The 51,770-nt window shown below is 66.0% G+C and carries 46 protein-coding genes; 23 read left to right on the top strand and 23 right to left on the bottom strand.

What is annotated here, in order from left to right; genetic code table 11:
* The 4 genes from KA419_14700 to KA419_14685 all read left to right on the top strand — a co-directional run.
* Positions 1 to 296 (top strand): hypothetical protein (locus tag KA419_14700; protein ID MBP7867184.1); only part of this gene is annotated, 296 nt, incomplete at its 5' end.
* Positions 278 to 463 carry a hypothetical protein gene (locus KA419_14695; protein ID MBP7867183.1) on the top strand — a complete coding sequence of 62 codons (186 nt, stop codon included), beginning with the start codon at positions 278 to 280 and terminating at the stop codon, positions 461 to 463. The genes KA419_14700 and KA419_14695, both read left to right, overlap by 19 nt.
* A 249-nt stretch (positions 464 to 712) precedes the next feature.
* Positions 713 to 946, top strand: a complete 234-nt coding sequence (locus KA419_14690; GenBank protein MBP7867182.1) for a hypothetical protein — start codon at positions 713 to 715, stop codon at positions 944 to 946.
* On the top strand, positions 936 to 1,430 hold the full coding sequence (locus KA419_14685; protein ID MBP7867181.1) for a PIN domain-containing protein: 495 nt from the start codon (positions 936 to 938) through the stop codon (positions 1,428 to 1,430). The genes KA419_14690 and KA419_14685 overlap by 11 nt, the downstream gene beginning before the upstream one ends.
* Before the next feature lie 329 nt (positions 1,431 to 1,759).
* Here KA419_14685 and KA419_14680 read toward each other — a convergent pair whose 3' ends face one another.
* Together KA419_14680 and KA419_14675 are read right to left on the bottom strand one after the other, a co-directional pair.
* A complete protein-coding gene (locus KA419_14680; protein ID MBP7867180.1) occupies positions 1,760 to 2,191 on the bottom strand; it encodes a formylglycine-generating enzyme family protein in 432 nt (143 codons plus the stop codon).
* Positions 2,192 to 2,224: 33 nt separating this feature from the next.
* Positions 2,225 to 2,593, bottom strand: coding sequence for a hypothetical protein (locus KA419_14675; protein ID MBP7867179.1), 369 nt, complete (start codon positions 2,591 to 2,593; stop codon positions 2,225 to 2,227).
* Positions 2,594 to 3,191: 598 nt separating this feature from the next.
* Here KA419_14675 and KA419_14670 point away from each other — a divergent pair.
* Positions 3,192 to 4,439: a glycine C-acetyltransferase gene (locus KA419_14670; protein ID MBP7867178.1), complete on the top strand. Its 1,248-nt coding sequence runs from the start codon at positions 3,192 to 3,194 to the stop codon at positions 4,437 to 4,439.
* 114 nt (positions 4,440 to 4,553) lie between these two features.
* On the opposite strand, the gene KA419_14665 is transcribed toward KA419_14670, so the two are convergent.
* The 5 genes from KA419_14665 to pilM all read right to left on the bottom strand — a co-directional run bounded on the left by KA419_14665 (position 4,554) and on the right by pilM (position 10,003).
* Positions 4,554 to 4,931 (bottom strand): roadblock/LC7 domain-containing protein, encoded by a 378-nt coding sequence (locus KA419_14665; GenBank protein ID MBP7867177.1) that lies wholly within the window; start codon positions 4,929 to 4,931, stop codon positions 4,554 to 4,556.
* 15 nt (positions 4,932 to 4,946) lie between these two features.
* A complete protein-coding gene (gene pilQ, locus KA419_14660) occupies positions 4,947 to 6,809 on the bottom strand; it encodes a type IV pilus secretin PilQ (protein ID MBP7867176.1) in 1,863 nt (620 codons plus the stop codon).
* A 175-nt stretch (positions 6,810 to 6,984) separates the two neighbouring features.
* The gene (gene pilO / locus KA419_14655) at positions 6,985 to 8,328 is read right to left on the bottom strand and encodes a type 4a pilus biogenesis protein PilO (protein MBP7867175.1); all 1,344 of its coding nucleotides are present in this window, start codon (positions 8,326 to 8,328) and stop codon (positions 6,985 to 6,987) included.
* Positions 8,321 to 8,950, bottom strand: a complete 630-nt coding sequence (locus tag KA419_14650; protein MBP7867174.1) for a PilN domain-containing protein — start codon at positions 8,948 to 8,950, stop codon at positions 8,321 to 8,323. The genes pilO and KA419_14650 overlap by 8 nt, the downstream gene beginning before the upstream one ends.
* The gene (gene pilM, locus KA419_14645) at positions 8,951 to 10,003 is read right to left on the bottom strand and encodes a type IV pilus assembly protein PilM (GenBank protein MBP7867173.1); all 1,053 of its coding nucleotides are present in this window, start codon (positions 10,001 to 10,003) and stop codon (positions 8,951 to 8,953) included. It abuts the gene before it with no gap.
* A 330-nt stretch (positions 10,004 to 10,333) separates the two neighbouring features.
* Between pilM and pyrE the strand changes: the two genes are divergently transcribed.
* The gene (pyrE, locus tag KA419_14640) at positions 10,334 to 10,909 is read left to right on the top strand and encodes an orotate phosphoribosyltransferase (GenBank protein ID MBP7867172.1); all 576 of its coding nucleotides are present in this window, start codon (positions 10,334 to 10,336) and stop codon (positions 10,907 to 10,909) included.
* A 17-nt stretch (positions 10,910 to 10,926) separates the two neighbouring features.
* Positions 10,927 to 11,670: a tRNA pseudouridine(38-40) synthase TruA gene (truA, locus tag KA419_14635; GenBank protein ID MBP7867171.1), complete on the top strand. Its 744-nt coding sequence runs from the start codon at positions 10,927 to 10,929 to the stop codon at positions 11,668 to 11,670.
* On the opposite strand, the gene KA419_14630 is transcribed toward truA, so the two are convergent.
* Positions 11,664 to 12,872 (bottom strand): molybdopterin molybdotransferase MoeA, encoded by a 1,209-nt coding sequence (locus tag KA419_14630; protein ID MBP7867170.1) that lies wholly within the window; start codon positions 12,870 to 12,872, stop codon positions 11,664 to 11,666. The two genes, truA and KA419_14630, sit on opposite strands and share 7 nt — an antisense overlap.
* A gap of 317 nt (positions 12,873 to 13,189) precedes the next feature.
* On the opposite strand from KA419_14630, the gene KA419_14625 reads away from it, so the two are divergent.
* The 12 genes from KA419_14625 to KA419_14570 all read left to right on the top strand — a co-directional run bounded on the left by KA419_14625 (position 13,190) and on the right by KA419_14570 (position 25,331).
* Positions 13,190 to 13,864: a glycosyltransferase family 2 protein gene (locus KA419_14625; GenBank protein MBP7867169.1), complete on the top strand. Its 675-nt coding sequence runs from the start codon at positions 13,190 to 13,192 to the stop codon at positions 13,862 to 13,864.
* Positions 13,864 to 14,814 carry a class I SAM-dependent methyltransferase gene (locus KA419_14620; protein MBP7867168.1) on the top strand — a complete coding sequence of 317 codons (951 nt, stop codon included), beginning with the start codon at positions 13,864 to 13,866 and terminating at the stop codon, positions 14,812 to 14,814. The genes KA419_14625 and KA419_14620 overlap by 1 nt, the downstream gene beginning before the upstream one ends.
* Positions 14,815 to 14,825: 11 nt before the next feature.
* On the top strand, positions 14,826 to 15,353 hold the full coding sequence (locus tag KA419_14615) for an asparaginase (GenBank protein MBP7867167.1): 528 nt from the start codon (positions 14,826 to 14,828) through the stop codon (positions 15,351 to 15,353).
* Between the two features lie 63 nt (positions 15,354 to 15,416).
* Complete coding sequence (gene cax, locus KA419_14610; GenBank protein ID MBP7867166.1) at positions 15,417 to 16,508, top strand: calcium/proton exchanger; 1,092 nt, start codon at positions 15,417 to 15,419, stop codon at positions 16,506 to 16,508.
* Between the two features lie 59 nt (positions 16,509 to 16,567).
* Positions 16,568 to 16,969: an OsmC family protein gene (locus tag KA419_14605; protein MBP7867165.1), complete on the top strand. Its 402-nt coding sequence runs from the start codon at positions 16,568 to 16,570 to the stop codon at positions 16,967 to 16,969.
* 137 nt (positions 16,970 to 17,106) lie between these two features.
* Entirely contained in the window at positions 17,107 to 18,360 is a 1,254-nt protein-coding gene (locus KA419_14600; GenBank protein ID MBP7867164.1) for a FecR domain-containing protein, read from the top strand.
* 6 nt (positions 18,361 to 18,366) lie between these two features.
* On the top strand, positions 18,367 to 19,755 hold the full coding sequence (locus tag KA419_14595; protein MBP7867163.1) for a GGDEF domain-containing protein: 1,389 nt from the start codon (positions 18,367 to 18,369) through the stop codon (positions 19,753 to 19,755).
* 1 nt (position 19,756) lies between these two features.
* Entirely contained in the window at positions 19,757 to 20,782 is a 1,026-nt protein-coding gene (locus tag KA419_14590; protein MBP7867162.1) for a rod shape-determining protein, read from the top strand.
* A gap of 129 nt (positions 20,783 to 20,911) precedes the next feature.
* Positions 20,912 to 21,862: a cation transporter gene (locus KA419_14585; protein MBP7867161.1), complete on the top strand. Its 951-nt coding sequence runs from the start codon at positions 20,912 to 20,914 to the stop codon at positions 21,860 to 21,862.
* 281 nt (positions 21,863 to 22,143) lie between these two features.
* Positions 22,144 to 23,517, top strand: coding sequence for a hypothetical protein (locus KA419_14580; GenBank protein ID MBP7867160.1), 1,374 nt, complete (start codon positions 22,144 to 22,146; stop codon positions 23,515 to 23,517).
* A gap of 77 nt (positions 23,518 to 23,594) precedes the next feature.
* Positions 23,595 to 24,854, top strand: coding sequence for a pentapeptide repeat-containing protein (locus KA419_14575; protein MBP7867159.1), 1,260 nt, complete (start codon positions 23,595 to 23,597; stop codon positions 24,852 to 24,854).
* A 21-nt stretch (positions 24,855 to 24,875) separates the two neighbouring features.
* Positions 24,876 to 25,331 (top strand): polymer-forming cytoskeletal protein, encoded by a 456-nt coding sequence (locus KA419_14570; GenBank protein ID MBP7867158.1) that lies wholly within the window; start codon positions 24,876 to 24,878, stop codon positions 25,329 to 25,331.
* A gap of 327 nt (positions 25,332 to 25,658) precedes the next feature.
* Here the strand turns inward: KA419_14570 and KA419_14565 are convergent, their stop codons facing one another.
* From KA419_14565 to gmk, 5 genes are all read right to left on the bottom strand, one after another.
* Positions 25,659 to 26,516 (bottom strand): uracil-DNA glycosylase, encoded by an 858-nt coding sequence (locus KA419_14565; protein ID MBP7867157.1) that lies wholly within the window; start codon positions 26,514 to 26,516, stop codon positions 25,659 to 25,661.
* A 1-nt stretch (position 26,517) separates the two neighbouring features.
* On the bottom strand, positions 26,518 to 27,447 hold the full coding sequence (gene era / locus KA419_14560; protein ID MBP7867156.1) for a GTPase Era: 930 nt from the start codon (positions 27,445 to 27,447) through the stop codon (positions 26,518 to 26,520).
* A gap of 63 nt (positions 27,448 to 27,510) precedes the next feature.
* Positions 27,511 to 28,725: a bifunctional phosphopantothenoylcysteine decarboxylase/phosphopantothenate--cysteine ligase CoaBC gene (gene coaBC / locus KA419_14555; GenBank protein ID MBP7867155.1), complete on the bottom strand. Its 1,215-nt coding sequence runs from the start codon at positions 28,723 to 28,725 to the stop codon at positions 27,511 to 27,513.
* A gap of 9 nt (positions 28,726 to 28,734) precedes the next feature.
* On the bottom strand, positions 28,735 to 28,959 hold the full coding sequence (gene rpoZ, locus KA419_14550) for a DNA-directed RNA polymerase subunit omega (GenBank protein MBP7867154.1): 225 nt from the start codon (positions 28,957 to 28,959) through the stop codon (positions 28,735 to 28,737).
* Positions 28,952 to 29,584, bottom strand: coding sequence for a guanylate kinase (gene gmk, locus KA419_14545; GenBank protein MBP7867153.1), 633 nt, complete (start codon positions 29,582 to 29,584; stop codon positions 28,952 to 28,954). The genes rpoZ and gmk overlap by 8 nt, the downstream gene beginning before the upstream one ends.
* Before the next feature lie 143 nt (positions 29,585 to 29,727).
* Here gmk and def point away from each other — a divergent pair, with 143 nt between their 5' ends.
* Both def and fmt read left to right on the top strand, forming a co-directional pair.
* Positions 29,728 to 30,255 (top strand): peptide deformylase, encoded by a 528-nt coding sequence (gene def, locus KA419_14540; protein MBP7867152.1) that lies wholly within the window; start codon positions 29,728 to 29,730, stop codon positions 30,253 to 30,255.
* 321 nt (positions 30,256 to 30,576) lie between these two features.
* Complete coding sequence (gene fmt / locus KA419_14535) at positions 30,577 to 31,548, top strand: methionyl-tRNA formyltransferase (GenBank protein ID MBP7867151.1); 972 nt, start codon at positions 30,577 to 30,579, stop codon at positions 31,546 to 31,548.
* A gap of 186 nt (positions 31,549 to 31,734) precedes the next feature.
* Here fmt and KA419_14530 read toward each other — a convergent pair whose 3' ends face one another.
* From KA419_14530 to KA419_14510, 5 genes are all read right to left on the bottom strand, one after another.
* Positions 31,735 to 35,220: an alpha-amylase gene (locus tag KA419_14530; GenBank protein MBP7867150.1), complete on the bottom strand. Its 3,486-nt coding sequence runs from the start codon at positions 35,218 to 35,220 to the stop codon at positions 31,735 to 31,737.
* Between the two features lie 912 nt (positions 35,221 to 36,132).
* Positions 36,133 to 37,392: a threonine/serine exporter family protein gene (locus KA419_14525; GenBank protein MBP7867149.1), complete on the bottom strand. Its 1,260-nt coding sequence runs from the start codon at positions 37,390 to 37,392 to the stop codon at positions 36,133 to 36,135.
* A 67-nt stretch (positions 37,393 to 37,459) separates the two neighbouring features.
* Entirely contained in the window at positions 37,460 to 38,551 is a 1,092-nt protein-coding gene (gene serC / locus KA419_14520; GenBank protein MBP7867148.1) for a 3-phosphoserine/phosphohydroxythreonine transaminase, read from the bottom strand.
* 1,007 nt (positions 38,552 to 39,558) lie between these two features.
* Complete coding sequence (rmuC, locus tag KA419_14515) at positions 39,559 to 41,019, bottom strand: DNA recombination protein RmuC (GenBank protein MBP7867147.1); 1,461 nt, start codon at positions 41,017 to 41,019, stop codon at positions 39,559 to 39,561.
* A gap of 73 nt (positions 41,020 to 41,092) precedes the next feature.
* Entirely contained in the window at positions 41,093 to 45,355 is a 4,263-nt protein-coding gene (locus tag KA419_14510) for an ATP-binding domain-containing protein (protein MBP7867146.1), read from the bottom strand.
* Between the two features lie 437 nt (positions 45,356 to 45,792).
* Here KA419_14510 and KA419_14505 point away from each other — a divergent pair, with 437 nt between their 5' ends.
* Positions 45,793 to 47,601 carry an FG-GAP repeat protein gene (locus tag KA419_14505; GenBank protein MBP7867145.1) on the top strand — a complete coding sequence of 603 codons (1,809 nt, stop codon included), beginning with the start codon at positions 45,793 to 45,795 and terminating at the stop codon, positions 47,599 to 47,601.
* 472 nt (positions 47,602 to 48,073) lie between these two features.
* Here the strand turns inward: KA419_14505 and KA419_14500 are convergent, their stop codons facing one another.
* The 5 genes from KA419_14500 to KA419_14480 all read right to left on the bottom strand — a co-directional run bounded on the left by KA419_14500 (position 48,074) and on the right by KA419_14480 (position 50,935).
* On the bottom strand, positions 48,074 to 48,433 hold the full coding sequence (locus KA419_14500; GenBank protein ID MBP7867144.1) for a carboxymuconolactone decarboxylase family protein: 360 nt from the start codon (positions 48,431 to 48,433) through the stop codon (positions 48,074 to 48,076).
* 265 nt (positions 48,434 to 48,698) lie between these two features.
* Complete coding sequence (locus tag KA419_14495) at positions 48,699 to 49,250, bottom strand: ferritin family protein (protein MBP7867143.1); 552 nt, start codon at positions 49,248 to 49,250, stop codon at positions 48,699 to 48,701.
* 97 nt (positions 49,251 to 49,347) lie between these two features.
* Positions 49,348 to 49,857 carry a thiol peroxidase gene (gene tpx / locus KA419_14490; GenBank protein MBP7867142.1) on the bottom strand — a complete coding sequence of 170 codons (510 nt, stop codon included), beginning with the start codon at positions 49,855 to 49,857 and terminating at the stop codon, positions 49,348 to 49,350.
* A 68-nt stretch (positions 49,858 to 49,925) separates the two neighbouring features.
* The gene (locus KA419_14485) at positions 49,926 to 50,387 is read right to left on the bottom strand and encodes a ferritin family protein (GenBank protein MBP7867141.1); all 462 of its coding nucleotides are present in this window, start codon (positions 50,385 to 50,387) and stop codon (positions 49,926 to 49,928) included.
* Positions 50,388 to 50,431: 44 nt separating this feature from the next.
* The gene (locus KA419_14480) at positions 50,432 to 50,935 is read right to left on the bottom strand and encodes a ferritin family protein (protein ID MBP7867140.1); all 504 of its coding nucleotides are present in this window, start codon (positions 50,933 to 50,935) and stop codon (positions 50,432 to 50,434) included.
* Positions 50,936 to 51,215: 280 nt separating this feature from the next.
* Between KA419_14480 and KA419_14475 the strand changes: the two genes are divergently transcribed.
* Positions 51,216 to 51,704, top strand: coding sequence for an ATP-binding protein (locus tag KA419_14475; protein MBP7867139.1), 489 nt, complete (start codon positions 51,216 to 51,218; stop codon positions 51,702 to 51,704).
* The last annotated feature ends 66 nt before the right edge of the window (positions 51,705 to 51,770 follow it).

Below are 51,770 nucleotides of genomic sequence, written 5' to 3'. Positions count from 1 at the left end.
CGGGGGCACAGGTCCAAAGAGAGTTCTTTGCGAAACGGGAGTGCGGTGGTGCTCCCCGCAGCCACTTGCTTCCTCGTCCTGATTACAATGTACAGGAGTGCGGTAGCGAGTCTTCGAGCTACCGCTTTGTTCCCGGCGCCACCCCCCGTGGCGCCTTTTTTTTCAACTTCGCGTTTCGGGCGATATCCGTTGGAAATTGCCCTTTCGACGCCCTCTTCGGCTTCATCGGCTCGCGCCTCACCGACGAAATGTGCAAATTGAACTTTTACATTGCAAAATGCACGGATACTTCCTGACGCACTTTTTCAAGGGGTTCCGGGCTTCCGCCGCCGTGCTGCCCCCGGTGGAAAACCGGCTCCTGGTCTACGGAGGGCGGGAGCGCCGGGCCAAGAACGGCGTGGAAGTGACCGGCTTGCCGGATTTGCCCGAAACCCTCTCCCGTCTGTCCGCGACAAGCTCCTAGGATCGATGCCGTCAGATCTGGGGAGTGCGGCGCGAAGGCTTCCGGAGCGGCGCGGGAACCAACCGGGAGCCCGAATCCTGCGCCTTGACCAAGAAGCGAGACCGCAGGGCAACGGACCTTCCCCGCAAATGCCTGCATCCCCCTTCCCACGGCGCTCCGGAAGCCTGCGCGCCTTTCCGTCGGCATTTGTCCGAAAATCCGGAAGCCAACGGTGCCCTATGTGCTACACTGTTTATGTGGAGGTGCAACATGGCCAACATCACCCTGAGCGTGGATTCGGAACTGATTCGGGCGGCGCGGAAGATCGCCATCGACCGGGACAGCAGCCTGAATGAACTGGTCCGCCGTTTTTTGGTGGATTTGGTGGCCCGGGAAGCCTCCCGGCGAGCCCTTTTGGCCGAGGAACTGGACGGGCTGTTTCGCCAGGGTCAGGGCCGGGTCGGAAAGAAGACCTGGACTAGGGAGGACCTCCATGAGCGTTGAACGGGTGTTCTTCGATACCAACGTCCTGGTCTATGCCAACGACGAGTCCGAGCCCGACAAGAGCTTGAAGGCTCGGGAGTTGATACGGCACCATCTAAAGGAGGGGAACGGTTGCCTTTCGGCCCAGGTTCTCTGCGAATTCTGGGTTACCGTCACCCGCAAGATGGCCGTGCCCCTTCCCCTCGACTTGGCGGAACGTCAGGTCCGGCTCCTGGGTACGTTCCAGGTGGTGGGTCTCGACGCGCTCAGTGTCTGGAGAGCCATCGACCTTCAGAAACAGCACACCTTGAGTTTCTGGGATGCCCACATCCTGGCCGCGGCCCTTCTCGGCGGCTGCGGAACCCTCTTCTCCGAAGACTTCCAGGACGGGGCGGCATACTCGGGGGTCCGGGTCGTCAACCCCTTCAAGGTGAGTCCGGAGACGCCAGGCGAGTCCTTCGCAATGCCTCCCTCCTCGGGACCGGAAAATCCCCTCGGCCGGTAGCATACTCTGGCCTCCCCGACCCTTGGGACCCGGGACGGCGTTCGGATGCCGCCGGCTCGACGCCGCCCCCATCGCTGCGACTTGACAGCCCGGCGTGGTAGCACGGCCAGCCTGGCCCTGAAACTGCCCTGCCCCGTCGCGGACGAACGGCGACTGCAGGGCGACTTTTCTCTCGCTCGCCCCCGCCTCTCTCCCGGCCCGCGGTCTTACGCGCCTCCCGCCGGGAGGCGCACGCATTCCGTGGCTTTCACGCGCCGCCCGGCAGGCGGCGCCTACGCCGGGAGGCGCACGCATTCCGTGGCCTTCACTCGCCGCCCGGCAGGCGGCGCCTACGCCGGCAGTCGGTACCCCTTCCCGGGGTCCTTTTCGTTCAGCTTCCGGATGAACTCCTGGCAGTCCTCCCACGAAACCGACTCCACGGGAGCGTCCTTGCCCGCGTTCCTGAAGTACGACGGGTTGTTCCCCATCACCGCTTCCCACTGCCCCTGCGTCACCTCGGTGGTCTGCAGTTCGAAGGGGCGGGAGAGGGTGACGCGGTGCTGCGTCTCGTCGATGAATCTTCCAGGCTCCCCGTCCGGCGAGCCCATGGTGAAACTCCCCGGCGGAATTCGCACGAATTTCATGCCGACGGACCGCGCAAAGGCATCACGTTTCTCCTCCGCCGGCGCCGACGGCTCCTGGGCGCCGAATGCCGTCGAATTGCAACTAAAACCTAACAATATCAATAATAAATTTTCGGCAACCCCAACTGCACGTTTCATGAATTTTCCTTCAGAACAGAAATATTGCCCGCGTTATCCGCCTTCGCCCGGGTGAGGGTTCGGTTCGGTCCCGAGGGATGACTCCGGAGGGGATCGACGCCGTCCATCCTCGTCCAGGAAGCGCTTCCGCCAGTTGCCGAAGCGCCCCTCGGCCACGGCGACCGCCGTGGTCTGGTCCGTCCCCCGCGCGGCCAGCGCCTGGGGGAAGAACTCCTTCACCGCCACCCGGCGCTCCAGGTTCACGTCCGAGACCACGTAGGTGATGCCGAAGCCCCCCTTCCCCAGCACCCGCCCCAGCCGGTACTCGCTCCCCAGCGCCGTGCCCGGCGGCAACGCCGGGGTACGCCAGGGCCGGCGGACCGGGTCGAACCCGCAGGCGGGGCACGCCCCCGACGTCGGCATTTCCCGAAGCGGCGAAAGACCGTCTCCTTGAGGATGGACGAACCGCTTCCGCCCGACCCCGGAGAGATCGAACGTGAATCTCCTCTCCGCACATTCGACCCCTCCGGGGTCGGGGTGATCGGTTCTCCCCTCATTCTATTCACATTCGACCCCTCCGGGGTCGGGGGGTGCCTCGTTTCGTTCTATTCGCATTCGCCCCCTTCAGGGTCGGGGGGGTGACCCTCGTCTCGTTCTTCAACGCCCATCTTCATCACGATCGGTCTAAGAGCACGGCGCAGTCGATCCGAACGCGGGCCCCCCGGCCGAGCGCATCCCCTTCACAGCGGCGCTCCGGAAGCCTGCGCGTCTTTTCTTCGGCATGTGACAAAGCGGCGCTCCGGAAACCTCCGCGCCGCACTCCCGATGCGGCAAATTCGTTTTTCTGCGCCGCTTTTCCTTAATTTTTCGTGTGGTTCGTGGTTCAATTCATCTTCAGTTTGAGTTGAACGTCTATTTTGCAACCCTCCGCGTTCGCGAAAACCGGTTGCGTTCCCGGGGGAGAGGCGTTACAATTTCGCGCTTCGGGACCGGTCGGAACACCCACTCCAAGGAGATAAACATGTACGGAAAAATGAAGGATTTTCTCGCCGAGGAACTCCGCAAACTGGAAGAGCAGAAACTCTACAAGCACGAGCGGGTCATCGAGAGCCCCCAGGGCGCCGAAATCGTCGTCAAGGGGCGCAAGTGCCTGAACTTCTGCGCCAACAACTACCTGGGCCTCTCCTCCCACCCCGAGCTGATCAAGGCCGCCCACGAGGGGATCGACCACCGCGGCTACGGCCTCTCCTCCGTCCGCTTCATCTGCGGCACCCAGGACATCCACAAGACCCTGGAACGCAAGGTGTCGGACTTCCTCGGCCTGGACGACACCATCCTCTTCTCCTCCTGCTTCGACGCCAACGGGGCCGTCTTCGAACCGCTCCTGGGCGAGCAGGACGCCATCATCAGCGACGCCCTCAACCACGCCTCCATCATCGACGGCGTCCGCCTCTGCAAGGCGCAGCGCTGGGCTTACAAACACAGTGACATGCGGGACGTGGAGGAACTCGACGCCGCCACGGGCAAGATGGCCAAGGGGCTCGAACGCTGCCTGAAGGAAGCGGACGAGAAAGGCTGCCGCTTCAAGATGATCGCCACCGACGGCGCCTTTTCCATGGACGGCGACGTGGCCAGTCTCAAGGACATCTGCGACCTGGCCGACCGCTACGACGCCCTGGTCATGGTGGACGACTCCCACGCCAGCGGCTTCATGGGGAAGACCGGCCGGGGCACCCATGAGCACAACGGGGTGATGGGCCGGGTGGACGTCATCACCACCACCTTCGGCAAGGCGCTCGGCGGGGCGTCCGGCGGCTGCATCTCCGGCCGGAAGGAGATCATCGACTGGATGCGCAACAAGGCGCGCCCGTACCTCTTCTCCAACACCGTGGCCCCGTCCGTGGTCATGGCCACCATCAAGGTGATGGACATGCTCTCCTCCACCACCGAACTCCGGGACAAGCTGGAACGTAACACCCTCTATTTCCGAGAAAAGATGACGGCCGCCGGCTTCGATATCATCCCCGGCGTCCACCCCATCACCCCCATCATGTTCGGCAAGTACCCCGACTGCTCCAAGCTGGCCGTCGACTTCGCCAACCGGATGCTGGACGAGGGCATCTACGTCATCGCCTTCAGCTTCCCGGTGGTCCCCCGCGGCAAGGACCGCATCCGCGTCCAGATTTCCGCGGCACACGACATGCACCACCTGGATCACGCCATCGCGGCTTTCACCAAGGTCGGCCGCGACCTCAACATGATCCCCTGACACGCGGATCCCGGAAAACGGAAAATCGCGGGCTTTCGCCCGCGATTTTCTTTTCTGGAAAGCAAAGCGGGAACCCCGGGGTTCCCGCTTCCTTTCGTCAACCGATGCCCGGAATCAGATCCGGAATTCCTTCTCGAGGATGATCTGGGCCTTCTTCATCTCGTACCGTGCCCTGCCGAAGTTGCCGTCCGGGTTCATGACCATCATGATGAAGTACTCTTCGGTGATCATGCGCACGATGAACAGGTACCGTTCCGTGAGGATGGTCATTTCCTGCAGGCAGCCCGTTTCGACGTCTTCCGCCGTCCGCAGGGACGTCTTGAGAAGCGACGTGTACTCCGCGGCCACCAGTTCGTAACTCAGCTCCGGGTCCGGAACCCCGTCCTTGAAGTCCCGATCGATGATGATGCCATCCACCCCGACGATCAGGATGGTCCGAATCCCATCCACCGCCCTCAGAATGGCATCGAGTGTATCCCTGAAAATGTTCATCGCCAAGTGTCGTCCTCAGCGGATGATTCTCGGGGTCAGGAAGAACAGGATCTCCTTGGTGTCCTTCTGCTTGGAGTCACGCCGGAAGAGGTGGCCCAGCAGCGGGATGTCGCCGAGGAGCGGCACCTTGTCGTTCGACCGGATGTCCTCGTCGATCAGCACACCGCCCATCACGGTGGTCCCGCCGTCGCCGACCAGGACTTCCGTCGCGGACTGCGAGGTGATGATGGAGGGGATCCCGTTGACCGTGTTGGTGAAGTCCGCACGGTTGTTCTCCAGCGCGATGTTCAGGAAGACGTTCCCGTCCTCGGTGACCCGGGGCGTGACTTCCAGCTTGAGGGACGCGGAGAAGAACCGGACCGTGGTGGTGTTGTTCTCACTGGTCTGGACGGGGATCTGGAGACCTTGCTCGATCGTGGCCTTGCGGTTGTTCTGGGCCTGGACCTTGGGCTGGCTGATCACCATGACCTGACCGCTGCTTTCCGCGGCCGTCAGGGAGGCATCGAGAAGGAAGGTATCCAGGATGTTCCCGATGGAGAGGCCGATACCGCTCGTGGCGCCGATGGCGGGCAGGTTGATGTTCCAGTTGCCGGTCTTGCCGTCCGCACCGGTGGAAACGCCCGCGCCCTGGTTGGCGGTCCCCGTCGCGGCGCCGCGGCCGGTGGCGGCATTGCCGGCGACATAGGCCGAGTTCGGCGTCTGGGCGGGGCGATACCCGCCGATGCCCGCGAAGGTGTTGGGGCCGCCCACGGTCATCCGCTGCAGGTTGCCGCCGACGAAGCCCAGCTGGACGCCGATGCTGCGGGCGAAGCTGCGGTTGGCGGCGATGATGCGGGCCTCGATCTCAACCTGGTGCTCCGGCACGTCCAGGACCTTGATCAGTTCCTCGACGTCCTTGATGCGCTCGGGGATGTCCCGGATGACGATGGTGTTGGTCCGCTCGTCGAAGTTGATCTCGCCGCTCTGGCTCAGGATCGGGTTCAGGATCTTGCTGGACGCGAGGTCCTTCACCGTGGCGTAGTTCGCCCGGATGGTCTTGGTGGTGATGTACCGGGCGCGCTTGAGTTCCTGGCGGGCCTTTTCCTCGTCCTTGAAGGAGTCCATGGTGCCGATCCGGATGACCTCGCCCTCGATCAGCTTGGCCAACCGGTTGTTCTTGAGCGCCAGGTCGAAAACCTGGTCCCAGGGAACGCAGTTGACCTTCATGGAGATCGTGCCCGAAACGCTCGGATCGACCACGATGTTGAGCCCGATGTTGTCGCCCATCCAGCGGAAGAAGTCCACGATCGGGACGTCGACGACGTCCACCGTGATCGGCTCGCCGGAGAAGTTCACCTGGTCCTCGGAGTCGTCCGACACCATCGCGGCGGTCTTCGCCGACTCGACCTTGGTCGCCAGGAGCTTGACGCCGGGGGCCTGCTTCATGTCGGGCAGGGGAACGGCGGTGGCGGTCCGGACCGGTTCGACGGCCTTCGGTTTCACCACCGGCTCGGGGATCCGGATGATCCCGCTCGTCCCGTCCGTAACCACGGGGGCGGCCTTGGAGGACGCGATCTCGAGCGTCACGCCGTCTTCCTTCCGGGCGGCGGCCGAGGTCGCCACCGGGGTGAACTGGACCAGGAGCCCTCCGGGGGTCCGCTGGATCTCCGCGCCGGAGATGTCCCGGCGGAGGTCGAAGACCACCCGGACCTTGTTCTTCGGCGAGAACTGGGACACGCGGACCTGCTGCACCAGCTCCCCGTTCACCGGGACGGAACTCCGGTTCAGGGCGCACGCCGAGTCCTTGATGTCGATCACCAGGCGGGTGGGGTCCGACAGCTTGAAGTGCGTGTAGCTGCCGATGTTGTTCCCTCTCAGGAGGATCCCGTCAGGCTGCACGGCGATGTCGTTCAGAACACCGAACGCACTTTCCAGGGGTTTCCGGGCCGCCGCGGCGCTCCTGGAATCCTCGGCGAATACGAATAGTCCAGCGGCTATGAATGCCACAAGGAGAATGACTGAGATCATCAATTTCGTGGGGCGCATCAAATGCCTCCTTATCAAAATACAAGTTTTATTTCGCGGGTTTGGTCGCACGGGCGAGGGTTTTGACATTCACCTTGACGGTCTTGTAGTCGTTGGACCCTCTCACCTGATCGACGGCCTGGCTGAGCGTGACCGGGATCGCTTTCTTGCCCTCGATACGATCGATCAGGCTCGAATTCGGTCGAAGCTCGTACTCTTCCACGATGACCCGATATTCGTTGCCCACGCGCGTGATGTTGCTGACGTAGGCGTTGTAGAAGGAGTCTCCCTTCTTCACGTTGTGGGCGTGACGGTCCGGGCCGATGAAGATGGCGGCCTTGCTGCCGTCCTTGTTCTCGAGCACGCCGTTGAAGGTCACTTCGGAGAGCAGGAACGCGCGGAAGCCCTTGAAGTTCTTCCAGCGGACGTTCAGGGGCGGAATCACGGCGATGCGCTCCACCTTCTCCTTCATTTCCTTCTCTTTCGCCTTCACGATGGCATCCTGCATGGCTTCGATGGGGTCGAAGAACGGGTCGGGCTTCCCGGCCCCGACGAACGCCACGCTGCGATAGTCGTTGATCTGGACCTCGGTGGCCTCACCCGGGGCACCCGGGGCGCCCGGGGCGCCTGGGGCGGTCTTGACCGCACCCGGCGCGGCAGGGGCCCCGGCGACAGGGGTCCCGGCGGCAGGCGCTGCCGGAGCGGGCTGCCCGGGGGCGGCAGGCGTCGTCGCCATGGTCTGGCGGGCCTTCGCGATCACTTCCTGGATCTGGGAGTCCTCGTCCGGGTCCTTCACCATGGAGTAGGTCTTGGCCACGAACGACACCTTGATGGTGGGCAGCTGGGCCGTCTTCTTCCAGCCGGGAACGGTGGCCCGCTCCTTGATGTTCAGCCGCTTGAGGTCGAGGGACTCGATGTTCAGGATGCGGCTGTAACGGGACACGGCCTGGAACAGCTCGCCGAGTTTCGTGAAGGTCGCGCTGCACCGGAAGGCGATGGGAATTTCCTGAAGTTTCCGCTCGTTGACCGAGATGCCGGAAATGTCGAAACTGACATCGAACATGTCATATTTTTCCTGGGCATCCTTGTAAAACTCTTTCGCCAGCTGGTCAATTTCCGAACCATCGGGCAGGCAGCGGCTCTGGGCGCTCAACTGGTCGGCCAGGATCGCGATGTCCCGCATGTGCTCGTTTTCGGTCCGGAGAAAGCCCTGGCCTTCCTGCACCTTCTTGTCCAACTGCTCGCGCTCGGTGGTCAACGCGGCGATCTCATCATCGATCTTCTTGTAAATGAGGGTATTGGCAAGGAAGAAAAGGAGACCGACAATGGCCAGCCCGAGTATCAGTTTGACGAGAAGCGGCGTTTCGCTTGATTTTCCTTCAGTTTTAGCCATTTTTCGCCTCTTTCTTCAAAGTTTTTTTGCAGACCACCACGAAACGGTACCGCTTCATCTCGGGCATCTTCGGGTCGATCGACGGCACCGCCTGCGTCTCCGTCTTGAGCAGATCGACGGTGGTGAAGTACCGGCGGGCCTGGAGACCCTGGACGAAATCGGTGATGTAGGGCTGCTCGATGGCGCACCCCTCGAGGCGGACCGTTTCCGAATCCGCTTCCCGTTTCTGGTTCAGCGAATCGATCCAGAGGGAATCCTTCTTGTCGGGCATGCTCACGACGAGGGCGTTGAGCATCTCGACCGGGCCCTTCTGGCTTTCGCGCAGTTCCTTGATGAGGTTCTTCCGCTGGTCCAGTTCGCCCTTCAGCTTCTCCAGGTCCTTGATCTTCTTCTGGATCTCCTCGAGATTGATGCTGTTGGCTTCCGTCCTCAGCTTCTCCACAACCCCCCGCAGCTCTTCCTTGTCACGGTACTTCTTGTAGCCGTACCAGACGCCGAAAGCCACGGCGGCAATCAGGATGAGCACAATGATGAGCACACCCTGAATCGGCTTGTGCTCGACGGGAATTTTCGCGGTGGGTTGCTCAACCGTCCGCTCCCTGAGCAAGTTGATCTTGACCATTTAGTCCTCCATGCTTCTCATCGCCAGGCCGACGGCGATGGCGACTCTGGGAGATATTTCCTTGATGAATGCCGTGTCGAATTTCTGGGTGCTGCCCGACACCCTTCGGAAGGAGTCGAACACTTCGACGGGGATCTCGAACTTCTGCGACAGGTGTTCCTTGAGGCCCTTCGAGTTCGCCGACCCCCCGCTGAGGATCATGCGGTCGATCTTCTCGGTGGTGGTGGTGGCCTTGAAGAAATCGAGCGTTTTCTGGATTTCCAGCTCGATGATCTCCGAAACCTGGTCGATGATCCGGTTCGCCTCGTTCTCGTTGACGGGGATTTCACCCGTGCCCTTCTTGACGACCTCCGCATCTTCGAAGCTCAGGCCGAGGCCCTTCTGGAGGAAGTCGGTGTACTGGTTGCCGCCCACCGAGATATCCCGGGTGAAGAGGAGATCGGGCCCCTTGACGATGCAGAGGTTGGAAAGGCAGGCCCCGATGTTCAGCAGGGCGGTCACGGTGTGCCCCGACGGCTGGTAGTTGTGCCGGTAGGCGTTGAGGAGGGCGAAAGCGTCAATGTCCACCAACCCCGGTTTCTTGCCGGCCAGGTTGATGACGTTGACGTGATCGTCGATCTTCTCCTTCTTGACCGCCACCAGGAGGACCTCGATGGTCCCGGTGCCCGGGACGGGCTTCAAAATCTCGTAATCCAGCCTCACATCGTTGATGTCGAAGGGGATGTACTGCTCCGCCTCCCACATGATGGACTCGTTGAGCTCGTTGGTGCTCTGCTGGGGCAGGTTGATCTTCTTCACGATCACCGAGTGCCCGGAGATGGACGTGGAGACCGTGTTGTTCTTGATCCCCTGCATCTTGTAAATCCGGTTGATGGCGTTGGCCACCGCCAGCTTGTCCATGATGGCGCCGTCGACGATGGTGTCGGGCTGAAGGTTTTCAACGCCGAGGGAGGCCAGTTCGTACTCGCCTTTCCGGATGGGTTTCAAGGCGACAACCTTGACGGAAGTTGAACCAATGTCGAGACCTACCAATTGTTTCGATTTGAAAAACATATCGTCCCCTATCCCTCGCTTGTTTAAAGCAAATGGCGCAAAACTTGCAACATTGCCTCTTTAATAGCAGAAGATTCATCGCCTTGTCAAGATTATTTTTTTTCTTTCGGCACTTTTTCAACAAAAGCAAAGTTCCTTTCGTAATCGTCATCAGCGCGGAAGATGATGATATTTCCCTTGACTTGTCCCGCCGTTCTGATACTCTCAAACCTGCCCAGGAAAGGGACTTCGGTGTTCCCGGGGCAAGGCGGAACCGAAACGGCCGGCCCGGCCCCCGGGGGCCTCAGGACGGCGCCCAGTCTCAAATCAATCCTTCTATAAAGGTGAAACATGACCCAGACCGCACAAGCGATGCTCGAGAGATCCGGGGCCTTCCTGAGCGGGCACTTCCGTCTCTCCTCCGGCCTTCACAGCGGGAACTACCTCCAGTGCGCCAAGGCGTTCGAACTGCCGGAGTGCGCCGTCGCGCTCTCGGGACTCCTGATCGCCGAAGCCGCCGCCCGGCGGGTCGCCTTCGACGTCGTGATCTCCCCCGCGCTGGGAGGGGTCCTTTTCGGGTACGAAGTCGCACGCCAGGCCGGCGTCCGGAATCTTTTCACCGAACGGGACGCCGAAAACCGGATGTGCCTCCGGCGCGGTTTCCACGTCAACCCCGGCGAGCGTTTCCTCGTGCTCGAGGACGTCGTCACCACGGGCGGGTCGACCCGCGAGGTCATCGCGGTCGTGGAACAGGGGGGCGGGATCCTGGCCGGCGTCGGCTGCGTCGCGGACCGAAGCCGGGGCAAGGCGGACTTCGGCGTCCCCCTCCTGTCGCTGATCCAGCCCGAGTTCCCCACGTACCCGCCCGAGTCCTGCCCCCTGTGCGAGCGCGGCGTCCCCGTGGAGAAGCCGGGCAGCCGGAAGTGACCCGGGGCGGGCCCGACATGCCCGAACGGCGCAACCACCGCATCGACGTGGCCTACGTCGGGACCCGTTACCACGGCTGGCAGGTCCAGCCGGACCGGGTGACGGTGCAGAGCCTCCTGGAACAGGCCCTCTCCACCCTCTACCAGGAAAAGGTCGCCCTCGCCGGCGCGGGCCGGACCGACGCCGGGGTGCACGCCCGCCGGCAAACGGCGAACTACACGGCCCCCGGCATCATCCCGCCCCCCCGGGTGCCCGACGCCGTGAACGGGTTGATCCCCAGGGATGTCCGCGTTCTGGGCGCCCGGTTCGTGCAGCCCGGGTTCCACGCCCGCAAGTCGGCCCGGGGGAAGGTCTACCGGTACACCCTCTACACGGGTCGCGTGTGTCCCCCTTTCCGCGCCGACTTCGCCTGGCACTTCCGCCGCACCCTCGACCTCGACGCCATGGCCCAGGCGGGCGCACTGCTCGTGGGCCGTCACGACTTCACCTCGTTCTGCGCCCGCGTGGAAGGCGAGGCGGACCGGGTCCGGACCGTCACCTCCCTGCGGCTGACGCGGTCGGGGCCCCTCCTTTATCTATGGATCGAAGCGGACGGGTTTCTCCACCACATGGTCCGCAACATCGTCGGGACCCTGGTGGACGTCGGGTGCGGGAAACGGTCCGCCGGCGACACGACTACCGTCCTCGCGGCGCGGGACCGGAGAGCCGCCGGCCCGACCGCCCCGCCCCAGGGGCTGGAACTGGTCCGCGTCCGCTACTGACCCGCCCCCGGGAGGCGGAAGACCTCCGTCAGCGCCCCCGCGTCCAGGCCTGCGGCGTCTGCCGGCAGCAGGAAGGCGCAGTCCGCGTTCGACCACGCGAAGAGGTCCGCACTGCCCCTGTCGGAGACGGGTTGGACCTGCACGCGGTCCCCCTCCTGGCGGAGGCGTCCCGGCTTGAAGGACACCCGTCCCGGGTTGTGGGCGGCGGGAGCGGCGAGGCGGGCCCGGGTGAAGTCCGGCCCCGGACGGGACCAGCCGGCCATCGCCCGGAGCGCGGGGAGGACGAAGAGCGCGCACTGCAGGAAGGAGGAGACCGGGTTCCCGCTCAGCCCGAACAGGAGCCGGGCTCCCTTCCGGGCGAAGACCAGGGGCTTGCCCGGCTTGATCGCCACGGCCCGGAACAGGACGTCCCACCCGGCGGCCGCGACCGCTTCCCCCACGAGATCGTACTCTCCCACCGAGACCCCCCCGGTCAGCAGGAGCACGTCGGCGGCTTCCGAGGCCTCCACCGCCCGGCGGATCTCCCCGGGCTCGTCCCGCACGGCGCCGCCCCACGCCGGCGCGAACCCCGAGACCCGGAGAAGGCCGGTCAGCGTGTGACGGTTCGAATTGCGGATCTGGCCCCCCGTGATCGGCTGGGAGACGTCCACCAACTCGGAGCCGGTGTTGAGGAGCCGGATCGTCGGCGCCGGGACCACCGGCAGACGCGCAAAACCCAGGGTCGCCAGGGCCCCGAGGTGCGCAGGGCCGATGGGGACCCCCTTTTCGAGAACGGTTGCCCCCCTCGCACACTCGCAGCCCCGGCGAGCGACGTTCTTCCACGCCCGGACGGGCTCGAGGACCTCCACCCGCCCGCCGGGCAGTTCCCGGCAGACCTCCTTCATCTGGACGGCGTCCGCGCCGGGGGGAAGCGGGGCCCCCGTCATGATGCGGGCCGCGGCCCCCGGGTGGACGGTCACGGAAGAAAGGGTCCCGGCGGGGACCTCGTCGATCACCGCGAGGGTCACCGGGACCTCCCGGACATCGTCCGCCCGCACGGCGAACCCGTCCATCATGGCCCGGTCGAAGGGCGGGACCTCCTCGCCGGCCGTCACGTCCGTCGCGACCACCCGCCCGAGGGCCGCCCCGATCTCCGTCTCCACCGGGGCCGGCACCCGGCACGATCCCCGGACGATTCCGGTCGCTGCTTCGATGCTGATCATGTTTCCTCCCTGTCCCCGGTCGGGGTGAAAGGGGCATTATAAACCAAACCCGGAAATCGCGCACCTGGTGGCGCCAACGCCGGGGGCCGTCCCCCGGGGGCAGCCGGCGCGGCCTGGCCGTCGAATTCCGCTTGTGAACCCTTCCCGCTGTGGTACAATCCCCCAATCCCCGCCGCGGGCCGGCCAGGTCCCGGGAGAACGGCGACGGACGCGGGCAGGTCGAGGGACAACCGTCCCCGCAACCCCACCGCCGCCGGATCATCCTTCCTGCAGGCCCCGTCGGCACCGACGCCTTGCCGCGGAGAACAGAGCCGTCCATGTACAAAGGGAACAAGATCACCATCGTCATCCCCTGCCTGAACGAGGAGGAAGGGATCGCCCGGGTCCTCGAGCAGATCCCCGCCTTCATCGACGAGGTCGTCGTGGTGGACAACGACTCCACCGACCGCACCGCCGAGATCGCCGCCTCCATGGGGGCCACCGTGATCCACGAGAACATCCGGGGGTACGGGCGCGCCTACAAGACCGGCCTCGCAAACGCCAAGGGAGACATCATCGTCACCATGGACGGGGACCACTCCTACCCCCTGGACGCCGTGTCCTACCTCATCGAAGCCCTGCTCCGTTCGGGCGTCCGTTTCGTCTCGGGTTCCCGCTTCCCGATCCAGCAGAAGGGCGCCATGTCGTTCAAGCACCGCTTCGGGAACATCGTCCTGAGCACCTTCATGACCCTCCTGTACTTCCGCTGGATTCGCGACTCCCAGTCCGGCATGTGGATCTTCTACCGCGACGCCCTGGCAAAGATGAGCCTCAAGAGCGACCTGATGGCCTTCTCGGAGGAGATCAAGATCGAGGCCATCCGGCGGAGGGACATCGGTTTCAAGGAAATCCCCATCAGCTTCACCAACCGCAAGGGGGAGATCAAGCTGCAGCCCTGGCGGGACGGTTTCCGCAACCTGTTCTTCCTGCTCCGGAAGCGGTTCCGGCCCTGATGGGGAGCCCCCCCTGCCCCGTCTGCCGATCGACGCGAACCCGGTTCCGGCTCCGAAACCGGGATTTTCTCTTCCGCACGACCGACCGGTATCACGATCTCTTCCGCTGCGGGGACTGCGGGGCCGGCTTCCTCCACCCGCAACCCTCCGACGCCGAACTGCAAGCCGCCTACCCGTCCCCCTACTGGTGGGTCACCGAGCGGGCTTCCCGCTCCCTGTCCGCCCGACTGGAGACCCTCTACCGGGAAACCGTGCTCCGGCACCACGTCCGCGTGGCGCGCTCCGCCATGCCCACGCCCCCCGGCCCGCTCCTGGACGTCGGGTGCGGCAGCGGGACCTTTCTCCACGTGTTCCGCCGGCGGACCGGCATCGCGGGGGTCGGCCTCGAAACGTCCCCGGACGCCGCGCGCTGCGCCCGGGAGCGTTACGGCATCGACGTCCGCGCGGGGGAACTCCTGGAGACCGGCTACCCCGGGAACACCTTTTCCCTGATCACGATGTTCCACGTGCTCGAGCACCTGCGGGACCCCGTGGAGGGACTTTCACACCTGCGGCCCTGGCTGGCCCCCGGGGGCCGTCTCCTGCTGCAGGTCCCCAACCTCGACAGCCTCCAGTTCAGGCTTTTCGGGAAGCGCTGGACCGGCATCGACATCCCCCGGCACCTCACCGGTTTCACGCCCGCCGCCCTGGAGCGTTGCCTGCGTCGGGCCGGGATGCGGCTGGTCCGGCTGCGCCACTGGTCGTGGCGGGACGACCCCGCCGCCGCGGTCTCCTCCCTCTTCCCCGGGCTGGACCCGGTCGCCCTTCAGATTCGCCGCAACATTCGGTTTGCCTTGCCGAGGAAATTCCTTTATCTTGTGCTTGTCGCCGCCGCGACTCCGCCCGCCTTCCTGGAGGCCGCCTCGGGTAAGGGGGCCACGATGTTCGCCACGGCTGAAAAAGCAGACTGAGGAGAGGCCCGATGTCCGTAAGAAGAATTCACATGCTGCTGACCGGCGGGACCATCGAGAAAGTCTACGACGAGGTCCGCGGCGGCATCGACAATCTGGAGGGGCGCATCGATTTTTACTTCCCCCGGTTGCGTCTCCCGTACGTCCGGATCATCCCGCGCCGGGTCATGAACATCGACAGCCTGGGCATGACCGACGAACACCGGGCCGAGATCGTGGCCTACCTCCGGTCCATCCTCCCCGACGGCCTGCCGGTGGTCATCACCCACGGCACGGACACCATGGTGGAAACCGGGAAGTACATCCGGGCCCGGCTGCCCGAGGTCACCGTCCCCATCGTGCTGACGGGCGCCATGCTGCCGCTGGTGGTGGAAAACAGCGACGGGCTCCAGAACCTGGCGGAGAGCATCTTTGCCACCCGCTTCCTGGCCCCCGACGTCTACATCGTCTTCCACAACGAGTGCTACACCATGGACGACGTCCGGAAGAACCGGGAGAAGAAGACCTTCGAGAAGCCCTCGGAATGCGGCGGCGCCTGATCTCCCCCGGACGGGTCGAGGTCTGCCGCGACGCCTCAAAGCACGCACGGGAGGTTTTCCGCCATGTCCAAGCGCTGGGTCCCGACCCTCGACTGGCTGCTGGTCCTGGTTCCGGTCACCATCGGGGCGCACTTCCTGTACCCCCTCGAGCACACCCTGATCTTCTTCCTCGCGGCCCTCGCCATCATCCCCCTCGCCGGGTTGATGGGCAAGTCGACGGAGACCCTCGCCGACCACACGGGGGAGGCCGTGGGCGGTCTCCTCAACGCCACCTTCGGCAACGCGGCCGAGTTGATCATCGCCCTGGCGGCCCTCCAGAAGGGCCTTCACGACGTCGTGAAGGCTTCCATCACCGGGTCCATCATCGGGAACATCCTTCTGGTCCTGGGCGCCGCGTTCCTGGTGGGCGGGATCCGGCACAAGGAGCAGCGGTTCAACGCCGCCGGGGCCCGCAGCCAGGCCACCATGCTCACCCTCGCCGCCATCGCCCTGGTGCTGCCGGCGGCGTACCACCACCTCGGGGGGCGGGAGGCCCTCCTGCACGAGGGCGGCATGAGCCGGGAGATCTCCGTCATCCTTCTGGCCACGTACGGCCTGGGGCTCCTCTTCTCCCTGCGGACGCACAAGCACCTCTTCACCGGCCACTGTGAGAAGGCCCACCCCAGGGAACACACTTCCCAGTCGCGACGCGCCCTCCTCCGCTCCCTCGCGGTGCTCGCCGTCGCCACCATCCTGACGGCCTGGATCAGCGAGATCCTGGTGGGTTCCATCGAGCACGCGGCCCACGCCCTCGGCATGACCGGGGTGTTCGTCGGCGTCATCGTCGTGGCGGTGATCGGCAACGCCGCGGAACACAGCACGGCGGTCATCGCCGCACAGAAGGACCGCATGGACCTCAGCCTGACCATCGCCCAGGGAAGCTCCATCCAGATCGCCCTGTTCGTGGCCCCGCTCATCGTCGTCCTGAGCACCTTCGTCGGTCCCCGGACCATGGACCTCGTCTTTACCATCCCCGAGGTGCTCGCCGTGGTCGTGTCCGTCTACATCGTCGGCCAGGTCACCTCCGACGGGGAGTCCAACTGGCTGGAAGGCGTCCAACTCCTCTCCGTCTACGCGATCCTGGCCCTGGTCTTCTACTTCCTTCCCGCCCATTGAGGGCGGGAGCGGGGCTCCGGGCCCCGGATTCCACTGCGTTGGAGGTTGCCGTGAGCGAAATGGAAATCCTCGTGACCTTCCCTGGCGGGTGGCGGGTCGACGCCCGATTCGGGCCCCACACCATCGCCTCAGACCAGCCGGTCGATCGCGGCGGAGAGGACACCGCCCCCCCGCCCTTCGAGGCGTTCCTCGCATCCATCGGCAATTGCGCGGGAGGGTACGTCCTGGGATTCTGCCGGAAGCGCGGGATCCCCGCGGAGGACATCCAGATCGTCCAGAAGGTATCCCTCGACCCGGAGACGGGGATGGTGACCGACCTGGTCCTGGAGATCCAGGTCCCGGCGTCCTTCCCCGAACGTTACCACGGCGCTCTTGTCCGGGCGGTGGACCAGTGCAAGGTGAAGAAGCACCTGGAGAACCCCTTTCCCATGTCCGCGACGACCAGCGTGCGCCAGGGATGACCGTCCCGGGAAAAACCGCCTCCTTCCTGAACCGGATCGGCATCCTCCGGGAATTCCCCGTGGAAAAACTTGAAATCACCTCCCGCGATCAGGTATGATGAGGCGGAGAGCAGGTTTTCGCAAGCGAGCACCCGGGCATGTCACCAAAGGAAAAGAAAGTCTCCGATTACATCGAGTGGACCTCCATCTCCTACAGCCGGCTGCGTCCCCTGATCATCCTCGGGATCGCCGCCCTGCTGCTGGTGGGGGTGTATTTCGTCGCCAAGTACGGCTTCATCTCCGCCGGGAAGACCGTGGACACGGAAAAGCTGGCCCGGCAGGAGAAGCGCTCCGCCAAGTTCCAGAACCTTTACGGCGACGTCCGGGTGAAGCCGGCGGGGTCCGCCAACTGGCTCTCCGCCGAGCTGAAGATGCAGGTCTACCCCGGAGACATGGTGTCCACCAACTTCAACAGCTCCTGCCGGATCACCTTCTTCGACGGCACGGTGTACGACGTCAAGCCCAACTCCATGATCTACATCCAGGAGTCGCACGAGGACAGCGCGACGTCCCGCAAGTCCGTCAGCGTCGAGCTTTCCAAGGGCGGTGTCGATCTCTCCACCTCGGAGACCACGGAATCGAAGTCGAAACTGCAGACCAAGAACACCGTCGCCGACATGGGCCCGAACACGGTGGCCCAGGCGAACCTGAGCGGGGACAACGCGGAGACGCAGGTCAAGATCTTCCAGGGGCGTGCGCGCGTCGCCACCCGCGACGGGAAGCAGGTCCTGGACCTCTCGCGGGGCGAGCAGGCGTCCGTCAGGGGGGCGAAGATCGACAAGTTGCCGCTCCCCCCGAGCCCGCAACTGGTCGAGCCCCAGAACACGGAGATTCTCACCGCCACCCGCCCCGAGAAGTTCACGGTGCTGCTCCGCTGGAAATCCCCCGTCCCCAACCTCCGCTTCAAGGTCTTCGTGGCCACCGACCCCTTCTTCAATTCCTTCGTGCACTTCGAAGAAATCCCGGGCAAGGAGTACTGCCTGCTCAAGGGTCTCCCGTTCGGCACCTATTACTGGAAGGTCATCCCCGTCAACGCCGCGGGGCTCGAAGGCGGGTCCCAGGTCACAAGCTCCTTCAAGATCCGGCCCAAGGCCAGCGATGCCGACAGCAAGGTCCGGTTCGACATCCTGTCGGTGGACGTCTACGGCGCGACCATCCTCATCCGCGGGAGAACCGAGCCCTACTACCAGCTGCTGATCAACAACAAGCTGGTGATGGTGGACAGGGAAGGAAAGTTCAACCACTACGTCGAGGACTTCGACCCCGGCGCCGAGGCGGTCATCCTCCGCATTCAACTGAAGAACGAGTCGGGCATCCTCAAGGAATTTCTCCGGAAGATCCCGCTGAGATAGGTCAGGATGCACCCCCGGAAGCCTCCCCTCGATTTTTTCTACGTTTACGAGAGCACGCCGCCGGAACTCCCGGTCGGCCCCGCACCCTTTCACGCCCCGCACCTGATCGAGCGGGGGGACCTCTTCCTCCCCAGGCTCCCGTACCACCCCGAGTGCCGCCTCGCGCTCATCCCCTACCAAACCCCCGTGGACGGCCTGGGGGAGAGGGTCCGGCGGATTTTCCCCAACGCCCGGCTGGTGACCTATTCCACCGTGGCCTCCCGGGAGATCGAAGAGGCCTCCGCGCGCAACCACTTCTCACTGCACGTCTACCTCCCCCTCTCCGCCTCCCTGCTGGACTGCCTGTACCGGAACCTGGTCGGTCCGGGGCTGCGGCCGAAACCGGCCTGGCACGCCCCGTACGCCGTCATCGACGGGGGGCGCGACGGGCTTCGGAACCTGTCCCTCAAGGAAGACTACCACCGGGTTTGCCACGAGTTCGCCCACCTGGCCAAGTCGCTGCTCAACTGTGACCTTCTCTTCCTGTTCCTGGAAAACCGGAAGACCCGCCGGATGGAACTCGCCTACTCCGATCGCGACGGTGCGACCGCGGGGTTCGAGCCCACCCGGATCTTCCCCGGCCTGACCCTCGCGGAAGACCCCGATTGCGAGGCCACTTTCGTCCTGATCCCCGACATGTACCCCGAGCCCGGGGCCGATCCCGGCCGGATCTGCGCCGTCCAGCCAAGCCTCGCCTACGCCTTCCGTCACCGGTCCGGGGCCGGCTTCCTCGTGGCGGTCAACAAGACACCGACGAAGTGCCTTCGCACTCCCGAACCCGAGCAGATGCGGGCCGTCTGCCTCACCTTCATCCAGATCGACCGGAACGTGCGCGCGTGCGACGAAGCCCGGCGCCTCGCCATCGTCGACGACCTGACCAGCCTCTTCAACTTCCGGTTCCTCCGCCGGTACCTGGCCACCGAGATCCGCTGCTGCGCCGGCGAGGAGAAAAACCTGTCCATCCTGTTCATTGATATTGACAACTTCAAGCGCGTCAACGATACTTATGGGCACATCGCCGGAAGTGCAGTATTGTGCGAAATGGGAAACATTTTCCGAAGAACCGTGCGAAATGCCGACATGATCGCGCGGTACGGGGGGGACGAGTTCGTGATCGTCTTCCCCGGCCTGGTGCTGGAGGATGCCTTCGTCATCGGGGAGCGCCTCCGGCACATTGTCGAGAAAGCCGAGTTCCACGGGGATGCCGGCTTGAACATGCAGCTCACCATCAGCATCGGGGTCGCCGCATACCCGGCGAACGCCCGGTCGGCGGAGACGCTGCTCAAGCGGGCGGACGCCGCCATGTATGCCGCCAAAGAGGCCGGCAAGAACAAAATCGTGACAGCAGGGCAATAAGATGAAATTTCGATCGCTCTTCAGCTTCTTCTCCAACGATCTGGCCATAGACCTGGGCACCGCGAACACGGTCGTTTACGCCAAGAACAAGGGGATCGTCCTCAACGAGCCGTCCATCGTCGCCATCAACAAGCTGACCAACCGCGTCGAGGCGGTCGGGCGCGAGGCCAAGGAGATGCTGGGCCGCACGCCCGGGAACATCGTGGCCATCCGCCCCATGAAGGACGGGGTCATCGCCGACTTCGACACCACCGAGCAGATGCTCAAGTACTTCATCAAGAAAGCGCACAACCGCGAGCACCTGGTCAGCCCCCGCGTCGTGATCGGGGTCCCGTCGGAGATCACCCAGGTGGAGAAGCGGGCCGTTCGCGAGTCGGCTTTCCGCGCCAAGGTCAACGAGGTCTACCTGGTGGAGGAGCCCATGGCGGCAGCCATCGGGGCGGGCCTGCCCATCACCGAGCCTTCCGGCAGCATGATCGTCGACATCGGCGGCGGGACCACCGACATCGCCGTCATCAGCCTGAGCGGCATCGTCTACAGCCGGACCATCAAGGTGGCCGGCGACGAGATGGACGAGGCCATCATCCAGTACATCAAGCGCCGGCACAACCTGCTCATCGGCGAGCGGACCTCCGAGCAGATCAAGATGCAGGTGGGGTCCGCCTATCCTCTCGAAAAGCCGATCTCCATGACCATCAAGGGACGGAATCTCATCGACGGCATCCCCAAGAACCTGGAGATCACGGACGAGGAGATCCGGGAGGCGCTTTCCGACTGCACGGCCACCATCCTCAACGCCCTGCGGGTCGCCCTCGAGCGTACCCCGCCCGAACTCTCCGCCGACATCGTGGACCGGGGCATCATGCTCACGGGGGGAGGCGCACTCCTGAAGAACCTGGACCGGCGGATCATGGAGGAGACCAAGCTCCCCGTCTTCATCGCCGACAACCCCCTGTTCAGCGTGGCGTTGGGAACCGGCAAAATGCTCAGCGACTTCAACCTCCTGAAGAAAGTCGCCTCCCAGTGAGCCCGGCGGCCTCGGGCCCGCCACGTTTCCTCGGGGGCGGCGCACGGAGGCTTCGCCGGGAAAGCCCTCCAGCCGGCGCCCGCCCTTGCGCCGGAATGTGCGGCCTTTTCGCAGGGTGAAGGAGATTTCTTGCACCAGAGCGCCCACCCCCACGATGAAAAGCAAGGGGCGGCCATCAACTCCGTCATCGCCGCCGTCGCGTTGACGGGGACCAAGATCGCCGTCGGCCTCCTGACCGGCAGTCTCGGGATTTTAGCGGAAGCGGCCCACTCGGGCCTGGACCTGGTGGCGGCACTCATGACCTGGATGGCGGTGCGCATCTCCGACCGACCCGCCGACCAGACCCACCCTTACGGCCACGGCAAGGTGGAGAACCTCTCGGCCCTCTTCGAGACCGCCCTGCTCGTCGCCACCTGTGTCTGGATCATCTGGGAGGCCGTTCATCGGTTGGCGCACGCGTGGGAATTCAAGGTCGAGGTGACCGCCTGGTCCTTCATCGTCATCATTTTCTCGATCGTCATCGACGTGTCCCGGTCCCGCATGCTGTTCAGAGCGGCCCGGAAGTTCAATTCCCAGGCACTTGAAGCCGACGCGCTCCACTTCCAGACCGACATCTGGAGTTCCGCCGTGGTCCTGCTGGGCCTCGTGGGGGTCCTTGCCAGCCGAATCCCCGGGGCGGCCTTCCTGCTCCACGCCGACGCGGTCGCCGCCCTCGTGGTCGCCGCCATCGTGGTCTGGGTGAGTTTCCGGATGGGTTTTCGAACCGTCCAGGCCCTGCTGGACGCCGCGCCGGAGGGCATGACCCAGAAGATCAAGAACGCCGCCGAGTCCCTGCCGGGCGTGATGGACTGCCACAGGATCCGGGTCCGGTACTCCGGCCCCCGGCTTTTCGTCGACGCCCATTTCACCACCGACGGCGGCCAGACCCTGCGGGAGGCCCACGACCTGGCAAACCGCGTCGAACAGACGATCCAGGACATTGCCCCCGACGCCGATGTCACGGTCCACCCGGAGCCCCCGGAGGACCATCGGTCCCCTGAAACCCCGACAACGCCGGAAGCCCCCGACGAGCGTCCGTGATCTTGCGCACAGCTTTCCCGGCTTCGGCTTGACTCCGCACCCCGCATCCCCTACGCTGGGCCCGGCAAAGAGGCCCCCGGCCCATCGGCAGCGGATTAGCGCACCGCGACGGCGTCCGGGCGGGTCGCGGGGAACGGGAGAATTTGAACCCGCAGGCTTGAATTACCCTTGTTTTTTCCTTCCTCTTCCGCTAGAATGACGACGGATCGGGAAAGCAAATTCAGTGGGTGTTTTCAGCATTTTCCCCTGAGCCATGCCTCGAATCTCCTCCAGGAGACGGTATGGATTTTCTGAAGAAGGTTTTCAAATCACTCTGGGGCAAGAAAGAGCAGGCCCCTCCGGAGGCGGTGTCCCCGGAGCCGCCCGCGGTCGGTCCTTCCGCCCCCGCCCCCGCTCCCGCCGCTCCCGAGCGGGGCACCGTTATCCAGCGTCCCGTCGAAGTCCGCGTGGCCCCCGCCGAGAAGCGCGAGGAGGACAAGGCCCCCGTCCTGGTGGAAGTCTCCGAGAAACCGGACCATTCCGTCACGGTGGTCGTGGAGGCTTCCCCGGCGAAAACCCCCGCCGCGACGATTTCCGCCCCGGCCGAGGTCATCGCCGAGGATGAGCAGGCCGAGAAAGAGGCCGGCGTCATCCAGACCACCACCCTCTTCGAGGACGAGGAGTGGGACGATTTCGACTCCGCCTTCGATCGGGCCTTCGGCATGGCCCCGCCAAACCCGGTGGAGGAAGCGGCCATCCTCCTGACGGCCGGTCCGTCCACGGAAACCCAGCCCGCCGCCACGGTGTCGAACAGCGACTACATGGGCGTCCAGGACCTCTTCGCGGAGATCGCGGCCAACTACGCCCGCCCCATCAAGTCCTTCATCCACGAACTGATGCGCGGTCCCGTCATCATGGACTGGATCGACATCTGCCGGCCGGCGCTCGAGACGATCCGCAAAGCCGCGGAAAAGATGGAATTCGAAGTGGCCGCCAAGTGCATGAACGATTTCTCGGAGGCCCTCTCCCTCGCCGCCAACCGGGATGAACGCCTCATCTCCGAGGAGCACCGAGACCTGATCCTCGCCATCTTCGAGGAGATGGTCCGGGTGCTCCCGAAGACCTTCACGATCCGGGAGGAGGAGCACCTCCGGGAAGCCATCATCATCAACTCCCTCCTCAAGCAGATCCCCGAAGTCGGCCGGGTCACCATGGACAAGCTCTACGGCGTCGGGCTCACCAGCCTGGACGCCATGTTCAACGCCCGCGCCGAGGACCTGGCGGTAACGACGGCCATCCCCATGTGGCTGTGCGAGAAGATCTGCGTCAAGTTCAACCAGTTCAAGTTCGAGATCGACGATTCAACCGGCGAGGAGGCCCATGTCGCCCTCAACCGCCGGCTGGGGACGCTCCTCTCCGAGCTGAAGCGCCAGCACGAGGGGTACGAGAGAGCCGCCGAGATGGAGTGGACCCAGCCGGAATTCGCCCAGCAGAAGAAACAGTTCCGCCAGGGCCGCCAGGAGGCCGCCCTTCAGATCAACATCGTCCTGGCGGAGATGGAGGAGTTCGAACTGGTCGATTCGATCCAGAAAATGCCGTTCGACGAGCGGATCCGCGTCCTTCTGGAACTGCTCTCCAGCCGGGGAGCCGATGCCGAGGGCGAACCCAAGGAATAAGGCTGTCGTTATTTGATTTGACAAGACCATGAGCATTGCCGCACCGGTAACGGCGCCGGCAGAAAGGTGGGTAACCTATGGCTGATTTCACCCGGGAACAAGTGTTGCAGAAAGTCAGGAACGCCGAGTCCATGGAACGGGCCGACCTCCGCAAGATGGACCTCAGCAAGGCGCCCCTCGAAAGGGCCAACCTGAGGCGCGCGGACCTGGAGGGCGCCAACCTGGAGGATTCCATCCTCAAACTGGCGAACCTCTCGAACGCGAGCCTTCGGGAAGCCTACCTGGGCCGGGCGGACCTGGAAGGCGCCAACCTCCAGAAAGCCGACCTGGAAGAGGCAAAGCTCGACGGCGCCATCCTGGACGGTGCGGACCTGAGCCGCGCCAACCTCGAGGGCGCCGTGATGGAAGGCGCGAGGCTCAGGGGGGCACGCCTCAATTACGCCCAGCTCGAACTGGCGAGCATGGGCAAGGTGAACCTCGAGGAAGCGACGCTGACCGACGCCGACCTCAGCGAGGCCTACCTGGGCGGCGGAAAGCTCGCGAAGGCCAACCTCGAAGGGTGCCAGATCTTCAAGACGAACTTCGAGGAGGCAGACCTCTCGGAAGTCCGCCTCGACCAGGTGAAACTGGACGAGGTCTATGCCGAGGGGGCCCGTCTCGTCAAGGCCAGCCTCTTCCGGACCCACCTCAACAAGGTGAAACTGGGCAGGGCCGACCTGAGCGAGGCGGACCTCCGGGAAGCCCGGCTGGAAAACTGCCAACTCGAGGGCGCGACCCTGACGGGGGCCAAGCTCTTCGGCATCGACGCCCCGGGCGGCCAGCTGGTCCAGGCCGTTGCGGACTGGGTCGATGTGTCGAAGGACGGCGACGGTTCCAACCTTCTCGAAGGCCCCGCCCTGCAGGACTTCCTCAGGACGGGGAAACTGGCGGCCCCGCCTTCCGCCGCCGCCCCGCCGACGGACCAGGCCAAGCGGTTCTTCGGCAAGGGCGACGCCCTGAGCAACGCCACCATGGAGTTCGGCGAGAATTCCGTCGTCGAGATCGAGAGCAAGTTCGACAAGTGCATGATCACCTTGCACAAGGGCGCGCAGTTGACCGTCGGGCCCAACGGGATGCTCAAGGGCTGCCGCCTCCAGGGCGAGGGCGAGATCATCGTCCACGGCCACATCAAGGAAGAGGAGGTCGTCCCCACCATCATCGGCCCGAAACGGCTGATCGTCGGGGCCCAGGGGAGCCTCGAGGGTACGGTGCAGCAACCGGTCGAATACACCGAGTTCGGGTTCGAGAAGGGTTGCCACCTCCGGCTGAAAATCCAGAAACCCAAAAAAGACAAATAACTACAGGAAAGGAGATCACCGATGTCCCAGGATCTTCAAGGCAAGGATCAACCCGTAACCCCGGCGCCCGCACCGGCTCCGGCGCCCGCACCGGCCCCGGCGGTGAAAGTCGCCCCCGCCACGATGGTGGTCAAGCAGACCATCCTGGAGGACGGCACCGAGTTCGATGGCTCCATCAAGAGCAAGTGCCCGCTGGTCGTCAGCGGAAAAGTGAAGGGCGAGGTCACCGCCCCCTCCCTGACCGTCCTCGAGACCGGGGCCGTCCAGGGGCAGGTCAAGGTTTCCCAGCTCAGCTCCAAGGGGGAAATCGCCGGTCAGATCGAGGCGGACAGCGTCGAACTGTGCGGAACCGTCAGCGACCAGACCACCATCAAGGCGACCACGCTCGAAGTGAAGCTCAGCCAGCCCGGCAGCGGGAAACTCCAGGTCACCTTCGGCAACACCGAACTGCACGTCGGCGAGAAGCCGGCCAAGTGACGATTCTTACCGGCCGGCGCCCACCGCCGGCCGGGCCCTTCCCCGACCACCCCCCAGCCGGGCGGGTGGATGCCGGTGGAGGACTGTACGCATACCGGGCCCCGGGTTCGACCGGGGCCCGGCCCGTTTTCCCCTGGAAAAAATGAACGCGGCGTTGGACGCCGCGTTTTCCACCACCACGAACCACACCTTGGGAACCGGAAGGCATTCCCCGGAGCCGGCAAACGTTCCGCCCCCCCAGACACTTTCAGTCTAGCACCCGCGGAAACCATCGGTCAACCCGCCGGGTTCCGGATCTGTGACCGATCTCACGGGATTGCGGTTTGATCAGCGGGGGAGCCCCAGCAGGGCCATGGCTTTCTGCAGGTCCTCCCAGGCGGCTTTCTTTGCCCCGGGATTTTGCAGGAGGTAGGACGGGTGATAGGTGCACACCACGTCGGCGAAGCGCCAGCGCAGGACGCGTCCCCGCAGCGAGGCGACGGACGCCGTGGTGTCGAGAAGGTACTTCGCGGCCGTTCCCCCGAGGCACACGATCACCCGGGGCCTGAGGATTTCCGCCTGCCGGACCAGGAAAGCCCCGCAGACGGCCATTTCGTCCGGGAGCGGGGTCCGGTTCTCGGGCGGCCGGCACTTGACCACGTTGGCGATGTAAACCTGATCCCGGCGAAGGGTCATGGCGTGGATCATCCGGTCCAGCAACTGGCCCGCGTTCCCCACGAACGGGCGTCCCGTCCGGTCCTCGTTGGCGCCCGGGCCCTCCCCGACGAACAGGAGGTCCGCCATCAGGTTTCCTTCCCCGTAGACGATGTGGGTCCGCCCCCCGTGGAGGCGGCAGCGGGTGCAGTCCCCGATCTCGGCGCGCAGGGCGTCCATCATGGCCTGCCTCTCCGCCCGGCATGCCGCTTCGTCCGGCCCCGGTTCCGCCGGCGCCGCAGCGGCCGCGGGGGGGAGCGTTGCCGGGAGGGGCGCGGGGAGAGACTCCGGGGGAGGGGCGGGAAGATCCGGCACCGGGGCGGCTTTGACGGGGGAACCGGGCGGCGGGACGCCGGGGAGCCGGGTTGGCTCCCCGTTTTTCCGAAGCGCCGGGACGCGGAGGTACTCGACGCCCAGGTCACGGTAAGCCGCCAGGAGGTCGGAGAGCAGCGCCAGGGGCGTCCGCGGCGGGGGTGGGACCGGTGAGGTCATGTCAGCGCACCGTCTCCAGGTCGTTGAGGAAGCGGGGATCGTTGCGCCAGTCGGGCTCCACCTTCACGTTCAGGTGGAGATACACCCTGCAGCCGAGCATCTTCTCCATCTCGAGCCGGGCGGCCGTCCCGATGGCCTTCAGGCGGCTCCCCCGCGCCCCGATGACGATTCCCTTCTGCGAGTCGCGTTCCACCACGATGGAGGCATCGACGTGCAGCAGGCCGTTTTCCCGGCGCCCGGAGTCGTCGAAGAGGTCGATGACCACCGCCGTCGTGAACGGCATCTCGTCGCGGACGTTGGCCAAGAGTTTCTCCCGGACCAGTTCCATGGTCATGAACCGGTCGGACACGTCCGTCACGAAGCCCTCTTCGTAGAAAAGGTCCCCTTCGGGGAGTCCCTGGAAGATCTCGGCCAGCAGAGGCTCCGCGCCGTCTCCCGAGAGGGCGCAGACGGGGACGTACGAGGCGTAGGCGTGCTTCTGACGGTAGAAGTCGATGATGGCCAGGAGTTTGCCCTTCCCCACCAGGTCGATCTTGTTCAGGGCCAGGATGGCGGGCTTGCCGGAACCGGCCACCAGGTCCATCACGAACTGTTCGCCGTGCCCGAAGGACTGGCCGGCGTCGATGACGTGCAACAGGAGGTCGGCGGTCTGCAGGGCGTCGTGGATGTACTGCACCATTCGGCGGTTCAGCTCGTGCCCCGGCTTGTGAACGCCCGGGGTGTCGAAGAAGACCGCCTGCCCGCGGGCTTCCGTCAGGACACCCAGGATGCGCCGGCGGGTGGTCTGGGGCTTGTCCGAGACGATGGACACCTTGCGCTTGAGCAGGGAGTTCAGCAGGGTGGATTTCCCCACGTTGGTCCGCCCCACGACGGCCACGTAGCCGCAGCGCAACCGGCTCGGGGCTGGTTTAGGGTTCTTTCCTCGCAACATGACCTCCCGTCGACACGCCGGTCGCCGTCGGGCGACCGGGGGGTGCCGATCCTACCCGCGCCTTCAGAGGGGGCGGGTGTCCTCCATTCTGGCGTTGTGGTGGGCGTAGATTCTCCACGCCTCGTCGAGGATGGCCCCGGCGACGCGGTCCTTGTCCGTCGGCTCGAGCACCCGCTCGGTCCCGTCCGGGTGCACGAGGGTGACCGCCGACGGGACCGCACCGAAGCCCGACCCGGGCCCCACCCGGTTGGCCACCATCAGGTCGGCCCCCTTGGCCGAGAGCTTCCGCCGGGCCTCCGCCACCTCGTCGGCGGTCTCCGCGGCGAAACCGACGAGGACCTGGCCGCCGCGGCGCAGGGCGCAGGTGTGGGCCAGGATGTCCCGCGTCCGCACCAACTGCAGGCCCAGGGACCCCTCGGTCTTTTTGATCTTTTCCGGGCAGGGGCTCTCGGGCGTGTAGTCGGCCACCGCGGCCGCGAACACGCCGATGTCGAACTCGTTGCGGAGGTTCTCCACGGCTTCCGCCATATCGGCGGCGCTGCGCACGGAAACGAGATCGCACTCGAAATCCGGCTCGTGGGTGGTCGGCCCCGCGACCAGGATCACCCGGGCGCCCCGTCGGGCGGCGATCCGGGCCAGTGCGAAGCCCATGGTCCCCGTGGAGCGGTTGGTGATGAAACGGATGGGGTCGAGATCCTCGGCGGTGGGCCCCGCGGTGATCATCACGGTCTTCCCGGCCAGGGTCCCGGGCGTGGCGGCGGCAAAGACGGCCTCGGCGATGCGTCCCGGGTCCGCCAGTCGCCCTTCGCCTTCCTCGCCGCAGGCCAACTGCCCGCGGGAAGGGTCCACGACCCTCACCCCCCGGGACCGGAGGATCCCCACGTTCTCCCGCGTGGCCGGGTGGGCCCACATGGCGAAATTCATCGCGGGGGCCACCACCACCGGCTTGAGGGTGGCGAGGTAGAGGGTGGAGAGGAAGTCGTCGGCGATGCCCCGGGCGAACTTGGCCAGGATGTTGGCGGTCGCGGGGGCCACGCAGAGCACGTCGGCCTTCCGGGCCAGGGAGACGTGCTCCACCTCCCAGGACAGGTCGCGCTGGAAGGGGTCGGCCAGGAGCGGCTGCCCGGAGATCGTCTCGAAGGTGAGGCGGGTGACGAACTCCAGGGCGTGGGGCGTGGCGACGACCTGAACCTCGCACCCCCGCTTCCGCAGGGTGCGGATCAGCTCGACCGCCTTGTAGGCCGCGATGCAGCCCGTCACACCCAGACCGACGAACAAGGCGTCCCCCTACTCCTCGAGGTTCATGGCCTCGAGGGCCTGGGCGTCGATGGTCTTTTCCGTCAGCATGAATTCCACTTTCTGGTCCATGAGTTCGTCCACGGCCCGGTAGGTAGGCTTGACATGGCCCGTCTTCACCATGGGGACACAACCCCGCTGAAGCTGCTTGGCCCGCTCGGCGGCCAGCAGGACGAACAGGTACTTGCTGGGGACGTTTTCCGGAAGTTTAAACATGGATATCCTCTTCGAAAGTATTCAAAATCTCGCGAATCAGGGGCTCGTTCTCCGGGACGCGGCACCGGGCCGCCCCGATGACGGCTTTCGCGGCCTGGACGGAACTCTCGAGTTCCCCGTTGATGATCACGTGGTGGAACTCGTTGTAGAGCCGGATCTCCTTTCGCGCCGTCTCGAGCCGTTTGCGGATCTCGGCCGGCGCGTCCAGGTTCCGCCGGGCGATCCGGTCCTGGAGTTCGTCGAAGGAGGGCGGCAGGAGGAAGATCAGGACGGCCCGGGGCACCGACCGCTTGATCTGGAGTGCCCCCTGGACCTCGATGTCCAGAAGGACGTCAACCCCCTCGGCCAGGCGGCTGTCCACGAAGGCCCGGGAGGTACCGTACAGGTACTTCCCGAAGACCTCGGCCCACTCGTAGAACGCGTGGTCCTCCACCATCCGGGCAAACTCGTCCCGGTCGACGTAGAAGTAGTCCCTGCCGTGGGACTCGCCCGTGCGGGCCGGCCGGGTCGTGTGGGAGACGGAGAATTCGATCCCGTCCATCTCCGCGAGGATCCGCCGGATGATGGTGGTCTTGCCGGTGCCCGAGGGGGCCGTGACGACGATGAGGTTGCCGCTCCGCTTCATGAGGCGTCCGCTCCTCCGAATCGCTTAATATAACGCAACCGGGCGATGAAGTAAAGCCTCGAGGATTGACGAATCGCCGCGGATCGGTTATCCTTTTTCAACGGGCCGCATCCAAAGGAAAGGCGCGCGAGGAGGACCCGACGATGCTCATGACCATTCGAAAATACGGCGACCCCGTTCTCCGTCGGAAAGCGGAGGCGGTGACCGTTTTCGACGCGGGGCTGGCCAAACTGGCCGACGACATGGCCGAAACCATGTACGCCGCCCCCGGCATCGGGCTGGCGGCCCCCCAGGTGGGAGTCGGCAAGCGGCTCATCACCGTGGACGTCACCCACGACAACGCGCCCGACCACCTCCACACGCTGGTCAACCCCCACGTCCTGGAGGCGTCCCTCGAGACGGACCGCCAGGACGAGGGCTGCCTGAGCGTGCCCGACTTCTTCGAGCCGGTGGTGCGCCCCCTGAGGATCAGGGTGGCGTTTCACGACCTCCAGGGAAACGAGCGCGCGATGGACGCCGAGGGGTTGCTCGCCCGGTGCATCCTCCACGAGATCGACCACCTGGAGGGCGTCCTCTTCGTGGACCGCCTGGCGGGTTTCCGGCGGAAGCTCGTCCAGGGGCGGCTGAAACGTTCCTTCGGCGCCCTTTCCCCGCTCGAAGCGACCGTTTAGGCCCTTTTTTTCCAAAGCGCGAACTCATCGGGGTCGGTATCGGTATCGCAGTCGCAGTCGGAAGGTCGATAGGCTGAAGGCTGTCAGGCTGAAGACCGTAAGGTTTCCCCTGGGGGTCGGAATCGGCATCGGGGTTGCAATCGCATTCGAAAATACAAGAGGGGACCCTCGCCTTATTCGGCATCCCAAGGAAATGAGCAGTCGGTTCCGAGAGCGACAGCGACTCCGACTGCGATACCGATTCCGATACCGATACCGGTGAGGGGAAGCATACCCGTTCGCGTGGTTCGTGTGGTTCGTGGTTATCTTTCTGGAGGGGTCATGAAATCGTACCGGATCGTCTTCATGGGCACGCCCGAGTTCGCCGTGCCGGCCTTCGAGGCCCTGTGCGACGCCGGCCACGCGGTGGTCGCCGCCGTCACCCAGCCGGACCGGCCCGCCGGCCGGGGGCTCCAGCCGACGCCCCCCGCCGTCAAGACCGCCGCCCTCCGGCGCGGGGTCCCCGTGCAGCAGCCGGCGACGCTCCGGCACCCCGAAGCCGTGGAGGCGATCCGGGCCCTGGAACCCGACTTCCTGGTGGTGGCCGCCTACGGCGAGATCCTCTCCCGGGCGGTCCTCGCCATCCCCGCCGTCGCGCCGCTGAACGTGCACGCCTCGCTCCTGCCAAGACTCCGGGGCGCCTCGCCCATCCACCACGCCATCCTCGCCGGCGACCCCGAGACCGGCATCACCATCATGCGGATCGCCCGGAAGCTCGACGCCGGCGACATCCTCCTCCAGGCCCGGGAGCCCATTGGGCCCCGGGACACCGCCGGCACCCTCCACGACCGGCTCGCCCGGATCGGGGCGGCGTGCATCGTGCAAGCCCTGGAACGCTTCGAGCGCGGCGAGGCCGCCTTCACCCCCCAGGACGACGCGCTCTCCACTTACGCCCCCCAGCTCACCCGGGAGATGGGGCGACTCGACTGGTCCCGAACCGCCGATGAACTCGACCGGTTCGTCCGCGGGCTGAACCCCTGGCCGGCCGCCTTCACCCTGTTCCGGGGCGAAACGGTCAAGGTCTGGGAGGCCGCCCCCCTCGGCGGGCCCGGTGCAACCCCACCCCCCGGCCTCCCCGACGGCCCCGCCTCGCCCGGCGAACTCCTGCCCCGGGGGGACCACCTCCTGGTCGTCTGCGCCGAGGGGACCTGCCTGGAAATCCTCCGCCTCCAGCTGCCCGGACGCCGCGCCGTCACCGGCGCCGAGTTCGCCCGCGGCGCCCGGGTGGCCCCCGGCGAGCGCTTCGGGGGCTGACCCGGCCGCCAAGGACGTAAGGGTCAAAAAGACAAAAGGACCCAAAGGACTTAAAGGACCCAAAGGACTTAAAGAGCCCAAAGGACAGAGAAAGGCGGCGGCAAGGGGCTGGCCGTCCTTTGGGTCCCTTTGGGTCCCTTTGGTCGTTTTGGTCGTTTTGGTCCTTTCGTCCTTTGCCCGGTGGGGCTACCGCGCCCGGGCACACAACGCCGTGAAGCGGTGGTAGTTGTACTGGGCCTTCTCCGCGTTTTCCACGGCCCGGAGCACGCGGTCCCGCAGCCGGATGAGCGCCCGGGCGGTCCCCGTGCCTGCCGCAGCCGGCGTCTGCAGGATCTCCAGGGCGGCCACCACGAACACCCAGGACAGGAAAAGCAGGAACTTCTCCCGGCTGAACCAGTAGATGCCGTTGTACCAGTTGCACCCCAGGCAGGCCTGGACGTCCGCCCGGTTCAGGATCGCCCCCAGGGTCGCGTCGTCCAGCCCGTCGAGGTCGCCGGGCCGGTGGCTGGAGGTGAGAACGGACCAGAGGGTCACGTGCTCGTCGGCGAAGTGGGGGTCGAGCCCGCAGCGGGGCAGGACCTCCCGGGCGTGGCGGCGGAAGAGCCCACGCATGGTCTCGTCGGAGGCCAGGCCCAGCAGGGGCTCGGTCACCAGGAACGCGTAGAAGAGCTTCCGCTGGAGGTCGCCGTCCAGGGCGTCCCCGGCCGCGGTCTGCCGGAACGCGGCCGCGAGCCGGCGCCAGCCGGGCGCGCGCCGGCTCCCCATCCGCGCCTGCCCGGCGTCGAGGCGGGCGGCGCCCAGCACGCGGGCCGTGATCCCGGTTTGCAGGGCGTCCCAGTCGCGGTCCCCGGGGATGGATGCCCGGGCGGCCTCGAGGAGACGGCCGAAAACGGCGGTGAAACGATCGGAGAGGGCCGTCTCGTCGCGGGCGGCCCGGGAAGCCGCGGCGGCCCGGAACCGCTCGGGAAGGTCGGAGGCGACCAGGTCGCTGAAGCGGCGCAGCACGGGCCGCACGCGTTCCTCCACCAGGGCTTCCCGGAGACTCGGGACGCCCCGCCCGCCCAGCACCCGGTGCAGGTTGGCCCACTCGGCCTCGGACGCACCCTCGGCGGCCCGAAAATCCAGGAACACCTGGTATTTGAAGGCGTCCAGGGAGACGTGCAGCCCGTCCCGCCGGATTTCCCCGGTGGGCCGGAGGTACTCCAGGCCCGTCACCGCGTCCCGGTAGACGGTCCAGGGGTCCCCCGACAGCGCGAGGCCCTCTCCCAGCGTCCGCCGGACCAGGTCCTCGGCCCCCCGGTCGCGGAAGGAAACCGACAGCCGGACCCAGCCCGCGTTGTGGGCGAAGCGGTTGTTGTAGACCACCAGGGCGCGGGCGCTGCCCCGCCCGTTGGAGTAGGCGAACACATCCTCCCGGACGTTCCCCTGGTCGTCCACCACGTCGTAGAGCCGGAAGTTCTCGACGCCCGAGAAGAGCCAGCGCCGCCGCAGGAGGGGGAAGACCTCCCGGGCGTGGCGCTCCTCGAGCCAGTGGTCGGGGGTTTCGTCCCAGTACGGCCGGGCGTACTCCATGCCGTACTTCTCGCCGAAGCCCTCCACCTGGCCGTGGCCGTACATGGGCAGGCCCGGCAGGGTGGCCAGCATGACGCAGACGCCGAAGTACTTGTCGTCCTTGCCGAACTGGGCCACCGCCGGCTCCTCGTCGGGGTTGTTCATGAAGTTGACGAAGCGCTTGAGGATCTCGGGGTCGAACTCCAGGATGTTGCGGAGCACGGTGCGGTAGTTGGCGTTGTCCTCCCGCTTGAGCATGTTCATGAAGGCGCTGTTGTAGACCCGGTGCATCCCCAGGGTGCGGACGAAGTAACCCTCCATGAGCCAGAAGGCCTCGGCCAGCAGAAGCGTGTCGGGGGCCTCCGCGGCGCAGCGGTCCACCACCTCCCGCCAGAACTCCTGCGGGATGGCCTCGTTGAAGGCCTCCTTCGTGAGCCCCCGCTCGGCCCGCGACGGGATGTCGCCGCCGGCGCCCGGCTCGGGGAACCACAGTCGCTGGTAGTGCCGCTTGGCCAGGGTCATGGCGGCGTCAAAGCGGATGATGGAGGAGTAGCGGGCGACCCGGAGCACCTCCCCGATCACCGCCTCACGGACGTCCGCCCGAAGGTAGTTGAGCTGGGCGGTGTCGTTCCAAGGCATGTGGGTGCCGTCGTTCCCGTGGTAGATGTAGCGCGTGTCCCCCGTCCGGTGATCGACGCGCTTGAACACCACCGCGGCGTCGGACCGGTTCCAGTACCCGTCCTCGATGTACAGGCCGACGTTCGGGTCGCGGGAGAGGTCCGGGCCGTTGAAGGTGTAGCAGGGGTACGGGGGGTGATCCACCTGGATGAACCACTCCGGGTGTTCCAGGACCCAGCGGGAGAAGAGGCCCGTGTGGTTCGGGACCATGTCCACGGCCACGCGGACGCCCCGTTGCCAGGCTCGGTCTTTCAGCGCCCAGTAGGCGTCGTCGCCCCCGAGGTCGCCGGCGATGCGGTACTCGAAGAGCGAGTAGGCGGAGCAGAGGGCCTCGGGGTTGCCCATGCGCCGCTTGATGTCCCCCGACGCCACGCTCCGCTCCCAGACGCCGATCAGCCACAGGGCCGTGAAGCCGCGGCGGGCCAGGGCGTCCAGTTCCTCGTCGGGGACCTGGTCGAGCCGGGCGATCTCGCGGCCGTATTTCCGGGAGAGCTGCCAGAGCCAGACATGGGTGTTCTTGGCCATCATGACCACGTTGGGCATCCAGTCCAGGTCGGGGGAGTACTGCTCCGGTTCGGCGTCGGCCCCGAGCCCGCGGAGCCCGTCCAGGCCGAACTGGGTCCCCGGTTCGGGCTCGCCCCCCTTCCAGAAAGCGCGGTGCTTGTGCTCCTCCTCCAGGATGTCCAGGGCCCGCAGGAGGCGGAGGATGAGGCGGTCCAGGACGTCGCCCGGGATCCACGCCCGCCAGTGCTCCCGGATGTACCGGAGTTGGTCGCTCAGGGAGTTCGGGAAGGCGCGCAGGGGGGCCGTCAGGAAGTCGAGAAAGCTCAGCCCCGTTTCGCCGAAACCGGGGAGGCTGCGGAAGAAGGCGTCCAGGCCCTCCACCATGCCGGGGTAAGCGGTGTCCTTGCGCAGCGGGGCGTCGTCGAACAGCTCGACGTAGGGCGCGAAGGCCGGGTTGGCATTGGCCAGGGACAACAGGAGGAGCTCCTCGGTGGCCGCGGCGGCGTGAGCGTACCCCGCCGTCGCGCCCGCCAGATACGCCGCCGGGGTGGATTCCCCGCGGTGGACGGCCTGGGGAGGAAAGCGCCCCGTGAAGGCCTCCAGGCCCCCGTCCACCTCCGGTTCCCCCACGCGGCCCCGCAGGAAGGCGAGCGCCTCCCCGAACAACCCGTCCCCCACCTGCCGGCGGTAGGCGGCCGCCATAAGGTGCATCAGTTCGTCGATGAGGGCCATGGCGTTGAGGTCCGCGGCGTTGACCGCCAGGGCGGGGTTGCTCCGGGCGTCGCGGACGGCGTTCATCCGGGCGGCCATGTCCCGCGCGGCGGCCATGTCCGCCAGGAGAACGTTCCCGGTCAGCCCGTAGATGGCCGCGTCGAAGCGGTAGCGCTCCCGGCACTCCCGGGAGACGTGGAACTCGAAGAGAAGGCGTCCGCCCGGCATGTCGGAAAGGCTCGAGACCACCCGGATGTCCTGCGCGCGATAATCCCGCATCGTCACCACCCCTGAGAACGGAATGCGCCCGGGATCGGGCATGGAAGCCTCATGGTAAGGTTTCCTCGCCCCGTTTGCAAGCGCATTCTCGTTGTATCGCCGCGGAGAAGAAGGGAATTAAACCACTAATTCCACTAATGTTCACTAATTGACTGGAAAGAGCAGGGAGGCGGGAGAAAGCCTGGTGACGCTTTTCGGAGCTGTCTCGCGGGATTCGCGGTTTGTGTTCCTCGAACGGGTTTCCAGCGAAGGCGGCGGGAGGAACGTGTCACCCCCGAACCCTGCGCGTTTGAGCCATGATCGTGCCCGAAGGACCTCCCTCCCCGGGCCGCGGCATCTTCGGTCGCGACGGTGGCGGCGACCCCGACGGCAACCGCAGCCCCGCGTGCGACCGCGATTCCGATACCGACTGCGACCGCGATTCCGATACCGATACCGATACCGATGGAAATGCCTCCGGACCTACAGCCTACAGCCCAACCCGGATAAACCGGAGAGAAACCACTGATGAACACGGATGGACACGGATGGACACGGATCATCCGGACGCTCCAGAAAAATAACAGGCGGTCTTTACCTCTCGCAAAGGCGCAAAGACGCAAAGCCTCGCAAAACCGGAACCGGAAAAGGGGGATTCCTTTGCGAGGCTTTGCGTCCTGGCGTCTTTGCGAGAGACCTGATACGTCGATTCCGGAACCGGATCAGCACCAGTGGGGCATTTTAGCCCCGGGGCATGCCGGACAACGCTGCCGGGATTCCCTCCTCCGTCCCCGCATCGGGTTTCCCCGCTCTGAAAGCGGTGGGAGCCCACCGATGATCTCAAATCTTGCTCATTTTGCCAAAGATCTTACTTCGTAGGGACTACAGCGACTTCTTCGGGGCAAGGAGAATGTCGGCCACCAGAAGACCCGTGGCGAGGGTGACCGCCATCATGGCCACCTGGAAGGCACCGTCCAGGCCTGTCATGACGTTTTGGTCCATCATGAGGAGCATACTCCGCAGGCCCATGCTGCCGGGGACCAGGAGCATGAGCCCGGGGACCAGGGTGACGGTGGCGGGCCGCCGCTTCAGGCGGGAGTAGGCGCTGGACAGCAATCCCAGCACCAGGGCCGCCAGCCAGGTACTCACGTCCGCACCCAGCGGGTCCGCCCCGAAGCGGGTGGTGGCGTAGGCCACGGACCCGATTCCCAGGATCCAGTGGAGGTCGCGGGGAGGGGCCCGGAAAATGATCCCCAGGCACAGCAGCCCAGCTGCCATGGCCAGGGCCTCGGCCCACGGAAGAGGGATCGATTCTCCGGCCCCCCGGGAGACAAGGCTCAGCATCACCGCCACCTTCCCTCCCAGCAGGACCCCGAGACCGATGATCATGAACGTGGTGAACGCCCCCATCAGCCGGCCGGTCCCCGACATCAGGTGACGGCTGTTCAGTTCCGACATGGCGATGGTGAAGGAGAACCCGGGCACCAGGAAGATGAGCCCGCCCACGATGGTCACGGACGTGGAGAGGGAACCGATCCACCACGCGGCCGCCACGGCCAGGACCGACGCCAGGAAGGCTGCCGCCGGCTCGAAAACCCGGTAGATCGCCCGGCGGCGGGTGAAAAAGATCGACATCAGTCCCACCAGCAGTCCGATCACCCCCGAGACGGCGATCTCCCGCCAGCCACCGCCGAGGAACCGGGCGGTGGCCGCCGAGGTCACGCCGGTGCAGAAGGTCGTCAGGACGGGACCGTACGGGGGACGCGCGGTCTCCACCGCCTCGACGAGCCGCGCCCCCGTATCGAGATCGAGTTTCCCCGACGAGACCCGGTCGGCCACCTCGTCGAGCTGGACCAGCTTCTGGAGATTGATGTCCCCCGGCTCCACCCGCACCAGGACCACGTTCTGCCGCCCGAACGGCCCGAAGGACGCCATGAACGCCGTGGGCAGCGAGAGGTAGTTGCCCTCCTGCCCCAGGCGCGAGGCGATCCCTCCGATCACCTCCTCCAGACGGGTGGCAGGTGAGCCGGATCGGTGGAGGGCCCGTGCCAGGCGCGCGGCGAAGGCGACGACTTTCTCTTCCTCGGGACGCGACTCCGCGGGGACCGCCAAGGTCTGGATGGATTCCGTGTCGATGTCCAAGTCTCCCCCGGTTAAACGAAAACCCGGCAGGCGCCGGGTTTTCGCGGATTTCACGTTTTGGTGCGGATCACCCGTTCCGGCGGGCGAATTCCTTCATGAAGTCGGCCAGCACCTGGCAGGACGCTTCCGGCAGGGCGTTGTAGGTGGAGGCCCGGATGCCGCCGACGCTCCGGTGGCCCTTGAGCCCCTTGCAGTCGGCCGCGCCGGCTTCCTTGACGAACTTCTCCTCCAGTTCCTCGGAGGGGAGGCGGAAGGTGATGTTCATGAGGGAGCGGGCCTCGGGCGCCACCGTGCCCCGGTAGAAGCCGCCGGAGTTGTCGATGGCGTCGTAGATCAGCTTCGCCTTGCGGACGTTGACCTCTTCGACCGCCTTCAGACCGCCGTTCTTTTTCAGCCACTTCATGACGAGCCCCACCACGAAAACGTTGACGCAGGGCGGGGTGTTGAAGAGGGAGTCGTTCTTCCAGTGGGTCTGGTAGCTCAGCATGGTGGGCAGGCCCGGCTTGATCTTCTCCAGCATGTCCTCCCGGAGGATGACCACCGTCACGCCGGCGGGGCCCACGTTCTTCTGCGCCCCGGCGTAGATCAGGGCGAACTTCGTGATGTCGAAGGGGCGGGACATGAAGTCCGAGGACATGTCCGAGAAGAGGGGCACGTTCGCGGGCGGGGCGGGGTACTCGTGGAACTCGGTGCCGTAGATGGTGTTGTTGGTGGTGAAGTGGAGGTAGGCGGCGTCCGGGTTGAACGCGAGGTTCTTCACGTCGGGGATGTAGGAGAACTTCTTGTCCTCCGAGGAGGCCACCACGTTGACCTTCCCGAAGAGTTTGGCCTCCTTGATGGCTTTCGTGGCCCACTCGCCGGTGTTGATGTAGTCGGCGGCGCCGTCCGCGGGCAGGAAGTTCATGGCGGTCATGGAGAACTGCAGGCTGGCCCCGCCGCCGATGAACAGCGCCTTGTAGTTGGCGGGCGCGCCGAGCAGCTCCAGCATGTCGGCGGCGGCTTCCTTGATCACCTGGTCGTATTCCTTGGACCGGTGGGACATCTCCATGATGGACATCCCCGTGCCCTTGAATTCCAGCACGCCCTGGGAAGCTTCCTGGACCACCTCGAACGGGAGGGTCCCCGGACCGGCGTTGAAGTTGTGAACTCGTTTCGTCATGACGCGCTCTCCTTGCAGTTGATTTCAAAAACCGAGAAGAATTATACGACACTCCCCCGGGACTGTGCCAGAAAAAACAGGCGGTCTTTATCTCTCGCAAAGGCGCAAAGACGCCAAGCCTCGCAAAGCAGGAACCGGAAAAGTGGGATTCCTTTGCGAGGCTTTGCGTCCGGACGTCTTTGCGAGAGACCGGACACGTCGATTCCGGAACCGGATCGGCACAAAGGGGTCATTTTAGCCCCGGGGCATGCCGGACGACACTGCAGGGATTCCCTCCTTCGTCCCCGCACCGGGTTTCCCCGCTCTGAAAGCGGTGGGAGCCCACCGATGATCTCAAATCTTGCTCATTTTGCCTAAGATCTTACTTCGTAGGGACTACAGCCCAACCCGGATTAACCGGAAGCAAACCACGGAGAACACGGATGAACACGGATAGTCGGAAGACTGAACCACGAAATACACGGAAGACACGAACGGGGTCCCGGGGCGAAGGCATGGTGCTCCCGACGGCCCCGATTCCGGCCTGAACCCCTTCAGCCTAAACCGCTAACAGCCTTATTAAACCACGAACTCCACGTACAAGGACCGTTTCCGGGAGGGAAATCCGGGTCAGCGTGACAAGGGGTTGACTGAAAAGTGCCTGGACGTCCGAAGCGAAAACCGAGTGACCCCTGCCGGTTTGTGCAGCCGTTCATCCTGCGGGTCGTTTTGTCGTGAGCCCGGACGGCCTTTTCGGGTGCCGCTCTTCGTTCCGGGATGGTCAGCCCGGGACGGACCCGCCTTCCCCGCACCCTTTCAGGGTGCGTTTCCTTCCCCCCCGCCGCGTTCCGGGGGCGGCGACGCGGGCGACCGGAACGAGCGGCATGTTGCCCGTTCGCGGCCGGCGCCCGCGTCTGGCTCCCGGCCGACGTCTCGAGTGATCGATCCCATTATCTTGCGCGATTTGGCAACGAGTTTATTTTCAGGGTACTACAGCCTATAGCCTAATCCCACGCCCCCCCGGGCCCTCACGCCACGGGCTCGTCGGGCCCCTCCCCGGGCGCCGGGAGCGACAGCACCCGGGACGCCTCCGCGTCGGTCAGGGCCTCCACACCCCGAAGCTTGTCCCCCATGATCCGGGTGTCGCTCCGGGCCGCGTCCAGCGCGGTGTCGGCTTCCCGGATCTTCTTCTGCACCTTTTCGAAGGTCTCGCCGAAGGACTCGAACTTTTTCTTCACGGCGGCGAGGAGTTTCCACACCTCGCTGCTCCGCTTCTGGATGGCCAGCGTGCGGAAGCCCATCTGCAGGCTGTTCAGCAGCGCGGCCAGGGTCGTGGGCCCGGCCACCGACACGCGGAAGTCCCGCTGCAGGGTCTCGGCCAGCCCGGAGCGGCGCAGGACCTCGGCGTAGAGCCCCTCGATGGGCAGGTAGAGGATGGCAAAATCGGTGGTGTGAGGCGGCTCGACGTACTTGTCCCGGATCGCGCGCGCCTCCTGCCGGATGCGAAGCTCCAGCGCCTTGCCGGCCTCCTCCACCCCGCGGGCGTCCCCCTTCTCGGAGGCGTCCACCAGGCGCTCGTAGTCTTCCCGGGGGAACTTCGCGTCGATGGGGAGCAGGACCGGGGCATCCCCCTCTTCCTTCCCCGGCAGCCGGATGGCGAACTCGACCCGCTCCGCGGAGCGGGGTTTGGGCTGGGCCTGGGCCGTGTATTGCTCGGGGGCCAGGATCTGCTCCAGGAGGTTGCCGAGCTGGATCTCCCCCCAGGTGCCGCGGGTCTTGACGTTGGCCAGGACTTTCTTGAGGTCCCCCACGCCCGACGCCAGGCTCTGCATCTCCCCCAGACCCTTGTGGACCTGTTCCAGGCGCTCGCTGACCTGCCGGAACGACTCGCCCAGCCGCTTCTCCAGGGTCGCGTGCAGCTTTTCGTCCACGGTCTTCCGCATCTCCTCCAGCTTCGCGCCGCTCTCCTGGCGCACCCGGTCCAGTTGCTCCGCAACCGTCTGCCGGACCTTCTCCATCTGGTCCGACACGGCCTGCCGCACCGCCTCCAGTTTCGCGTCGAGGGCCGCACGGAGTTCCTCCATCTTCCGCTCGCTGACCTGGCTCAGTTCGCCCAGCCGTGCGGCGTTGGAGGCCGCCATCTCGCCCAGTTTCGTCTCGTTCGACCGGATCAGCTCGCCGACCTGGTTGCGGAGACCGGTCAGCTGTTCCCCCAGCTGGGTCCCCAGGGCCGTGAACTGGCCCTGCAGCGTCCGGCCCAGTTCCAGCACGGTGGTGGAGACCTCGTGGCGGAGGCCCTTGGCATCCTCCCCCGACTCCCGGCGGCTCGCGGCGAACTCGGACCGCACCTGGGCGAGGAGGCGGTCCGTCTCCTCCCGGAGGGCGGCGGGCGTGACCTCGCCGGCCGTCGGTTTCCGCCGCAGGGCGACGGCCGTCAAAGCGCACAGCACGATCAGCAGGATGAGGATCAGGAGGTCCTGGAACGGCATGGTATCCCCTTCTTCCTTGTCCCCCGCGGCGGGGTGTTGCCGCGGGCCGGCGCCCGCCCCCGGTCCCGGGCCCTCAGAAAAGCGTTTTCTGAAGCTTCATCCGGCAGCGCTGGGCGTTCTTCTCGCTCTTGAGCTCCCGCCAGATTTCCAGGGCGGCCGCATAGTCCCCCATGGCCTCGCAGGCCTTGGCCACCCGGGTTCGGCACGACTTCTTGGTTTCCCCCTCCAGCATTTCCCGGGCTTTGGCATACTCCCCGGCCTTGAAGTAGTTCTCCCCCGCCGTCTGGTTCATCTTCAACTGCTCCTGGATCCTCGCGGCGGCCCCGAAATCCCCGCCTTTCTCGAACCAGTCCATCGCTTTCATGGGGTTCCCCCGGGACTGTTCCAGCGCTCCGAGCCCCCGGAAGTCGGAACAGACGTAGAAAAAGTCCTCCATGGCCCAGTCCGCCCCCTGTTCCCGGCAGAACGCCAGGGCTTCGCCGTGCCGCTCGGACCCTCCGAACAAGGCAAAGGTCTCCCACTGCAGGGGGATTCTCCCCACGACGTCGTTGAGCCTCCTCCACTCCTTCAGGAACTGGAGGCGGAGCGCCAGGGGCTCGAGCTGCTGTTCCTTCACGAGCGAGGGGATCTCCTCCTGAAGTTTTTTCCGGGTTTCCCTCGAGCCGAGACCGTACCCCGTGATTCGTACCCGGTTCATGTAAGCGGCCGCGACGCCGTACTCCCCGACCCGCTCCAGGGCCGGCAGGATCTTCTGCCAGTGATAGCCGAAATCGTCGGACATCGAGAGTTCACGGTACCAGCGACGGCGTTGCACGGGGTCGGGGTGTTCGCCGAAGTACCGGTTCATCAGGACGATGGTTTCCTCGATGAACGCGTCGTTGAGGATCAGAGAGCGCCACGGGTCCGTCCCGTGGTCGAGGCCGAGGAAGAAGCGCCCACCCACCCGGATCCGGTTTTCCCTCTGGGCGAACTTGGCCACCTCGGCCATCGCGTGACTGCTCCGGAGACGGCCCCAGCAGTCCAAGGCCGCCGCGTCGTTCCCGTCCAGGGTCCGGCAGCAGCCCTCGTTGAGGGGATCGCCGCACGCCGCGAAAAAGCGGGCGGCCTTGCCGAACTCCCGCCGGGACAACAGCCCCCCCCCGATCGCGCGCAGCGGTTTGGCCTTGTCGGAGCTCAGGGCCTCGATGCTCTTCACGAGTTCCTTCGCGGCCTCGCTATCGGACTCCGGGCAGGCCAGGAACGCCTCCACGGCCATTGAGAAATCCCCCTTCCGGGCCCAGGCCTGTCCGGCGCTCCGAGGATCCCCGCCCCTCCCGAACAGGAGGGCGGCCTCCGCGTACTCCTTCATCGCCAGGCGGCAGCGGGCCTCCCCGAGGACGTCCTTCGCCGCCTGGAACCGGATGAGCGCCGGTCGGAATTTCCGTCTTCCCATGAGGGTCTCCGCCTCTTCCCGGAGGCGGGAGGGGTCGGAATCGGCCTGGAGGAGCTTGAGGGCCTGGTCGAGCATGCCCTCCCGCTCGTAAAGTTCCAGGAGTTTTTCCTTGCACTTCCGCTGCCGGTAGAACTTCAGGAGCCGGTCCGTGCAACGGCCCTTCTTCCAGCAACGCTCCGCCCGGGCAAAGTCCCCCAGCCTCTCGTAGAGTTCCCCCGCCCGATCCAGTTCCCCGCCGCGGGTCCAGGCCGCAGCGGCCTTCTTCGGCAACCCGGCGGCCTCGTAGCACGGCGCCGCCCGTCGGGGGTCCGCACACTGCTTCTCGTACAGCACCGCCGCCCGGGCGTGCTCCCGGGCCCGGAGGAAGCTGTCGGCCGCCTCCCGGTACTCCCGCCGGTCCAGGTGGATCCCCGCCAGCCCGAGGTGGTTGCCGTCCCGGCGGTAGACCTCCATCCGGCACGCCTGGATGTTCGACGAATCCCCGATGGCCTCCCACAGGGGCAGCGCCTTCGCGAACTCGCCGGCCCGCTGGTAAAGCGCCGCCGCCCGGGAGGTCTCGCCCACGGCCTCGAAGCAGCCCGCGGCCTCCGCCCAGCGGCCCTCCTTCTCGAAGCACAGGGCGGAGGCCCCGGCGAGGGCGCGCTCGTCGCCGCCGTTGCGGAAGCACTCCATGGCCGCCCGGTAGTGCTCCCGCTCGAGGAAGTACCGCCCCTGCGCCACCCACTCCTCCGGGCTCGACAGGGTGTTCCAGAGCTTCTCCACGTACACCGCGTCGCCCGTCTCGAAGACCCGCTCGGCGAGGTCGGGGTGGGCCCACACGGCGGAGGGCTCGGGGCCGTCGTAGACGATGAGGTCGGCCCGGGCCCGGGTGACGGCGACGTAGAGCAGGTTGATCTCGTGCCGGACCCAGGCGTCGTGGGCCGGGCGGTCCGCCAGGCCGAGGATGGTCGCCCAGACGTCCCGGGCGGCGGGGGCGGCGGCGAACTTCCACAGCACCACGGTGTCGAACTCGAGCCCCTTGGCCTCGGTGATGGTGAACACCAGCTCCGTCCCCAGTTCCCGGGACAGCCGCGTCCGCTCCTCTTCCGTGCGCACCAGGAGGGTCCGTTTCGCGCCGGCGGCCCGGACCAGCGGCAGGAAGTCGGCCTCGGGGAGCCCCCGGACCACCGCCGGGGGGCGGCCCTTGTACTTCCACGCCTCCCGCGTCAGCTCGGACGAGGTCCCCAGGAGACTCTCCTGGAGGGCCAGGAGGGCGTTGCCCAGCTCCACCACGCTCCCCGAGCTCCGGAAGTTGAGGCTGAGGGACCGGAGGGGGGGCACGGGGAGGTTGCGTTCGTGGAAGTGCCGCTTGAGATCCTCCCAGCGGAACCCGCTGGGGTTGACGATCTGGCGGGCGTCCCCCGCGAAGAGGAGCTTGAGCGGGTCCCGCACCAGGCCGAAGAGAAGCCCCTGCTGAACGTCCGTCAGGTCCTGGACCTCGTCGCAGACCACGGCGTCCCAGCGATGGCCGTCCATCGCCGTGGCGAAAATGCAGGCTTCTCGGGCCAGGTCGGCCTCGTCCCACCAGCCGTTCTCCGCCAGCTTCGCCTGGTACCACTCGAACACGGCGTAGACGCTCTTCCGGCTGGCGGGGAAGTTGGGGGCCTTCTTCCGGCCCAGCAGTTCGTACTCGACGAAGGAGAGATGCCGTTTCCGGGTGAGTTCCCGCTGGCGGTGGATCAGGTCCAGGGCCGCCTCCAGGACCGGGATCACCCGCTCGGGCCGCGCCGCCGCGTGCCGGGCCAGGTTTCGCGCGAAAGCTTCCAGGTCCGTGTCCAGGTGCTTCCGGACGGCTTTTTCCAGGGGGCGGCCCGACTCCATGCAGGCAAAGGCCAGGAACTGGTCCTGCAGCGATCGGAGCCCGGAAGCGTCCAGGCGCTTCTCCCGGAGGTCCCGCAGCCCCCGGGAGAGAGTCTCCGGGTTGACCGGCGGCAGCGCCCCCTTGAGGATGGACCGGATCTCCTCCCAGACGAGAACCACGTCCAGGCGGGGGGCGAGGGGGTGCGCCGCCGCCAGCTTCCCGAAGCGGTGAAGGTCCACCTCCGTTTGCGGGGCGAAGGTTTTCCCACGGGCGGCGGCGATCTCCAGGCACAGGTCCCGGAAGGTCCGGAAGTCCGGGCTCACGGGTGAAACCTCGTCGTCACGCCCGTTGAGCAGGGCGTAGTAAAGCTGCTCGGCGTAGTTCCGGAGGTGCCGGTTGTAGGTGACGAAAAGGCGCCTCGACGCCCGCAACCCGCTCCGCAGCAGGCCGTAGACGCAGAGGGTGGTCTTCCCGCTGCCCGCCGTCCCGGCGATGAGCAGGGGAAGGGGGCTCTCCAGGATCATTTCCTGCTCGGGCGTCAGGTGGAGGAACAGCTCGAACGCGTCGGCCGCGTAACGCCGGATCCGGTCCCACTCGGGCTCGGCCACGGGGTGCCACCGCTGGCTGGCCGCGTCGTCGTCCACGCGCTCGGCGATGGCTTCCTGGGTGAACACCGAGGCGTCCATCCGTTCCAGCTCGGGGCTGTCCACTTTCACTTCCGAGAGGGGGCGGAAGCCAAGGAAGGGGACGTCGCCGGGGAGGGCGGAGCGGCTCTTCCGGTCGACCTTGTCGTGGCTGGCGACGCCCCAGACGTAGGCCACCGCGTGGACGGCGCCGTCCCGGCCGGTTTCGCGCCCGAGGGAGAAGAGGATGCGGTTCCCGGCGTCCAGGCGGCCCTCGAAGACGCAGCGGGGGGAGGCGCCCTTGAGCTTCTTCACCCGGAGCCCGCCGTCCCAGATGCCGTTCTCCAGGAACTCCAGCTTCTCCCGGACCCGCTGGCGGTAGTCCCGGGGCTGGCGAAGGAGGTGCTTCTTGAAAACGTCGTTGATGAGGACCTTGAACACCGTGTCACCGTGGTCGTCGTGAAGTCTGCCGTCCCCGCCCGAAGGCCGCCGGCCCCCCGGGCCATGGATCAAACAAAGGCCTTGCAGGCCCTTTCCCGCTCGATCTTCGGGGTTTTTCGCGTCCGTCCCGCCGGCCTGGCCGCCGCGCACCGGGTTTTCTCATGATAACCGTTTCCCCGCCGTCCTGCAACCGTTTGACGCTCCCCGGGGGGCGCGACGGCGCCCCGGGCGAACCGGGGCCCGGGCTTACCGGCCCCGGCCGCAGTCCCCCCCGGCCGGACCGGTGAAAACCCGCAGTCGATCGGTGAATCATGGTACTTTCCGGCAACGGCCGCCCGCGGTACAATGACCAAAGAGAGACAGGACCGGGCTGCATTGCACGCCGGGCTCGTGGCGCGCCCCCCGGCCCCCTGACGGCCATGCTGAAGGAGGAGGAGATGATGCGAATCACGGCGATCGGCTTGGGAATTCTGCTGCTGGCCGGGCTCCCGGCGATGGCGGGCGACGGGCCGGCATCGGACGGGTCGGCCCCCGCCGCCACGCCCTGGCTGCACACCTCGGGCAACCGCATCCTGAAGTCCGACGGTTCCCTGTTCCGCGGACGGGGGGCCAATCTGAACGACACCCGCGGTTGCAATGCCTGCACCTGGTTCGCCCCGAACGTCGACGAGGTCAAGCGACGCATCGACCTGCTGGTGGACGTCTGGAAGGCCGACTTCATCCGCCTCGACCTGGAGAGCTACGCCACCGCCGACGGACGGGTGCACTGGCAGTCCCCCCTCTACGACGACGACTACGTGGCCGACATCCGCCAGATCACGGACTACATCGGGACGAAGCCGGGCGTCTACGTCATGGTGGCCCTGTGGATCGACCCGTCCATCGATGACAACGGCTGGCCCACCGCCACCACGAACCAGGTGTGGGCCAAGCTGGCGGACCAGTTCCTGAACCAGCCCCACGTGATGTTCGGGATCGTCAACGAGCCCGAGATGAACTACGACGGCGCCTGGGACGCCCAGGTCTGGCAGGCCATGAACAGCGCCGTGCAGGCCATCCGTGACCGCCAGGACCTCGCCGGGGCGCCCTACAACCTCATCACGGTCCAGGGCACCGGCGGGTGGGCGCGTTTCCTGAACTACTACACCACCCACCCCATCACCGCCGGCGGCGGGGTCAACGTGGCGTACGAAGTGCACGTGTACGACCCCGCGTCGGAATTCGCCGCCCGTTTCGAGAACCCGAGCCGCACCATCCCCGTGATCGTGGGCGAATTCGGGCCCTCCAACATGACCGAGGCCGAATGCGAGGAACTCATGCGGCGCGCCGAGGTGGCGGAGGTACCCTACCTGGCGTGGGTCTTCCACATGCGTTGCCCCCCCAACCTGCTGGTGGACAATTCGGGCGGCGGCTGCGGGGTCGGCATGACCCTGACGCCCACCTCCTGGGGGACCCTGCTGAAAAACCGCCTGGCCGTCGCCTGGAAGTCGGCCCCCACCGACTTCAACGATGACGGGAAAACCGACGTCCTCTGGCGCAACCTCTCGACCGGGGACACGGCCATCTGGTACCTCAACGGCGTGACGATGAGCAGTTCCGCCTTCGTGGCGAACGTGGCCACGGGCTGGACGATCGCCGGGACGGCGGACTTCAACGGCGACGGGAAGGCGGACATCTTCTGGCGCAACGCCGCCACCGGCGACAACGCCATCTGGTACCTGAGCGGCGCCTCCGTGACCGGCTCGGCGCCCTTCCCGTACGTCGCCGCCGGCTGGACGGTGGCGGGTTTCGCGGATTTCAACAACGACGGGAAACCCGATCTCCTCTGGCGCAACCCGACGTCCGGGGTCAACACCGTCTGGTACCTCGACGGCGCGTCGGTGACCGGGGACGCCGCTTTCCCGGCGGTCGCCGCCGGGTGGACCGTGGCCGGCCTCGCCGACCTCAACGGCGACCGGAAAACGGACGTTCTCTGGCGCAACGGCTCCAGCGGCGTGAATTCCGTCTGGTACCTGGACGGCGTGGGTTACACCGGCGCCGCCGCGTTCCCCACGGTCAGCACCGACTGGGACGTCGCGGCCCTCGCCGACTTCAACGCCGACGGGAAGACGGACGTCCTCTGGCGCAACCTCGTGAGCGGGAACGGCGCCCTGTCGGTCTGGTACCTGAGCGGCATCGCCGTCTCGGGCTCCGCCCGGCTCACGCCGAACGCCGTCCCCGACCCGAACTGGACCGTTGCCAACTGAGCCCATGTCACAAGTCAGAGCCGCGCGCGTCAGCAAGCGGTCAATCACCCTCAGTCAGAACCGCGCGCGTCAGCAAGCGGTCAATCACCTCCAGTCAGAACCGCGCGCGTCAGCAAGCGGTCAATCACCCTCAGTCAGAACCGCGCGCGTCAGCAAGCGGTCAAACTTGATGCGTTCGCAAAAAGTCCTTTTCTCTCACAGAGGCACGGAGGCACAGAGAAATACAAATCGTATTTAATAGAATCAACAATCCTTACGATTCTTCTCCGTGCCTCCGTGCCTCTGTGAGATCAAAATCCGGACTTTTCACAAGGTCGTCAAGCTCCCTCCCACCGCGCCCTCACGGTCCAGGCAAGGCGTCTTCCTTACCGTCCTTAATGTCCCTTTGGTCCTTCTGCTCCCGGGGTCCCTGCCGGCGGAAAGCCGACACCCCGGGGAGGGAGGCTCGACGAAGTGCCCCGGGAGAAGGCCCCTACACCGGAGCCTGCTCCGCCTCCATCTCCTCCCAGGCGCGGAAGGCGCGGCGGAGGTGGGGGATCACGATGGAGCCGCCCACCACGAGGCCGACGTTCATGACCTCCTCCATCTCGGCGGCGGTTACCCCTTCCTCCCGGCACCGGATCAGGTGGTAGAGGATGCAGTCGTCGCACCGGAGCACCAGGGAGGCGGCGAGCCCCAGCATCTCCTTGGTCTTGCGGTCCAGCGCGCCCGCCTCGTAAGTCTGGGTGTCGATGGCGAAGAAGCGCTTGATGTTCTTGCCGCCCTTCCGCAGGACGATCTCGTTGAGGGCTTCCCGCTCTTTCCGGAATTCGTCGATGCTTTTGGCTGCCATGGTTGGTCCTCCTTGCAGGCACGAGGGCAATGGGGTACTGAAAGCGTTCCGGGGGCGTAACCGGAGCATACCCGGAAAAAACACCCCGCGGGCCGCCGGGCGAACGGCCCGGTTGAAACCCGGGCCATCTGGCCGGCAACACGCGGGGACCTGATCAGCTTTTACGAACAGACGACGTTGCGCTTCCCAGCGTCCTCCGCGGCTTGGTGGATTCGGCCTTCCGGCGAACTCCCCGCCGCCGCCGCGGCGCCCGGAAACGCCGGGCTCAGACGCCCGCGCCGCCGCCGTCGAGGGTGGTCTTCTCGTTCTCGCGGAACCAGGCCGCCGGATCGGTGAGGAAGTACTTCATCTCGGAGAGCGCCTTCCAGTGGGCTTCCTCCTCCTCCACCATCCGCTTGACGAAGGCCCGTTCCACGGGGTCCGTAGCCCGGTTGAGGTTCTCCATGTAGAAGACCACGGCCCGGTGCTCGAAGTCGATGCCGACGTCCAGGGCCTCCAGGTCGCTCGCCTCGGCCTTGATGTTGGTCCCCTGGCTGACGGCCAGGCCCTTCATCATCTCCAGGAGGTCCGGGTGGTCCACGGCGTGGGTCTTCCAGTCCGCCGCCCACTGGTGGGTGCCGCGAAGGGCGTCGTAGTGCATCTGGATCCGTTTGGCGTGGACCTCCTCGTCCTTCTTCAGCATGGTGAAGATCCGCCGGCCCACCTCGTTGTGGCAGGTCTGCAGGGTCTTCTCGTAGAACTCGAGCCCTTTCCGCTCCATGTCCAGGGCCGTCGCCAGCATTTTTTCGGCGCGGTCGCAGCCGCAGCAATGACTCATGATAGCCTCCTCATTGATGATTGCCAGCCGGTTTCTTGTTCAGGCTGGTAAGGTTGAATTGAATACCCATCGCTCCTCCTTCCACCGACCGGCCGGCTCACCCCAATCGGCGGACGGCGTCCAGCGCCGCCTCGTAGTCGGGCTCGTGGGTGATCTCGTCGAGGACCTGGACGTACCGGACGACCCCCTCCCGGTCCAGGACCAGGACGGCCCGGGACAGCAGGCGAAGCTCCCGGATCAACAGCCCGCATGCCCGGCCGAAGGCGGCGTCCCGGTGGTCGGAGAGGGTGACCACCCGATCCACGCCCGCGGCGCCGCACCAGCGCTTCTGGGCGAAGGGCAGGTCCATGCTGAGGGTGACGACCACCACGTCCGGGGAGAAGCCGGTGGCCGCCTGGTTGAACTTGCGGGTCTGGGCGTCGCAGACCGGCGTGTCCAGCGAGGGCACCACGGAGATCACCACCACCTTCCCGCGGAAGGACGCGATGTCGACGGGCGCCAGGCCGTTGTCCAGGGCCGTGAAGCCCGGGAGCGGCGCCCCCACCGAAGGCGGAGTGCCCTCGAGGGTCAGTGGGTTTCCGAGAAAGGTCACTTTTCGCTCTTCCATTGTCCGTCGTCTCCTTGAGGGGGGGTACCGGCCCTGGCCCGCGCCGGGAAGGCGGGGCCGGAGCCGGTTCAGTTTTCCTTGTTCACGTACTGGTCGTACTCCAGCTCGAAGCGCAGCTTGTGCTTCGCCTCCTCCTGGGCCAGGGAGCCCAGGAGAGCCTTCATGGCCGGGTCCGGCGTGAGGGCGGCCACGTCGGTGTAGAGCTTGAAGGCCAGCTTCTCCATCTTCATGGCCAGGATCAGCGCCTCCTGGTACTCCATGTCGGGCGTGGGCTCCACGTCGGCCAGGTAGTCGCCGATCCGGAGGTCGGTAACCTTCCCCGCAGCCCCGTCCGGGAAAGCGGGCCGCGCACCGGACAGGACCGTCTCCAGCCGGGCCTTGTGGCCGAGTTCCTCCCGGGCGAACTCCTCGAAGGCGTCCCGCATCCACGGCCGGGAGACCTTCGCGGCCAGCGATTGGTAGAAGGCCGCCGAGGACTCTTCCTTGCTGATGGCGAACCGCAGGATCTCGTCGATGTTCTGAAAAAACATGGGGCGTGTCCTCCTGGTAAGGTGTCGCGGCCGCGGGCCGGCCGTCAGTCCATGGGCCAGAACCGGTTGTCGTTCCAGACGCTCTCCGTCAGCTCGCGGTCGAGCCGCGACAGGAGGTTCAGGTGCGTCTTCTCCCAATCGGAGAGCCACTGGTACATCCGGCGCTCGGCCGCGTCGTCGGAAGCCGCGGCGCGGTCCCCGTAGAACTTCACCGCCCGGTCCTCCATGGCCAGGGCGGCCGAGATGGCAGCCGCCTCGTACCCGGCGGCGGCGACCTCCTTCCGGACGGCCTCCGTCAGGATCTCCACGGCGAAGTCCCCCGCCGCCCCCGGCGTCGCGTCGGCGTCGAAACTGCCCGTGTTTTCGAGCTTGCGGTACTGGGCGGAGAGGAAGTCCACGTGACCGTCCTCCTCCGCCCCCATCATCTCGAACACCTTCCGGAGGGAGTCGGACCGAGTGGTCTTCGCCGCGTGCTCGTAAAAGGCTTTTCCCTTCCTTTCAAAGAGGATGGCGCTCTTCAGAATGTTCAAGGCTTCCGTCTTGTCCATGAGGACCTCCTGGATGGATTTGACCAACTATAGCACAGCCTTCCGCCACCGGGGAACAATTATCCGGGGGGGGAAGCTCCGAGCGGCCCGCAGGACTCTTGGATGCACGTCCCGCCATCCGGGATCGGACTTTCCGCTCGTCCGGGGGCCCGATCCCCCCCAGGTCCCTCCCCCCGGCGCCCGCACAACGGAAACACGCCAAACCCGTGGAAAAAACCTTGAATTCCGAGGCGCCATGCTGGTAGCATTACAGTGTCGGATGATACGGCCGGAGTGGTAAATGGCGACGGACAACAGTCTGATTCGGATGCGATTCAACGACTACATGGCCTTCATCGACATCACCCAGGATGTCACCCAGAAACTCCTGCAAAGCTACCTGGTCGTCGAAGACGAGATCTTCTGGATCTCCCTGGCCGTCCGGGAAGGCGTGATCAACGCCATCAAGCACGGCAACGGCTTCGCCCCGGACAAGCACGTGGAGATGGAAATCGAGATCCGGGACCACCACCTGAGAATCGCCATCACCGACGAGGGCGAGGGCTTCGACCCGGCCAGCGTCCCCAACCCGCTGGAGGAGCAGAACCTTCTCAAGCCCTCCGGACGGGGCATCTTCTACATGAAGTCCTTCATGAGCCACGTGAACTTCCGGAAAGCACCCGGTGGCGGGACGACGGTGGTTCTCGAGAAGGACCTCTGCATCCAGCCCGCCCCCGCCGACGCGGGGCAACCCGCCCCCACCCCCCCCCCGGAAGCCTCCGCCGGCTGAGCCGCGACGTCCGTCACCGTCCGCCGGATCAACCCCGCCGCCGTCGTGGAAATCGGCGGGCGCTTC

The organism is Acidobacteriota bacterium (assembly GCA_018001935.1).
Classification (GTDB): Bacteria; Acidobacteriota; JAAYUB01; order JAAYUB01; family JAAYUB01; genus JAGNHB01.
Note: the sequence above shows the minus strand (reverse complement) of the source record. Positions and strands in the feature narration are given on the sequence as shown.

Excerpts from the sequence above, each read along its gene's own strand:
- KA419_14695 (MBP7867183.1), top strand. The coding sequence starts at position 278 with ATGCACGGATACTTCCTGACGCACTTTTTCAAGGGGTTCCGGGCTTCC.
- KA419_14690 (MBP7867182.1), top strand. The coding sequence starts at position 713 with ATGGCCAACATCACCCTGAGCGTGGATTCGGAACTGATTCGGGCGGCG.
- KA419_14685 (MBP7867181.1), top strand. The coding sequence starts at position 936 with ATGAGCGTTGAACGGGTGTTCTTCGATACCAACGTCCTGGTCTATGCC.
- KA419_14680 (MBP7867180.1), bottom strand. The coding sequence starts at position 2,191 with ATGAAACGTGCAGTTGGGGTTGCCGAAAATTTATTATTGATATTGTTA.
- KA419_14675 (MBP7867179.1), bottom strand. The coding sequence starts at position 2,593 with ATGCCGACGTCGGGGGCGTGCCCCGCCTGCGGGTTCGACCCGGTCCGC.
- KA419_14670 (MBP7867178.1), top strand. The coding sequence starts at position 3,192 with ATGTACGGAAAAATGAAGGATTTTCTCGCCGAGGAACTCCGCAAACTG.
- KA419_14665 (MBP7867177.1), bottom strand. The coding sequence starts at position 4,931 with ATGAACATTTTCAGGGATACACTCGATGCCATTCTGAGGGCGGTGGAT.
- pilO (MBP7867175.1), bottom strand. The coding sequence starts at position 8,328 with ATGGCTAAAACTGAAGGAAAATCAAGCGAAACGCCGCTTCTCGTCAAA.
- KA419_14650 (MBP7867174.1), bottom strand. The coding sequence starts at position 8,950 with ATGGTCAAGATCAACTTGCTCAGGGAGCGGACGGTTGAGCAACCCACC.
- pilM (MBP7867173.1), bottom strand. The coding sequence starts at position 10,003 with ATGTTTTTCAAATCGAAACAATTGGTAGGTCTCGACATTGGTTCAACT.
- pyrE (MBP7867172.1), top strand. The coding sequence starts at position 10,334 with ATGACCCAGACCGCACAAGCGATGCTCGAGAGATCCGGGGCCTTCCTG.
- truA (MBP7867171.1), top strand. The coding sequence starts at position 10,927 with ATGCCCGAACGGCGCAACCACCGCATCGACGTGGCCTACGTCGGGACC.
- KA419_14630 (MBP7867170.1), bottom strand. The coding sequence starts at position 12,872 with ATGATCAGCATCGAAGCAGCGACCGGAATCGTCCGGGGATCGTGCCGG.
- KA419_14625 (MBP7867169.1), top strand. The coding sequence starts at position 13,190 with ATGTACAAAGGGAACAAGATCACCATCGTCATCCCCTGCCTGAACGAG.
- KA419_14620 (MBP7867168.1), top strand. The coding sequence starts at position 13,864 with ATGGGGAGCCCCCCCTGCCCCGTCTGCCGATCGACGCGAACCCGGTTC.
- KA419_14615 (MBP7867167.1), top strand. The coding sequence starts at position 14,826 with ATGTCCGTAAGAAGAATTCACATGCTGCTGACCGGCGGGACCATCGAG.
- cax (MBP7867166.1), top strand. The coding sequence starts at position 15,417 with ATGTCCAAGCGCTGGGTCCCGACCCTCGACTGGCTGCTGGTCCTGGTT.
- KA419_14605 (MBP7867165.1), top strand. The coding sequence starts at position 16,568 with ATGGAAATCCTCGTGACCTTCCCTGGCGGGTGGCGGGTCGACGCCCGA.
- KA419_14600 (MBP7867164.1), top strand. The coding sequence starts at position 17,107 with ATGTCACCAAAGGAAAAGAAAGTCTCCGATTACATCGAGTGGACCTCC.
- KA419_14595 (MBP7867163.1), top strand. The coding sequence starts at position 18,367 with ATGCACCCCCGGAAGCCTCCCCTCGATTTTTTCTACGTTTACGAGAGC.
- KA419_14590 (MBP7867162.1), top strand. The coding sequence starts at position 19,757 with ATGAAATTTCGATCGCTCTTCAGCTTCTTCTCCAACGATCTGGCCATA.
- KA419_14580 (MBP7867160.1), top strand. The coding sequence starts at position 22,144 with ATGGATTTTCTGAAGAAGGTTTTCAAATCACTCTGGGGCAAGAAAGAG.
- KA419_14575 (MBP7867159.1), top strand. The coding sequence starts at position 23,595 with ATGGCTGATTTCACCCGGGAACAAGTGTTGCAGAAAGTCAGGAACGCC.
- KA419_14570 (MBP7867158.1), top strand. The coding sequence starts at position 24,876 with ATGTCCCAGGATCTTCAAGGCAAGGATCAACCCGTAACCCCGGCGCCC.
- KA419_14565 (MBP7867157.1), bottom strand. The coding sequence starts at position 26,516 with ATGACCTCACCGGTCCCACCCCCGCCGCGGACGCCCCTGGCGCTGCTC.
- era (MBP7867156.1), bottom strand. The coding sequence starts at position 27,447 with ATGTTGCGAGGAAAGAACCCTAAACCAGCCCCGAGCCGGTTGCGCTGC.
- rpoZ (MBP7867154.1), bottom strand. The coding sequence starts at position 28,959 with ATGTTTAAACTTCCGGAAAACGTCCCCAGCAAGTACCTGTTCGTCCTG.
- gmk (MBP7867153.1), bottom strand. The coding sequence starts at position 29,584 with ATGAAGCGGAGCGGCAACCTCATCGTCGTCACGGCCCCCTCGGGCACC.
- def (MBP7867152.1), top strand. The coding sequence starts at position 29,728 with ATGCTCATGACCATTCGAAAATACGGCGACCCCGTTCTCCGTCGGAAA.
- fmt (MBP7867151.1), top strand. The coding sequence starts at position 30,577 with ATGAAATCGTACCGGATCGTCTTCATGGGCACGCCCGAGTTCGCCGTG.
- KA419_14530 (MBP7867150.1), bottom strand. The coding sequence starts at position 35,220 with ATGCCGGGCGGACGCCTTCTCTTCGAGTTCCACGTCTCCCGGGAGTGC.
- serC (MBP7867148.1), bottom strand. The coding sequence starts at position 38,551 with ATGACGAAACGAGTTCACAACTTCAACGCCGGTCCGGGGACCCTCCCG.
- rmuC (MBP7867147.1), bottom strand. The coding sequence starts at position 41,019 with ATGCCGTTCCAGGACCTCCTGATCCTCATCCTGCTGATCGTGCTGTGC.
- KA419_14505 (MBP7867145.1), top strand. The coding sequence starts at position 45,793 with ATGATGCGAATCACGGCGATCGGCTTGGGAATTCTGCTGCTGGCCGGG.
- KA419_14500 (MBP7867144.1), bottom strand. The coding sequence starts at position 48,433 with ATGGCAGCCAAAAGCATCGACGAATTCCGGAAAGAGCGGGAAGCCCTC.
- KA419_14495 (MBP7867143.1), bottom strand. The coding sequence starts at position 49,250 with ATGAGTCATTGCTGCGGCTGCGACCGCGCCGAAAAAATGCTGGCGACG.
- tpx (MBP7867142.1), bottom strand. The coding sequence starts at position 49,857 with ATGGAAGAGCGAAAAGTGACCTTTCTCGGAAACCCACTGACCCTCGAG.
- KA419_14485 (MBP7867141.1), bottom strand. The coding sequence starts at position 50,387 with ATGTTTTTTCAGAACATCGACGAGATCCTGCGGTTCGCCATCAGCAAG.
- KA419_14480 (MBP7867140.1), bottom strand. The coding sequence starts at position 50,935 with ATGGACAAGACGGAAGCCTTGAACATTCTGAAGAGCGCCATCCTCTTT.
- KA419_14475 (MBP7867139.1), top strand. The coding sequence starts at position 51,216 with ATGGCGACGGACAACAGTCTGATTCGGATGCGATTCAACGACTACATG.